General features: G+C 69.1%; 43 protein-coding genes (2 of these 43 running past the window's edge). 18 read left to right on the top strand and 25 right to left on the bottom strand.

Annotation, left to right across the window (positions count from 1 at the left end; translation table 11 throughout):
- Window positions 1-936, top strand: the 3' portion of a protein-coding gene (gene pncB / locus QPK32_RS02425; RefSeq protein ID WP_290411183.1) for a nicotinate phosphoribosyltransferase. Its footprint begins 252 nt before the window's first position; the window shows 936 of its 1,188 coding nt (coding positions 253-1,188); the start codon falls outside the window, past its left edge; it ends in the stop codon at window positions 934-936.
- Between the two features lie 330 nt (window positions 937-1,266).
- A complete protein-coding gene (gene cyoE, locus QPK32_RS02420) occupies window positions 1,267-2,139 on the top strand; it encodes a heme o synthase (RefSeq protein WP_290411391.1) in 873 nt (290 codons plus the stop codon).
- A 109-nt stretch (window positions 2,140-2,248) separates the two neighbouring features.
- Here cyoE and QPK32_RS02415 read toward each other — a convergent pair whose 3' ends face one another.
- The gene (locus tag QPK32_RS02415; RefSeq protein ID WP_290411182.1) at window positions 2,249-4,468 is read right to left on the bottom strand and encodes an ATP-binding protein; all 2,220 of its coding nucleotides are present in this window, start codon (window positions 4,466-4,468) and stop codon (window positions 2,249-2,251) included.
- A 167-nt stretch (window positions 4,469-4,635) separates the two neighbouring features.
- Here QPK32_RS02415 and QPK32_RS02410 point away from each other — a divergent pair, with 167 nt between their 5' ends.
- Window positions 4,636-5,172, top strand: a complete 537-nt coding sequence (locus QPK32_RS02410) for a pyridoxamine 5'-phosphate oxidase family protein (protein WP_290411181.1) — start codon at window positions 4,636-4,638, stop codon at window positions 5,170-5,172.
- A gap of 202 nt (window positions 5,173-5,374) precedes the next feature.
- On the opposite strand, the gene QPK32_RS02405 is transcribed toward QPK32_RS02410, so the two are convergent.
- The gene (locus QPK32_RS02405) at window positions 5,375-6,502 is read right to left on the bottom strand and encodes an L-dopachrome tautomerase-related protein (protein ID WP_290411180.1); all 1,128 of its coding nucleotides are present in this window, start codon (window positions 6,500-6,502) and stop codon (window positions 5,375-5,377) included.
- Between the two features lie 214 nt (window positions 6,503-6,716).
- Here QPK32_RS02405 and QPK32_RS02400 point away from each other — a divergent pair, with 214 nt between their 5' ends.
- From QPK32_RS02400 to QPK32_RS02385, 4 genes are read left to right on the top strand one after another with little or no spacing between them, the layout of a single operon-like run.
- Window positions 6,717-7,667 (top strand): formate dehydrogenase accessory sulfurtransferase FdhD, encoded by a 951-nt coding sequence (locus tag QPK32_RS02400; protein ID WP_290411179.1) that lies wholly within the window; start codon window positions 6,717-6,719, stop codon window positions 7,665-7,667.
- Window positions 7,667-8,374, top strand: coding sequence for an ABC transporter permease (locus tag QPK32_RS02395; protein ID WP_290411178.1), 708 nt, complete (start codon window positions 7,667-7,669; stop codon window positions 8,372-8,374). The genes QPK32_RS02400 and QPK32_RS02395 overlap by 1 nt, the downstream gene beginning before the upstream one ends.
- Window positions 8,371-9,057 (top strand): energy-coupling factor ABC transporter ATP-binding protein, encoded by a 687-nt coding sequence (locus QPK32_RS02390; RefSeq protein WP_290411177.1) that lies wholly within the window; start codon window positions 8,371-8,373, stop codon window positions 9,055-9,057. Before QPK32_RS02395 ends, QPK32_RS02390 begins: the two co-directional genes overlap by 4 nt.
- Window positions 9,058-9,076: 19 nt before the next feature.
- Window positions 9,077-9,895, top strand: a complete 819-nt coding sequence (locus QPK32_RS02385; protein ID WP_290411176.1) for an extracellular solute-binding protein — start codon at window positions 9,077-9,079, stop codon at window positions 9,893-9,895.
- A gap of 219 nt (window positions 9,896-10,114) precedes the next feature.
- Here QPK32_RS02385 and QPK32_RS02380 read toward each other — a convergent pair whose 3' ends face one another.
- The 4 genes from QPK32_RS02380 to QPK32_RS02365 all read right to left on the bottom strand — a co-directional run bounded on the left by QPK32_RS02380 (window position 10,115) and on the right by QPK32_RS02365 (window position 15,977).
- Window positions 10,115-11,158, bottom strand: a complete 1,044-nt coding sequence (locus QPK32_RS02380) for an L-dopachrome tautomerase-related protein (protein WP_290411175.1) — start codon at window positions 11,156-11,158, stop codon at window positions 10,115-10,117.
- Between the two features lie 22 nt (window positions 11,159-11,180).
- Window positions 11,181-12,308 (bottom strand): DNA topoisomerase IB, encoded by a 1,128-nt coding sequence (locus QPK32_RS02375; protein WP_290411174.1) that lies wholly within the window; start codon window positions 12,306-12,308, stop codon window positions 11,181-11,183.
- Between the two features lie 102 nt (window positions 12,309-12,410).
- Window positions 12,411-14,036 (bottom strand): Na+/H+ antiporter, encoded by a 1,626-nt coding sequence (locus QPK32_RS02370; protein ID WP_290411173.1) that lies wholly within the window; start codon window positions 14,034-14,036, stop codon window positions 12,411-12,413.
- A 168-nt stretch (window positions 14,037-14,204) separates the two neighbouring features.
- On the bottom strand, window positions 14,205-15,977 hold the full coding sequence (locus tag QPK32_RS02365) for an alkaline phosphatase (RefSeq protein ID WP_290411172.1): 1,773 nt from the start codon (window positions 15,975-15,977) through the stop codon (window positions 14,205-14,207).
- Between the two features lie 214 nt (window positions 15,978-16,191).
- Between QPK32_RS02365 and QPK32_RS02360 the strand changes: the two genes are divergently transcribed.
- Both QPK32_RS02360 and QPK32_RS02355 read left to right on the top strand, forming a co-directional pair.
- Window positions 16,192-17,445, top strand: coding sequence for a PEP-CTERM sorting domain-containing protein (locus QPK32_RS02360; RefSeq protein ID WP_290411171.1), 1,254 nt, complete (start codon window positions 16,192-16,194; stop codon window positions 17,443-17,445).
- A gap of 175 nt (window positions 17,446-17,620) precedes the next feature.
- Entirely contained in the window at window positions 17,621-18,094 is a 474-nt protein-coding gene (locus QPK32_RS02355) for a hypothetical protein (RefSeq protein WP_290411170.1), read from the top strand.
- A 3-nt stretch (window positions 18,095-18,097) separates the two neighbouring features.
- On the opposite strand, the gene QPK32_RS02350 is transcribed toward QPK32_RS02355, so the two are convergent.
- Together QPK32_RS02350 and QPK32_RS02345 are read right to left on the bottom strand one after the other, a co-directional pair.
- Window positions 18,098-20,287 carry an ATP-binding protein gene (locus QPK32_RS02350; protein ID WP_290411169.1) on the bottom strand — a complete coding sequence of 730 codons (2,190 nt, stop codon included), beginning with the start codon at window positions 20,285-20,287 and terminating at the stop codon, window positions 18,098-18,100.
- A gap of 57 nt (window positions 20,288-20,344) precedes the next feature.
- Window positions 20,345-21,526 carry a pyridoxal phosphate-dependent aminotransferase gene (locus tag QPK32_RS02345; RefSeq protein WP_290411168.1) on the bottom strand — a complete coding sequence of 394 codons (1,182 nt, stop codon included), beginning with the start codon at window positions 21,524-21,526 and terminating at the stop codon, window positions 20,345-20,347.
- A gap of 184 nt (window positions 21,527-21,710) precedes the next feature.
- Between QPK32_RS02345 and QPK32_RS02340 the strand changes: the two genes are divergently transcribed.
- On the top strand, window positions 21,711-22,073 hold the full coding sequence (locus QPK32_RS02340; protein ID WP_290411167.1) for a hypothetical protein: 363 nt from the start codon (window positions 21,711-21,713) through the stop codon (window positions 22,071-22,073).
- Between the two features lie 100 nt (window positions 22,074-22,173).
- Entirely contained in the window at window positions 22,174-22,779 is a 606-nt protein-coding gene (locus QPK32_RS02335) for an isochorismatase family protein (protein ID WP_290411166.1), read from the top strand.
- A 41-nt stretch (window positions 22,780-22,820) separates the two neighbouring features.
- Here the strand turns inward: QPK32_RS02335 and QPK32_RS02330 are convergent, their stop codons facing one another.
- From QPK32_RS02330 to QPK32_RS02320, 3 genes are read right to left on the bottom strand one after another with little or no spacing between them, the layout of a single operon-like run.
- Window positions 22,821-24,341, bottom strand: coding sequence for a tetratricopeptide repeat protein (locus tag QPK32_RS02330; protein ID WP_290411165.1), 1,521 nt, complete (start codon window positions 24,339-24,341; stop codon window positions 22,821-22,823).
- A 1-nt stretch (window position 24,342) separates the two neighbouring features.
- Window positions 24,343-26,574: a molybdopterin cofactor-binding domain-containing protein gene (locus QPK32_RS02325; RefSeq protein WP_290411164.1), complete on the bottom strand. Its 2,232-nt coding sequence runs from the start codon at window positions 26,572-26,574 to the stop codon at window positions 24,343-24,345.
- Window positions 26,571-27,062 carry a (2Fe-2S)-binding protein gene (locus QPK32_RS02320; RefSeq protein ID WP_290411163.1) on the bottom strand — a complete coding sequence of 164 codons (492 nt, stop codon included), beginning with the start codon at window positions 27,060-27,062 and terminating at the stop codon, window positions 26,571-26,573. Before QPK32_RS02320 ends, QPK32_RS02325 begins: the two co-directional genes overlap by 4 nt.
- Window positions 27,063-27,229: 167 nt before the next feature.
- Here QPK32_RS02320 and QPK32_RS02315 point away from each other — a divergent pair, with 167 nt between their 5' ends.
- Window positions 27,230-29,665 (top strand): diguanylate cyclase domain-containing protein, encoded by a 2,436-nt coding sequence (locus QPK32_RS02315; RefSeq protein WP_290411162.1) that lies wholly within the window; start codon window positions 27,230-27,232, stop codon window positions 29,663-29,665.
- Here the strand turns inward: QPK32_RS02315 and QPK32_RS02310 are convergent.
- The 6 genes from QPK32_RS02310 to QPK32_RS02285 form a co-directional block, all read right to left on the bottom strand.
- On the bottom strand, window positions 29,647-31,014 hold the full coding sequence (locus QPK32_RS02310; protein ID WP_290411161.1) for an erythromycin esterase family protein: 1,368 nt from the start codon (window positions 31,012-31,014) through the stop codon (window positions 29,647-29,649). The two genes, QPK32_RS02315 and QPK32_RS02310, sit on opposite strands and share 19 nt — an antisense overlap.
- A 22-nt stretch (window positions 31,015-31,036) precedes the next feature.
- Entirely contained in the window at window positions 31,037-32,206 is a 1,170-nt protein-coding gene (locus QPK32_RS02305) for an SRPBCC family protein (protein WP_290411160.1), read from the bottom strand.
- The gene (locus QPK32_RS02300; RefSeq protein ID WP_290411159.1) at window positions 32,203-32,907 is read right to left on the bottom strand and encodes a phosphoribosyltransferase; all 705 of its coding nucleotides are present in this window, start codon (window positions 32,905-32,907) and stop codon (window positions 32,203-32,205) included. The genes QPK32_RS02305 and QPK32_RS02300 overlap by 4 nt, the downstream gene beginning before the upstream one ends.
- A gap of 31 nt (window positions 32,908-32,938) precedes the next feature.
- Window positions 32,939-33,409 carry an Hsp20/alpha crystallin family protein gene (locus QPK32_RS02295; RefSeq protein ID WP_290411158.1) on the bottom strand — a complete coding sequence of 157 codons (471 nt, stop codon included), beginning with the start codon at window positions 33,407-33,409 and terminating at the stop codon, window positions 32,939-32,941.
- Between the two features lie 215 nt (window positions 33,410-33,624).
- Complete coding sequence (gene fghA / locus QPK32_RS02290) at window positions 33,625-34,467, bottom strand: S-formylglutathione hydrolase (protein ID WP_290411157.1); 843 nt, start codon at window positions 34,465-34,467, stop codon at window positions 33,625-33,627.
- Window positions 34,468-34,588: 121 nt separating this feature from the next.
- A complete protein-coding gene (locus QPK32_RS02285; RefSeq protein ID WP_290411156.1) occupies window positions 34,589-34,810 on the bottom strand; it encodes a hypothetical protein in 222 nt (73 codons plus the stop codon).
- A 191-nt stretch (window positions 34,811-35,001) separates the two neighbouring features.
- Here QPK32_RS02285 and QPK32_RS02280 point away from each other — a divergent pair, with 191 nt between their 5' ends.
- The gene (locus tag QPK32_RS02280; protein WP_290411155.1) at window positions 35,002-35,220 is read left to right on the top strand and encodes a hypothetical protein; all 219 of its coding nucleotides are present in this window, start codon (window positions 35,002-35,004) and stop codon (window positions 35,218-35,220) included.
- A gap of 385 nt (window positions 35,221-35,605) precedes the next feature.
- The gene (locus QPK32_RS02275) at window positions 35,606-37,723 is read left to right on the top strand and encodes an ATP-dependent helicase (RefSeq protein ID WP_290411154.1); all 2,118 of its coding nucleotides are present in this window, start codon (window positions 35,606-35,608) and stop codon (window positions 37,721-37,723) included.
- A 111-nt stretch (window positions 37,724-37,834) separates the two neighbouring features.
- Here the strand turns inward: QPK32_RS02275 and QPK32_RS02270 are convergent, their stop codons facing one another.
- The 3 genes from QPK32_RS02270 to QPK32_RS02260 form a co-directional block, all read right to left on the bottom strand.
- A complete protein-coding gene (locus tag QPK32_RS02270) occupies window positions 37,835-37,957 on the bottom strand; it encodes a hypothetical protein (RefSeq protein WP_290411153.1) in 123 nt (40 codons plus the stop codon).
- 166 nt (window positions 37,958-38,123) lie between these two features.
- Window positions 38,124-38,942 carry a Sir2 family NAD-dependent protein deacetylase gene (locus tag QPK32_RS02265; protein WP_290411152.1) on the bottom strand — a complete coding sequence of 273 codons (819 nt, stop codon included), beginning with the start codon at window positions 38,940-38,942 and terminating at the stop codon, window positions 38,124-38,126.
- A complete protein-coding gene (locus tag QPK32_RS02260; RefSeq protein ID WP_290411151.1) occupies window positions 38,939-39,565 on the bottom strand; it encodes a phosphohydrolase in 627 nt (208 codons plus the stop codon). Before QPK32_RS02260 ends, QPK32_RS02265 begins: the two co-directional genes overlap by 4 nt.
- A gap of 205 nt (window positions 39,566-39,770) precedes the next feature.
- Between QPK32_RS02260 and glpD the strand changes: the two genes are divergently transcribed.
- Window positions 39,771-41,336 (top strand): glycerol-3-phosphate dehydrogenase, encoded by a 1,566-nt coding sequence (gene glpD, locus QPK32_RS02255; protein ID WP_290411150.1) that lies wholly within the window; start codon window positions 39,771-39,773, stop codon window positions 41,334-41,336.
- A 97-nt stretch (window positions 41,337-41,433) separates the two neighbouring features.
- On the opposite strand, the gene QPK32_RS02250 is transcribed toward glpD, so the two are convergent.
- Window positions 41,434-44,088, bottom strand: coding sequence for a M1 family metallopeptidase (locus QPK32_RS02250; protein WP_290411149.1), 2,655 nt, complete (start codon window positions 44,086-44,088; stop codon window positions 41,434-41,436).
- Between the two features lie 183 nt (window positions 44,089-44,271).
- On the opposite strand from QPK32_RS02250, the gene QPK32_RS02245 reads away from it, so the two are divergent.
- Window positions 44,272-44,895, top strand: a complete 624-nt coding sequence (locus tag QPK32_RS02245) for a glutathione S-transferase family protein (RefSeq protein WP_290411148.1) — start codon at window positions 44,272-44,274, stop codon at window positions 44,893-44,895.
- A gap of 104 nt (window positions 44,896-44,999) precedes the next feature.
- On the opposite strand, the gene QPK32_RS02240 is transcribed toward QPK32_RS02245, so the two are convergent.
- On the bottom strand, window positions 45,000-45,863 hold the full coding sequence (locus QPK32_RS02240; protein ID WP_290411147.1) for a CheR family methyltransferase: 864 nt from the start codon (window positions 45,861-45,863) through the stop codon (window positions 45,000-45,002).
- Complete coding sequence (locus QPK32_RS02235; protein ID WP_290411146.1) at window positions 45,863-51,349, bottom strand: HAMP domain-containing protein; 5,487 nt, start codon at window positions 51,347-51,349, stop codon at window positions 45,863-45,865. Before QPK32_RS02235 ends, QPK32_RS02240 begins: the two co-directional genes overlap by 1 nt.
- A gap of 474 nt (window positions 51,350-51,823) precedes the next feature.
- On the opposite strand from QPK32_RS02235, the gene QPK32_RS02230 reads away from it, so the two are divergent.
- On the top strand, window positions 51,824-52,555 hold the full coding sequence (locus tag QPK32_RS02230) for a LuxR family transcriptional regulator (RefSeq protein ID WP_290411145.1): 732 nt from the start codon (window positions 51,824-51,826) through the stop codon (window positions 52,553-52,555).
- On the opposite strand, the gene QPK32_RS02225 is transcribed toward QPK32_RS02230, so the two are convergent.
- Both QPK32_RS02225 and QPK32_RS02220 read right to left on the bottom strand, forming a co-directional pair.
- Complete coding sequence (locus QPK32_RS02225; protein ID WP_290411144.1) at window positions 52,530-52,799, bottom strand: helix-turn-helix transcriptional regulator; 270 nt, start codon at window positions 52,797-52,799, stop codon at window positions 52,530-52,532. The two genes, QPK32_RS02230 and QPK32_RS02225, sit on opposite strands and share 26 nt — an antisense overlap.
- A 210-nt stretch (window positions 52,800-53,009) precedes the next feature.
- Entirely contained in the window at window positions 53,010-55,067 is a 2,058-nt protein-coding gene (locus QPK32_RS02220; protein WP_290411143.1) for a prolyl oligopeptidase family protein, read from the bottom strand.
- 188 nt (window positions 55,068-55,255) lie between these two features.
- Here QPK32_RS02220 and recC point away from each other — a divergent pair, with 188 nt between their 5' ends.
- Window positions 55,256-57,671, top strand: partial view of an exodeoxyribonuclease V subunit gamma gene (recC, locus tag QPK32_RS02215; RefSeq protein ID WP_290411142.1) — the 5' portion only. Its footprint extends 1,034 nt past the window's final position; 2,416 of the gene's 3,450 nt are visible here — the first part of the coding sequence; the start codon lies at window positions 55,256-55,258; its stop codon lies off the right edge, out of view.

Below are 57,671 nucleotides of genomic sequence, written 5' to 3'. Positions count from 1 at the left end.
TTCCTCACGCTGTTCCGTTTCCAGCGCAAGTTCATCCAGGTCGAGACCGACGGCCCGCACCTGCGCATCCGCGCCTGCGGTCCGCTCGTGCACGTGATGGGCTTCGAGATCTACGTGCTGTACATCGTCAACGAGCTGTATTTCCGCCGCTTCGACCAGGAAGCGGCGCTGGCGGAGGCGCGCAAGCGGCTGCAGCAGAAGATCGACGAGCTGCGCGCCTTCGAACAGGAGCCGAAGCGCCAGCACCCGTTCGAATTCTCGGACTTCGGCGTGCGCCGGCGCTTCTCGGGCCAGTGGCACGAGGAAGTCGTGGCCACGCTCGTGCGCGAGATCCCGCAATTCTTCAAGGGCACGTCGAACGTCTACCTGGCCAAGAAGTTCAACATCGTCCCGATCGGCACGATGGCGCACGAATACATGCAGGCGTTCCAGTCCTTCGACGTGCGCCTGCGCGACTTCCAGAAGAAGGCGCTGGAAGATTGGGTGCAGGAATACCGCGGGGACCTCGGCACCGCGCTGACCGACGTGGTGGGCATGGACGCCTTCCTGCGCGACTTCGACCTGTATTTCGCCAAGCTGTTCGACGGCCTGCGCCACGACTCGGGCGACCCGGTCGCGTGGGGCGAGAAGGCGCTGGCCCACTACGCCAAGCTGCGCATCGACGCGCGCACCAAGCGCCTCGTCTTCTCGGACGCGCTGACGATCCCGAAGGCGCTGATGCTGTACCGTCACTTCGCCGACCGCGTATTGACCGGCTTCGGCATCGGCACCAAGCTGACCAACGATACCCAGTTCGACCCGCTGAACATCGTCATGAAGCTCACCCGCTGCAACGGCCAGCCCGTCGCCAAGCTGTCCGACAGCCCGGGCAAGGGCTTTTCCACGGACGAGACCTTCATCGCCTACCTGCGCCAGGTGTTCGACCAGCGCATCTGATGCCCGCGGCGACTGTGGCCGCTACGCCACAGTCGCCCATCCCGTCCACAGTGTAGTGGCTTGCCTTGACGGCAACTGGGACAATTTGCCCGTACGGCCGGACCGCATTTTCCGCTAGCATGCGGGGATTATGCTGTCCCGAAGTCCGCCGCTTGCAGGCGGCTTCCATCCCGACCCGCCGGCCAGTGCGCCGCGCAGGCGCCGCACGCCGCCGCACGGTACCCATCGGCCGTGCCGCCACCGTCTTACGTTGGACTATCTGCCATGTCGAATGTCGAAGCAAAACTTGCCGCGCCGGCCGAACCGGTCGCCGGCGCGCTGGCCCCGGCCATGAACACGCTGTCCCAGTACTGGGTGCTGACCAAGCCGCGCGTGACCCAGCTGACCGTGTTCTGCGCCGTGATCGGCAGCCTGCTGGCCGCCCCCGGCTTTCCCGGCTGGGCCGTGCTGCTGTGGAGCGCGGCCGGCATCTGGCTGCTGGCCGGCGCCGCCTTCGCCGTCAACTGCCTGATCGAGGCCGAGGTCGACGCCCGCATGGCGCGCACGGCGCGCCGGGCCACCGCCCGCGGCGAGATCACGCGCAGCCGCACCGTGCTGCTCTCCCTGCTGATCGGCGCGACCGGCATGGCCATCCTGTACGTCGAGGTCAATCCGCTCACGATGTGGCTGACGCTGGCCACCTTCGTGGGCTATGCCTTCGTCTACACGATCCTGCTCAAGCCGAACACCTCGCAGAACATCGTCATCGGCGGCATCGCCGGCGCCATGCCGCCGGCGCTGGGCTGGGCCGCGGTGGAGAACGCCGTGCCGCTCGAAGCCTGGCTGATGGTGCTGGTGATCTTCCTGTGGACGCCGCCGCACTTCTGGGCGCTGGCCATGTACCGCCGCGACGACTATGCGCGCTCCGGCCTGCCGATGCTGCCCGTGACGCACGGCATGGCCTACACGGGCCGCGCCGTCTGGCGCTACAGCATCGTGCTGGCGGCAGCGTGCGCGCTGCCGTACCTGGTGGGCATGAGCGGCTGGCTCTACCTGGCCGCCGCCATCGTGTTGAACGCCGTGTTCCTGCGCCATGCCTGGCTGGTGCACCGCCGCTACAGCGACCAGGTGGCGCGCAAGGCGTTCGCCTGGTCGATCGCCTATCTGGCATTTCTGTTCGCGGCGCTGCTGGCGGATCACTACCTGATGCCGTTGCTGGCTTAACAGCAAGCCCGATCGGTCCACGTCGTCCCGGCGCAGGCCGGGACCCAATTTCCGCACGTGTCGCGGCTGTGCAAGCAACATGGGGTCCCCGCCTTCGCGGGGACGACGGTCAGATGGCCGCAGTCGTCTGTAGCGCCCGCTGCAGATCCTCCAGCCCCGCCGGCTTGGTGAGGTGCAGGTCGAACCCCGCCGCGCGCGCCCGTTCCACGTCCGTCTTCTGTCCATACCCCGTCAGCGCCACCAGGCGCAGGCCGGGCGCGCCCGTGCGGCGCAGGATCGCGGCCAGGCCGTAGCCGTCCATGTCGGGCAGGCCGATGTCGAGGATCGCCACCTCGGGGTGGAATTCGCGGGCCGCGGCCAGGGCCTGGCCGGCCGTGTACGCCGTGCGCACGTCGTGGCCCAGCTGGGCCAGGAGGGCGGCGGCGGTGGCGGCCGCATCCTCGTTGTCGTCGACCAGCAGCACGCGCAGGCGGCGGCAGTCCGGCGCGCGTGCGGGCGCCGCGGGCGCGGCCGGCGCGGCGGCCAGCGGCAGCACCACCTCGAAGCAGCTGCCGCGTCCCGGGCCGGCGCTGCGGGCGGCGACGCCGCCGCCGTGCAGCTCGACGATGCGGCGCACGATCGCCAGGCCCAGTCCCAGTCCGCCCGTGCGGCGCGCCAGCGGCTGCGGCGCCTGGTAGAACGGTTCGAACACGCGCGCCGGCAGCTCCGGCTCCATGCCCACGCCGTTGTCCTCCACGCGCAGGTGGGCGCTGCCGTCCAGCGCCTCCAGCGTGACGCGCGTGGCGGTGCTGCCGAAGCGCGCCGCGTTCGACAGCAGGTTGTTCAGCACCTGGGCCAGGCGGCTCTCGTCGCCGTCGACCCACAGCGTGGCCGGCGCCCGCAGCGCGATCGGCTGGTCGGGCAGGGCGGCCACGGTCTGGCGCGCCAGTTCGGCCAGGTCGAGCGGGCGCAGGTCCACCTGCAGCTTGCCCGAGGCGATGCGCGAGACGTCCAGCAAATCGTCGACCAGGCGCTTCAAATGGCTGACCTGGCGCCGCATGATCGTGCGTTCGCGCCGTCCGGCCGGCTCGTCGCGCATGTCCATCAGGTCGAGCGAGGCGACGATGGGGCTCAAGGGGTTGCGCAGCTCGTGGCCCAGCACGGCCAGGAACTCGTCCTTGGCGCGGCCGGCGTTCCTGGCCTCGCCCAGCGCCTCCTCCTGGCGTTCCAGCGCCTCCTTGAGCGATACCAGCAGGCGCGAGCGCTCGTCCTCGTGGGCGCTGCGCTGGCGCGCCGTCGCTTCCAGCGCCTGGCCGATGCGCTGCATCTCGCGGATGCGCGACGGGGCGATGGCGACCGGGGCACCGGCGCCGAGGGCGGCGGCGCCCCGTTCCAGGCGCTCGATGCCGCGCACGATGCGCGCCGCCAGCCACGAGGCCAGGCCGATGCACACGGCCAGCGACAGCACGATGGCGGCGCCGTACAGCGCGAAGCCGCTCACGGAGCCGCTCATGAAGCCGCTTACCAGGTCCGCGCGCAGGGGCGCCGGCGGGGCGCCGACGGCCACGGTCCAGCCATAGTGCGACAGGCGGGTGTAGGCGGTGACGACGTCGTCGCCTTCGAGGGTGGTGGTGACGCCGACGTTCTCGGGCCCGCCGGTGCGCATCAGCCGCACCAGCGTCGGGCTGGGCGGACCGCCGAGGACGGTGGGGCGCGAGCGCGCGACCAGCGACCCCGTCGCGTCCATCACGCCGAGCACGGAACCGGCCGGCGCGCGCTGGCGCGCGATGACGCGCTCGATGCGGTCGGGACGCACGACGGCGGTCAGCGCGTACAGGCGGCCGGCGCCGTCGCTGACGGGAATGCGCACCGGCACAGCGAATTTGCCGCTCTTGCCGCGCGCGATGTGGCCGACCACGGGCCGGCGCAGCGCCAGCACCTGCTGCAGGCTGGCCGGGTCGGCGATGGGCGCCGGCGCCGCGCCGAACGGGGCATTCGTGCGGAACAGCATATTGCCGTCCGCATCGGACAGGATCACGGACAACCATTCGTTCTGGGAGCGCGCCTGCTGGACGGCGATCGCGTAGAAATCGCGGATATTGCCCGCCGCGAGCGCGGGGCTGCGGGCCATGCTGCTGAGGGTGGCGACGGTGCCGTCGAGCTCCGCGTCGACGGCGCTGGACAGGGCGCGCGCCAGGTCGAGCATCGAGCGCTGCTGTTCGCGCTGGCGGTATTCCGAGGCGGCATGCAGGTTCCACACCCCGAGGGCCGCCAGCGGCAGCAGGCCGATCGCCGTGAGCAGGATCAGCAGGTGGCGCAGGGAGAGGGTGGGCCCGCTGGATGCGCGCATGTGTTTCCCGGAATAAAAGATGTAATTATAGGTCAAGCGGCCGCGCTTATCGGCCGTCCTGATGGCCGTCCCAATGGCCGTCCGATGGCGCCATCGGTTCAGGCGCGCACATACCGGGCAAGCCGGTTCGCGTACAGTCGGCTTACCTATTCATTTTGGAGCCCATCATGGATTCGATCAACCGCAACCAACCCGAACAGAATCGCCGCGACCTGGCCGGCATCGACGCCGCCAAGCGCGTCAAGGACATGGCCGACGAGGCCGAATCCTGCTTCTTCTGCACCACCGGCGCCACCGGATCGACCGACGGCGTGCGCCCGATGAGCGTGCGCAAGGCCGACGACGCCGGCAACCTGTGGTTCCTGTCCGCCAGCGACAGCCACAAGAACCACGAGCTGGCCGCGAATCCCGCCGCGAAACTCTATTTCCAGGTCGGCCACCACGCCGGTTTCCTGGAACTGGAAGGACGGGCCGAGGTCATGCAGGACCGCACCATGATCCACGAACTGTGGAATCCGCTGCTCAAGACCTGGTTCACCGAAGGCGAGGACGACCCGCGCATCACCGTGATCCGCTTCACGCCCCGGACCGGCTACTACTGGGACAACAAGCACGGCAGCGTGGTGGCCGGCGCCAAGGTCGCCGTCGGCGCGCTGATCGGCAAGACGCTCGACGATTCGATCGAGGGGCGCCTGACCTTCTGATCCGGAAGGAGAAGGGGGGAGGACCACCTGCCGGCGGCCAAGGCGGGCGCCGGCATCGCGCCGTGCGCCGGTGCAGCGGATATCGACTTGTCCGGCACGGGTGGCGTGCCGGCCGGCCCCTTTGGGCCGTGGCCGCCGGCTGCGGCAAGGATGGACGCAACGAGACGCGACGAGACGCAGCGCCCGCAGCGCGCCAGCCTGCTCAGCGCGGGGCCAGCCTCCACAACTGGGTGGGCAGCGCCAGCGGCGCGTCGCGCCGGAACCAGGCGGAATCCTGGATGCGCGAGGACGTGACGTACAGCGCCCCGTCCGGTCCCTGGGCGAAGCTGTCCGGCCAGCGCAGGCGCGGGTCGCGGGCGACGAGCCGCAGGCCGCCCGTCGCGCCCTGGCCCAGGTCGCGCGCCTTCACGGCATTGTCCTCGATCGATGTCACGTACAGCGTGTCGCTGCCGCGCCCGATCCAGAAACCGTCGGTCGGCCCGACCTGGCCGTAGGGCTGCACCGCGGCGGCGACGTCCTGCCCCGCCAGGCCGCGCGTGGCCAGCACGGCGGAGGGGATGCGGTACAGCGTCGTGCCCGTGAGCGGCTTCCAGTACAGCCAGGCGCCGTCGCCGGACAAGGCGATGCTGTCGGCGGCGATGCGCACGTCGCGGCCGTCCGGGTAGCGCAGCGTGCGGCCGTCCGTCTCGACGGTGACGCCCCGTTCGGGCTGTGTCGACGGATGGCCGTCCAGCACGCGCCGCGCGGCGCCCGAAGCGAGGTCGACCACGACCAGGGCGCCGCGCTGGCCGGAATCGGTGAGGAAGGCCAGGCGGCCGTCGGGCGAGAAGCGCACGTCGTTCAGGTAGGAACCGGGAATGGCGACGTCCTGGCCGAAGCGGATCGCCTGGACGACCCGGTTGCTGGCCAGGTCGATGCGCACCAGCTTGGGTCCGCCCGGCACCGGGCCCATCATCGCCGGGGCGGCCGGGTCGAGTACCCACAGGCTGCCGCGGCCGTCCGCCACCACGCTCTGCACGCAGACCCAGTGATCGGCCGGATCGAGCTCGTCGCGGCGCACGTTGCGCCAGGCATTCCAGGCGCCGTCGGGGTAGGGGCGCAAGACGCCTCCCGGCAGCACTTCGGCGACCGAGACGGGCGCATCCTCGGTCCAGCGCGGAAAGTTGACGAAGATGCGCCCTCGCTCGCCGACGGCGACGCCGGTGACCTGGTGCCCGAAGGCGGCCACCTGTTCGAGGCGTACCGTATTGCCGTTCCAGCCGCCGGCCGCGGCGGCGGCCGTGGCTGCAATCGCGACGATGCAGGCGGCCAGCTTGTGTGCGAACCTCATGTCTGCCTCCCGTTGAATGCGGCGCGGCCGCAGGGAAGACCGATTCTGGCATGGCGCCCGCGCGATCGGCCTAGGAGCACGCCGGTTCTGCGCTGGGACTTTGACGACACGCCGGGAACGATTCCGAGCGCGGATGGCGCGCCGCGTGGCGGGCCCGTCCACCCGAAAGGCAGGGGAGTGCGCCATTTGCCGTGGCCGTGGCACAATGACAAGCATGAACCGCATCGACTTGCCTTCTGTCATGACGTCCTCGGCGCATGCCGTATCGGGCTGGCGTCCGCAGCTCTCCCGCGCCAGCGCCGTGCTGACCCACGAGGTCGTATCGGTCGACGAGCGCGGCCGTCGTACGACGCTGGACATCCCGGCCGAGCGTCCGCTCACCGTGTACGTGGACAAGCGCGAACTGGTCACCCTGATGACCCTGGGCGGCGCGCCCGAAGCGCTGACGCTGGGCTGGCTGCGCAACCAGCGCCTGGTGCGTTCGCTCGACGAGGTGGTGTCGGTCCAGGTCGACTGGTCCGTCGACGCGGTGGCCGTCGTCACCCGGGACGGCATCCGCGACGTCGAGGAGCGGACCGCCAGGAAAGTGGTCACGACCGGCTGCGGCCAGGGTTCCGTGTTCGGCGGACTGATGGACGAGGTCGACCGCATCGTGCTGCCGCCGGACGCGCGCCTGCGCCAGTCGGTGGTGTACCGGATCGTCGAGGCGATCCGCAGCCAGCAGTCGGTGTACAAGCAGGCCGGCTCCGTGCACGGCTGCGCGCTGTTCGATGCCGACGGCGAGCTGCTGTGGTTCGTGGAAGACGTCGGCCGCCACAATGCCGTCGACGCGATCGCCGGCCTGATGTGGCTGGAAGGGATGAGCGGCGCCGACAAGGTGTTCTATACGACGGGACGGCTGACGTCCGAGATGGTGATCAAGGGCGCGCAGATGGGGATTCCCTTCCTGCTGTCGCGCTCCGGCACCACGCAGATGGGGCACCGGGTGGCCGGGCAGCTCGGCATGTCGCTGCTGGCGCGCTGCAGCGGCCGCCATTTCCTGCTGCTCTCCGGGGCCGAGCGGCTGGTGTTCGAACCGGAGCTGCTGGCCGCCGTCGATGCGGAATATGCGGCCCGCGCCGCCTCGGCGGCCCCGGCCGCCCCGGCCGCCCAGCGCGCGCCCTGATGTCCCTGGCCGACGCCATCGCGCGCGCCTTCGCGCTGCTGTTCACGGGCGACCCCGGCCTGTGGCGCATCATCCAGGTCTCGCTCGCCACCAGCCTTGCCGGCCTGCTGCTGGCCGCGCCGCCCGCGGTGCTGCTCGGCTACGCGGTGGCGATGTACCGCTTCCGCGGGCGCCGCATCGTGATCTGGCTGGCGCAGGCGGCGCTGTCGCTGCCCACCGTGCTGATCGGCCTGCTGCTGTACCTGCTGCTGTCGCGCCGCGGGCCGCTGGGCGACCTGCAATGGCTGTTTTCCCAGCCCGGCATCGTGCTGGGGCAGTGCGTGGTGGCGCTGCCCGTGCTGGTCGCGTTCACGCTGGCGGCCGTGCAGGCCGTCGACCCGCGCTATGCCGAGACGGCCGTCACGCTGGGCGCCTCGCGCGCGCAGGTGATGGTGCGCGTGCTGCATGAAGCGCGCTTCGGCGTGATGGCGGCCGTGCTGTCCGGCTTCGGCAGGGTGATCTCGGAGGTGGGCTGCGCGCTCATGGTGGGCGGGAACATCGAAGGCGAGACGCGCACCATGACCACGGCGATCGCGCTGGAAACCAGCAAGGGCGAGTTCGCCCAGGGCATCGCGCTGGGCATCGTGCTGGTGACGCTGGCCCTCGTGATGAACGGCATGCTGATGGTGCTGCAGGGCGACGCCCACGCGGCGCGGGGCCGCGAATGATGCCGGATGCCGCCGGGACGGCCGAGCGCCGCAAGGCCCTGCTGGGCGTGCGCGGCCTGCGCAAGCGCCATGGCGAGCGTGTGCTGTTCGACATCGACCATCTGGAGATCGCCACGCACGCCGCCTATGTGCTGACCGGCATGAACGGCGCCGGCAAGAGCACGCTGCTGCGCGTGCTGGGCGGACTGGAGCGCGCCGAGATCGACAGCCTGCGCTTCGAGGGCCGCGAGGTGCGCCACCATCCGTATCCGCGCGCCCTGCGCCAGGCCATCGTCTACGTGCACCAGCACCCGGTGCTGTTCTCGAGCAGCGTCGCCCACAACGTCGGCTACGGCCTGGCCCTGCGGGGCGGGACAGCGGCGCAGCAGGCGGCGCTGGTCGAGGAAGCCATGGCCTGGGCGGGTGTCGCGCACCTGCAGGGCACGGACCCGGCGCGCTTGTCCGGAGGAGAAAAGCAGCGGGTGGCGCTGGCGCGCGCCCGCATCCTGCAGCCGCGCCTGCTGCTGCTGGACGAGCCGACCGCCAACCTGGACGGCGCCGCGCGCGAACAGGTGATCGAACTCATACCGACGCTGGTCCAGCAAGGCAGCAGCGTCGTCGTCGCCTGCCACGACCGCGACCTCATCAACCTGCCTGGCGTGCAGCGTCTCAAGCTGCGCGACGGCCGTCTCGAAACCCGCTGACCACAACCAGGAGATGTCCATGCAACGCCGTTCCATCCTCGCCTTTGCCCTGAGTGCCGCACTCGCCGCGCCCTTCGCCCACGCCCAGCAGGACGGCGACGGCAAGGTATTGCGCCTGTCGACCACCACCAGCACGGAGAACTCGGGCCTGCTCGCCTATCTGCTGCCGTCCTTCGAGGCGAAGACGGGCATCAAGGTCAAGGTGATCTCGGTCGGCACCGGCAAGGCGCTGGAGCTGGGCAAGAACGGCGACGTCGACGTCACCCTCGTGCATGCGCGCCAGCTGGAAGACAAGTTCGTGGCCGAAGGCTGGGGCGTCGACCGCCGCGACGTGATGTACAACGACTTCGTCGTGGCCGGCCCGACGGCCGACCCGGCCAGGGTCAAGGGGGAGCGCGACGTGATCGCCGCCTTCCGCAAGATCGCGTCCGGCAACGTCAAGTTCATCTCGCGCGGCGACAATTCCGGCACCGACGTGATGGAAAAGGGTTACTGGCAGGCGGCGGGCACCAGGCCGGCCGGCGCCAACTACGTGTCGGCCGGGCTTGGCATGGGGGAGGTGCTGAACATGGCGTCCGAGCTGGGCGCCTACACGCTGACCGACCGCGCGACGTATGGCGCCTACAAGGCCAAGACGGGCCTGGCGATCCTGGTCGAGGGCGACAAGCGCATGTTCAATCCCTACGGCATCATCGCGGTCAATCCGGACAAGCACAAGGGCATCAACTACGGGGGCGCGAAGCAGCTGATCGCGTGGATGACCTCGCGCGAGGGGCAGGCGAAGATCGCGGCGTTCAAGCCGGACGGGGAGCAGTTGTTCTTTCCTTCGGCAAAGTGAGATATTGGGGAGCCATATCGACACACGTCGTTCCCGCGCAGGCGGGAACCCATGCTGAAGCTCCGAAGTCAGACCCATTTGAATGCCGGGGCGTGTTTAACAAACGGAATTCGGTTGCTCAGTATGGGTTCCCGCCGTCGCGGGAACGACGGTGTTTCTTGTTCGCGAATATATATTTCCTACACCGGCCTGCGAATCCGGAACGCAGGAGTTATCCGCTCAAACCAGCTTCCACAACTGCGTCGGCAGGGCCGGCGGCGCATCCGGCTTGAAGAAGGCCGAGTCCTGGATGTGCGAGGTGGTCACGTAGATGGTGCCGTCCGGGCCCTGGCTGAAGGTGTCGGGCCAGCGCAGCCGCGCGTCGTGCGCGACCAGCTCGGCCGGCGCGTCCGGACCCTGCGCCAGGTCGCGGCGCTTGATGGCATCGTCCTGCGGCGAGGTCAGGTACATGACGTCGGTGCCGCGGTCGAACAGCAGGCCGTCGCATACCCCGTTCTTGCCGTAGGGCTCGACCTGGCCCGACACGTCCTCGCCGCGCATGCCGGCACCCAGCAGCGCCTCGGTGGGGATGCGGTACAGGTCCTCGCCCTTGATCGCCTGCCAGTACAGGTACCGGCCGTCCTTCGACAGCTCGATGCCGTCGGCCGAGAATTCCACGCCGCGCCCGTCCGGGCGGCGCAGCACCTTGCCGTCGGCCGTCACGTTCAAGCCTTTCTTCATCTGCGTGGACGGGTCGCCGTCGAGCACCCGTACGGCCTTGGAGGCGCCGATGTCCACCACCAGCAGCGCGCCCTTGACGCCGGAATCCGTGATGTAGGCGTGCTTGCCGTCCGGGGAGAAGCGCACGTCGTTCAGGTAGGAGCCCTGCGGGGCCAGGCTTTCGTCGAACGGGATCACCTGGCTGACCTTGTTCGTGGCCAGCGCGATGCGAACCAGCTTCGGCCCGCCCGAGACCATGTGGGCCTGGGCCGGCGCGGCCGCGTCCAGCACCCACAGGCTGCCGCGGCCGTCGGCCACGATGCTCTGCACGCACACGAAATGGTCGTCCGGCGTGATCTCGTCCTTCTTCGCATTGCGCCAGGCATTCCATTCCAGGTCCGGGTAGGGCCGTGGCTGGCCGTCCACCAGTTCGGCCACCGAGACCTCGGTGTCCTCGGTCCAGCGTGGGAAGTTGACGAAGATGCGGTTGTCCTCCGAGACCGAGATGCCGGTCACCTGGTGGCCGAACTCGGCCACCAGTGCGATGCTGCGCGATGCTGTCATGGGCTTGCCTTTCATGGGTTGGTCAGGCGGCGCGGCGCGTCACGTGCACGCCGGCCGCGGCGGATTCCTGCGCCAGGCGGTGCTGGAGCATGCCCAGCACCGCCGCTTCCTCGGGTTGCAGGTCGGACAGGTCCTGGGCCAGGGATTCCTCGGCGCGGGCGCGCAGGCCCTCGAGCATGGTGCCGTCGAGGTAGGAATCGAGCACGGCCGGGTGCACGTAGCACTTGCGGCACACCGAGGGGGTATTGCCGAGCTTCTCGGCCACCGATTCGATGGCCCGCACGATGTTCTTCTTGGCCTGCGCCTCGGAATCGAAGCTCTCGAATTCGCGCAGCGCCATCGCGGCCAGCACCGTGCCGGACCAGGTACGGAAATCCTTGGCCGTGTATTCCTCGCCGGTGACGGTGCGCAGCCAGTCGTTGACGTCGGCGGACCCCACCGCATGGCGCTCGCCGTGCTCGTCAAGGTACTGGAACAGCTCCTGTCCGGGCAGCTCGCGGGTACGGGCGATGATCTTCGCCAGGCGCCGGTCGTGCACCTTGACGTCGTGGTACACGCCGCTCTTGCCGCGGAAGCGGAACTCCACTTCGCTGCCGTCGATGTGCACGTGGCGGTTGCGCAGCGTCGTCAAGCCATAGGACTTGTTCTCGCGCGCATATTCGTCATTGCCGATGCGCATCATCGTCGCCTCGAGCAGGTAGACGATGGTCGCCAGCACCTTCTCGCGCGGCAGGCCGGGCAGGGCCAGCGCGCGGTCGACTTCCTTGCGGATCAGGGGCAAGGCCTGGCCGAACTTGATCATGCGTTCGTATTTCACCTCGTCGCGCACGGTGCGCCACTTGGCGTGGTAGCGGTACTGCTTGCGGCCGCGCGCATCGCGCCCCGTCGCCTGCAGGTGGCCGTTGGCCTGGGGACAGATCCAGACCCCGGTCCACGCGGGCGGGATCGCCAGCGCCTTGATGCGCTTGAGTGTCGCCTCGTCCTCGACCGGCACGCCGTGGGCGTCCAGGTAGCTGAAGCCTTCCTTGGCGGGCTTGCGCGTGATGCCGGGACGGTCGTCGTGGACGTAGCGCAGGCCGGCCGCCTTGGCGGCGGCCGGGGGATCGGTATTCGGCACCGGGCCCGCCGGTGCGCGTTCTTCGCTCTTCATGGGTCATCCGTTTCTGACGCGTCTGGGACGAGTCTACGCGGATGGCGTGCGCGCACCGTTCGGGAGCTAACGTAGGCGGCCCCGTGGCATGACGCCGGAAGGTCAGCGGTAGCGCGCCTCGACCAGGTCGATCTCGCGCACCAGGTGGCGCGCCGTTTCGTCCGAGATCTCGTTGCGCCGCGCCAGGCGCAGGATGGTGTCGCGCTCGGCGCGCAGGCCCAGCAGGCGGTAGGCGCGCTCGGTCTGCTCGGCCGCGTGGATGTCCGGCCGGCCGTCGCCGGGCTGGGTCTCGCGCAGGCGGTGGCGGTACAGGCTCAGCACATGGGCGGATGCGTCCGCCTGCAGCATCCCTTCGGCGCCGCTGCCGTACTGCTTCGCCTCGTTCTCGATCGCCGCCACCGCGGCCAGCGTGGCGGCGTGGCGGGCGCGCTCCTCCTCGTCGTCGACGTGCGGCGCGTCGGGCAGCTCCAGGTCGCGCAGCAGGCGCGGCAGCATGATGCTGGCCAGCACCAGCGAGACGACGATCACGGCGCCGGCCAGGAAGATCGCCAGGTGGCGCGCCGGGAACGGCGCGCCGTTGGGCAGCGCCAGCGGCAGCGTCAGCACGCCGGCCATCGTCAGGGCGCCGCGCACGCCGGCGAACGAGGTCGCCAGGATCAGGCGCATGCGCGGCGCGTAGACCTGTTCGCCCAGGCGGCGCCGGTTCAGCAGCGTCAGCTGCAGCGAGATCCAGACCCAGACGAAGCGCAGCAGGACCAGGGCCAGGCTGAACGCCAGCGCCACCCCGGCCAGCCACCAGCCGCCATAGGGCGTGGGGCCGTTCGGATGCAGGGCGGCGCGGGCCGCGTCGGGCAATTGCTCGCCCAGCAGCACGAACATCACGCCGTTCAGGGAGAACTGCAGCGTGTCCCAGACGACGTTGCGACGGATGCGCGTCGTCGGCGTGGCGCTGCCGCCCAGCTCCACGTAGCTCATCGTGATGCCGGCCGCGACCGCCGCCAGGATGCCGGAGCCGCCCAGGTGCTCGGCCGCGAGATAGGCGCCGAACGGCGTCAGCAGATTGATCAGGATCGGCATGCCCTCGTCCTCGCCGAAGCGGCTGAGCAGGATCGCATGGACGCGGGCGATGGCCCAGGTGACGGCGACGCCGGCCGCGATGCCGGCGAACGCCACCCACAGGAAGGTCGTGCCGGCCTGGGCCAGCGAGAAATGGCCCGTCATGGCGGCCGCCACGGCGAAGCGGAAGCAGACGAGGCCGCTGGCATCGTTGAGCAGCGATTCGCCTTCGATGATGTGCATCAGCCGCGGCGGCACGGGAATGCGGCTCGTGATCGCCGACACGGCGACCGGATCGGTGGGGGCCACGATGGCGGCCAGCGCGAAGGCGACGGCCAGCGGCATTTCCGGGATCAGCCAGTCGAGCAGGAAGCCGGCGCCGAGCACGGTGAAGACGACGAGGCCCAGCGCGAGCTCGAGGATCGTGCCCTTGTCGCGGAACAGGCCCACCTTGGGAATGCGCCAGCCGTCCAGGAACAGCAGGGGAGGAAGGAACAGCAGGAAGAAAATGTCGGGGTCGAGCGTCACGCCGTGCTGGAACACCCCTTCGATGATGGCGCCCAGCAGGATCTGGATCAGCGGCAGCGGTATGGCAAACGGCAACATCCTCCCCAGCCACCCGCTCGCCACGACGGCGAGCAGCATGGCCAGGACAACCTCGATCGACTCCATTCATTTCCTTTCATTTAACGTATAAACGAATAATAAATGAATGGAACGATGCGTGTGGCCTGCCGAAAAGCAGAACGCCGTCGCCCCTGCGAAGGCAGGGGCCCAAGCTTGCCCGCGTAATCGTAGTGCACGCAGCAATTGGGCCCCTGCCTGCGCAGGGGCGACGGGTCAGCTGACGTTGTCGGTGACGGTCGGCACCGTCGACCCGGCCTGCAGCACGATCCGCGTCTTCTTGGCCAGCGGCGCGGACGGCTTGCTGCCGTCCGCATTGAGCGGCTTGACCTTGTTGAACACGACGCTGAACGAGGCCGGCGTCACGGTGGCCACCGAATACCCCTGGGCGTCGTGGTCGACGTAGGCGAATGCCGGGTTGTTGGCGCGCAGCACGCCGTCGAAGGTCTGCGGCGTTGCCACCAGCGGGGCCAGCGGCGTGCCGGCCGAACCGGCGCTCAGGTATTTGTAGAACGAGGAGCTGCTGATGCCGGCGCTGACGAAGTCGACGGCCACGGCCTTGCCGCTGGCCGGGTCGTTGTTGTCGTAGATGACGCCGCACTGGAAGGCATGCAGGTCGCCCGTGATGGCGACGACGTTCTTGATGCCCTGGTTGCCGAGCCAGCCCAGCAGTTCCGCGCGGTGCGCCGGGTAGCCGTCCCAGCCGTCGGCGTTGACGACGTACAGCTGGTTGTAGGGCGCCGGGGCCTGGGTGCGCAGGTCCACCCACATGCGGTTCAGCGTGACTTCGTTGCCCCACACCTTCCAGGTCGCCGTCGCGTTCTTCATGGTGTCCTTCCACCACTGCTCCTGGGTCGCGCCCAGGATGCTCGGGGCGCGGCCCAGCGCGGCGGTGTCGGCCTGTTCGTATTGCAGCAGCAGGGGCTGCGGCACGAAGTAGCGCGAACCGACGGAATCGCTGCCGTTCACCGCATCGTGCTGCAGCATCTGCGCGTAGGCGGCTTCGCTGACGACGTGGTCGTCGCGGTACAGGCGCTCGTCCGTCATCACCAGGTGCAGCAGGTTGCCGAATTTGAAATCGCGGTAGATGCGGATGTTGTCGTAGGCCGCGTTGTTCAGGTCGAACGAGACGTCGCCCCAGTCGACCGGCATGTATTCGGCCCAGGCCTGGTTGGCGGCGCGCCGGCGCGCCGTCTGCTGCAGGTTGGCGTTCGTGTAGGTCTGGTGGTCGCGCCAGCAGTCGTCCGAGAACTCGTGGTCGTCCCAGATCACCACCATCGGGAACTTGCGGTGCAGTTCCTGCAGGCGCGCGTCGCCGCGGTAGGTGCGGTACAGCGTGCGGTAGTCGTCCACCGTGTTGGCGTACACGGCGCCGCCGGCGGCCACGCCGTTCGGCAGCGTGATCTTGCCGTGCGCCGGTTCGGCCGCGCCGGTCTGGAAGGCGGCGCCGACGGTCTCGTAGATGTAGTCGCCCAGGTGCACGATGAAGTCGAGGTCTTCCTGCGCCATCAATTCCATCGCGGCCCAGTGGTTGATGCTCCAGTCCTGGCAGGTCATCCAGGCGAAGCGCAGCTGGGTGGGCGCGCTGGCGGCGGCGGGCGCGGTCTTCGTCTGGCCGATGGCGCTGACGTCGGTGCCGGCCACGAAGCGGTACCAGTAGCGCGTGTTGGGGGACAGGCCCGTCACTTTCGCGCGCACGGTATGGTCGTAGGTAGCGGTTGCCTTCAGCTCGGCCAGCGCGACGATGTTCGCGAACGCCGCGTCGCTGGCCACGTCCAGGCGCAGGTTGGCGTCGCCGCTGCCGCTCTTGGGCAGGCAGCGCGTCCAGAACACGGCGCTCGTCTCCTTCGGGTCGCCGCTGGCCACGCCCAGCGGGAAGGTGAAGCTGCCGGACGGGGTACCGTCCGAGCCGCCGCAGGCGGCCAGCGGGACGCCGGCGCCGACGACGGTGAAATAGGCTGCGCTGCGCAGAAAACCACGTCGATCCATATTGCCCTCGTGTCAAGTGAACGGGGCCGAGTCTAGCGATTGTTTATTGCCGAGCAATGACAAGACTAGAAGTTTCCATGTGGAAATGAAAAGGTTTCCGGAAGTCATCAATTTCGGCATTTCTACAACGCAAGATAACCAATATTTCCAAAAGGACAGTTTTACGTTCGGAAATAGCATTAAACTGTAGGACACGTCCTACTCAGGTTTATTTATGCTTTTGCGCACCGCCTACATCCGACGCAGCAGAAAGTCCCAGCGCTTCCAGCGGCGCCTGGCCATCGTGGCCATGCTGGGTGTCGCCGGCTGCGCGGCGCTGCTGTTCGTCACCCGGACCCCGGCTCCGCCGCGGATGCCGAGCGACGTCTCCGGCATCGTCGAGGTGCCGGCGAACGGAACGTTGGCGCAGGTCGCCCAGGCCGCCGCGCCGGCGGCGCCGAAGACGGTACGGCGCGTGTATCCGTATTCCATCGTGCCGGGCGGCGTCGCCGGCCGCGACGACGTCGTGCGCGTGATGAAGATGGACAGGGTGGTCGCCGACCACTATGCCTCGTTCCAGGTCGACAAGGCCAGCGTGGCGACGGTGTCCAAGCCGCGCGCCGTGTACGTGTCCTACCGCAAGGGCGACAAGGTGTACTGGACGGCCGGCAAGCACACGCTGGCCGCAGGCGAGACCGTGCTGACCGACGGCAGCAGCGAGATCCGCGGCCGCTGCGGCAACCGCATCTCCGACGTCGCCATGTTCCCGGTCGAGGCGAAGGGGCCCAGCGAGGCCGAGCTCGATGCCGCCAGCGCGGAAGCCGTCGATGCCGACGAGGGCGGCGCCGAGAACGTGTCGTTCACGGCCGACGGCCTGGTCGGCGGCGGCGGCCGCGCCTTCGCGCTGAACGATTTCTACGGCGCCGGCCTGGCGCACGGCAGCCCGGAGCGGGCGCGCGGCGGCAGCGGCGGCATCGGCCTGCCCAATATGCCGGACCTGGCCGACATGATGCGCATCGCGAACAGCGGCCTGCTGCTGGCCGCCGCCTCGCAAGCTTCGGGCAACGGCGACACGGATGCCGGCGGCAGCGCCGCCGCGCCGGCGGCGCCGGGGCAGGGTGGCACCGCGGGTGGCACCACGGGCGAATCGTCCGGCGGGACGGGCGATCCGGGCAACGCCGGCAGCGGCGGTGGCGGCAGCGGCGATGGCAACAATGGCGGCAGCGGCAGCGGCAGCGGCGGCGGCGGCACGGGAGAAGGCGGCGGCAACCCGTCCACCGGCCCCGTCATCCCCGCGCCGCAGACGCCGCCCCAGGCGCCGGACGGCGGCCTGCCCGAGGTGCTGCAGCCGACCCAGCCGATCCCGGTGCCGTCCAGCGCCGGCGGCGGCAAGGACGACGGCAACGAGGTGCCGGAGCCGGGCTCGCTGTGGCTGGCCGGTCTGGGCTTCGTGGGCCTGCTGGCGGCGCGCCGCAGGCGCCGCGGCTGAACCCGGCGCCACGCTCCTTTGCCCCCGACATCCCGGCCGCAGGTTTCCCTGCCGCCGGGATGTGTCGTTTCCGGGCATGACGATGCGTGCGGTGCGATATCCCCGACTCGCGTAAGCTGGATGCCAACTCAGCCGCTGCGGCGGTACGCATCCAACCACTGACAAGGAGATGACCATGGGATGGCGCGACCTGCTTCCTTCGATCCTGATCGGCGCCGTCGCCAGCGCGCGCTCGATGACACCGATGGCCACGCTGGCCACGGCGCGCCTGGCCGGGCGCGACACGACGGGCCACCTGGCTCTGCTGAACCGCCCCGTCTTCAAGTACGGCGCGCTGGCGATGGGCGTCGGCGAACTGGCCGGCGACAAGATGAAGACGGCGCCCGACCGCACCGTGTTCCTGGGCCTGCTGGCGCGTGTGATGAGCGCGGGCATCGCGGGGGCGGCGCTGGCGCCGCGCGGAAGCGAGAAGGAGGGAGCCGCCGTCGCCGTGGCGACCGCCGTGCCGCTGGCCTATGCCACGCTGGCCGTGCGCAAGCAGGCCATGGCGCGCATCGGCCAGACCCGCAGCGGCTTGATCGAGGATGCGTTGATCGTGGCCGCCGGCGCCGCCATCGTGGCGCTGGCCACGCAGCCGAACCGCGAGTAATCCCTAGCGCCCGGCGCCCGTTTCCGCCACCGCGCCCAGGATGTCGGCCAGCTGGCCCGTGTTGACGGGCTTGACGAGGTAGTGGTCGAAGCCGGCGGCCATGGCCGCGTCGCGGTCCTGCTGGCGCCCGTAGCCCGTCATCGCGACGAGCGTCGCGCCCGCCGCCTGGGGCAGCTGGCGCAGGCGGCGCGCCAGCTCGTTGCCGTCGAAGTCGGGCAGGCCGATGTCGAGCAGGCACACGTCCGGCACCAGCACCTTGGCCAGTTCGAGGGCGTCCGCGGCGCAATACGCGACTTCCACCTGGTGCCCGGCCGAGCGCAGGAACAGCTGCAGCGTGTGCACGGCGTCGACGTTGTCGTCCACCAGCAGCAGGCGCAACGGGGCCACGCCGCCGGCCGGCGGCGCGGCGCCGTCGATGGCGGGCGCCGGCGCCACTTCCTGGACGAAGCGGGGCAGGCGCACGGTGAAGGTGGACCCCTTGCCCAGCCCCGCGCTCGCGGCCTGCACGGTGCCGCCGTGCAGCTCGACCAGGCTCTTGACGAGCGCGAGGCCCAGGCCCAGGCCGCCCTGCGAGCGGTCCGGCGTGCGTTCGGCCTGGGTGAACAGCTCGAACACGCGGTCCACCAGTTCCGGTTCCATGCCGATGCCGTCGTCCTCCACCGTCAAGACCCAGTCGCCGCCGTCCGGCTCGAGGCGCAGCCGGATCGTGCCGCCTTCCGGCGTGTACTTGGTCGCGTTGTTCAGCAGGTTGGCGCAGACCTGCACCAGGCGCTTGTGGTCGCCCTTGACGTGGGCCGGATCCGGCGGCAGGTCGATCGCCACCCGGTGCCGTCGCGCCGCGATCAGCGGGCGGATCTGCTCGGCGGCGTCGTCGACCACGCGCCGCACTTCCAGCACCTGCGTCGACAGCGCGACCAGGCCGCGGGTGACGCGCGAGACGTCGAGCAGGTCGTCGACGAGGCTCGTCATGTGGTCGACCTGGCGCACGATGATCGCGCAGGTCTGGCTGATCTGCGCATTGTCGGAATGCAGCAGCTTGAGCAGGTGCGCGCCCGTGCTGATCGGCGCCAGCGGGTTGCGCAGCTCGTGCGCCAGCATGGCCAGGAATTCGTCCTTGCGCTGGTCGGCCGCGCGCAGCTCGCGCTCGGCCAGCGTGCGCGCCGTCTCCTTCTTCTGCAGCGCGGCCGCCATGCGGTCCAGCGCCTGCGCCAGGTTGCCGATCTCCTCGCGGCCGTAGGCGATGCCGGACCGGGCCTCCAGGTCGCCGGCGGCGATGCGTTCGGCGGTGCCCATCAGCTTGCGCACGCGCTGCACGATCAGCACGTCGCCCACCAGCCAGGCCGCGAGCAGCGCGAGCATGGTCGTGGCGGCCAGGCCGAGCAGCGACATGATCTGGTCGCGGCGCGCGGCCGACAGGATCGTCTCGGTCGGGATGCCGATCGTCACCGTGTAGTCGGACAGCGCCGGGGCGCCCACGCGCGCGAAGGTGTGCAGGCGCTCGACGCCGTCCTCGCCGCGGATGGTCACGGCGCGCTGGCCGGCCGTGCGCATCGCTTCCAGCGTGGCGGGCGGCAGGCGCGTGCCGAAGTGGCGTTCCGGATCGGGGCGGCGCGAGATGATGGTGCCGCGCGCGTCGGCCGTGGCCAGCACGGAGCCGGGCGGCAGGTTGATGTCGTTGATGAAGGTGTCCAGGCCTTCCAGGTCCATGGCCGCGAACACGACGGCCAGTACCTTGCCGCTGCGGTCGATCACCGGGTAGGTCAGGTTGATCGTGTGCTTCTTGATGACCCTTCCGAACACGTAGTCGCCGGCGATGAAGCGGCGTTCGGAGATGGCGCGGCGGAAGTGGCTGCGGTCGCCCAGGTTCACCGGATGCAGCAGCGGCACGGCGCTGCAGGTGACGTCGCCGTTCAGCTGGATCAGGCCGAAGTTGACGAAGCCTTCGTTGCGGTCCAGGACGTCGGACAGCAGCGAGGTGCACTTGGCCGTGTCGCCCAGCAGGTCGGGCACGCTGGACAGGTCGACCAGGATCTGGCGCGCGCCCTCCACCGACTGGGCCTCGTTGGCGGCCGCCATGCCCGTCAGGCGGCGCAGGTTTTCCTCGGACGCCTTGATGGCGTGTTCGCGCTCGCGGATCCCGGACAGGATCGTCATGACTGCCAGCGGCGTGATGGCCAGCGCCACCAGCAGCATCAGCCGGCTCCGGAGACTGTTCGGCCGGAACCGGCTCAACCCAAATATCATGTCTTCCTACTCATATGCTTGCTTCCCGCCCGCAGGCAGCCGCGCGAACGCGGCGTCGCCGAATTCGATGATCCTGCGGATGCCGTCGCGCAGCGTCGCCACGTCGTCCGCGATATAGCCCAGGCGGATGAAGGCGGGCACGCCGAGCGCATCGCCCGGCATCGCGGCGACCCGTCGTTCTTCCAGCAGCGCCTCGCACAGCCCGACGCTGTCCCGCGTCAGCGCGCGCACGTCGCCCCACAGGTACGGTCCGGACGCCGGGGCATGCATCGCCATCCAGGGCACCCCGGAAAACGCCTGCACCGCCAGGTCGCGCCGCATGCGGTAGTCCGCCATCATCGCGACCGGGGCGCCGCTGTCGAAGGCCGCCGCGGCGGCCACCTGCGACAGGTGCGGGGCGGCCGCCGTGATCGGTCCCTGCAGCGTCTGCATCGCCTCGACGATGGCGGCCGGCGCCACGGCGAAACCGACGCGCCAGCCCATCATCGCATGGCTCTGCGACGCCGAGAAGATCGTCACCACGCCGATGGCGCGCCAGTCGCACAAGGCGGCCAGGCTCGCGTGTTCGCCGTCGAAGATCAGGTGTTCGTAGCTTTCGTCGACGATCACCCGGGCCCCGATGCGCTGCACCCAGTCGCGTACGTATTCCAGTTCCCGGCGAGTGTACACCTTGCCGGTCGGATTGTGCGGGTTATTGATGATGACGACCTTCGGCGTGCCCAGGCTGTCCAGCAACCCGGGCGTGATGGTGTCCGGCAGGTCGGCCAGCGCCACGCGCAGCCCGAGCAGCTGCGCCGTCGCGACGTAGGCGGGCCAGTGCGGCTTGAATACGAGCACGGTGTCGCCCGGATCGGTCATGGCGTACAGCGCCTCGTACAGCGCCTGCTTGGCGCCGTTGGTGACGATGATCTCGCCGGCGCGGGCGTCGATGCCGTTTTCCCGGCGCAGCTTGGCGGCCAGGCGCTCGCGCACGTCGAGGGCGCCGACCACGCTCGTGTAGGGCATGGTGCGTTCGCGCTCCAGCGCATGCGCGACGGCGTCGAGCACGGCCGCGGGCGCCGGGAAATGCGAGATGGCGATGGAAAAATCGATGACGTCCTGGCCTTCGCTGCGCAGCGTTTCGACGCGGCCGTGCATGGCGGTGGTGGCGAGGGGGCGGGAAGAGGCGATCCGGGCTGACGTGTGCATGGGTTGAGGCTCGCGGAATAGGGTGGGCAGGATTGTACTAAAGCAAAAACTTCGTGCCGCACGTTACGTGTGTTTGTCACAAAAGTAAATTTATAATTTGTATAAGCATGACGGCGCACGGCGGGCGCCATCCGCGATGCATTTCTGGTACGGTGGGTCCAAGTGCATTCATGCAGGAGCCATCATGCAAAACCCGATCGTTCGTACCTTCATGCACGTGACCGCCGCCGAGCAGGCGCGTGCCGAGCTGCTGGAGGCCGGCATTGCGGCCGATGACGTCGCCATCGACGTGCGCATCGACGAAACCGGCCCCGTGCAGGGCAACTTCGTCACCGGCGATGCCCCCGAGGTGAAGGGCAAGACCGCCTACACCCATACTTATGCACCGGTCGCCCAGGACGCCGTGCGCGACTGCCAGCTGACGGTCAATGTGCCCGACCCGGCGCTGGCCGAGCGCGCGGCGGCCATCCTCGACCGGCTGGGCGCGCTGGATCCGGACCCGGCGGCGCGCGCGGCGGCGGCGAATGCGGCACAGACGCGTCATTGAGTGCGGCTGAGCACGCCCGGCGTGCCGATCCCGGCACGGCGCGGCGGTTTGCGCGACAATGGCGCATCCGCGGCGCCGTGCCGTGTCAATGGGAGACAAAATGAGTGCGATCCACCTCGACAAGGACGATGCCTTGCTCGTGATCGACATGCAGGTCGATTTCCTGCCGGGCGGGGCGCTCGGCGTGGCCGCGGGCCATGAAGTCATCGCTCCGATCAACCACCTGATCGAGCTGTATCGCGAGCAGGGCCTGCCGATCTTCGCGTCGCGCGACTGGCACCCGACCAACCACTGCTCGTTCGCCGAGCAGGGCGGCCCCTGGCCGCCGCACTGCGTGGCCAACACGCCGGGCGCGGAATTCTCCGCCGAACTGGCGCTGCCCGACGACGCGGTGATCATCTCGAAGGCCGACACGGCCGGCGTCGACGCCTATTCCGCCTTCAACGGCACCACGCTGGCGGCGCGCCTGCGGGCGCGCAGCGTGAACCGCGTGACGGTGTGCGGCCTGGCGACCGACTACTGCGTGCTGAACACCGTCACCGACGCGCTGGAAGAAGGGTTCACGACGATCATCGTGCCCGAGGCGATGCGTGCCGTGGACGTCCAGGAAGGCGATGGCCGGCGCGCGCTCGACCGCATGGTGGCGCGCGGGGCCGTGCCGGTGCGCCTGGGCGAAGTGGGCATGACGGCGTTGTCGGTGGCATAGGCGCAATGGTGGGCACCACATGCCCACCATTGCCCCCGGAGTCACCGTGCGAGCAATACCACCCACCCCTGCACATCCTCCCCGTGCTCGCGCCTGAGCACCGCCTGCCGCGCTTCGACGACGGCGAACCCCGCCCGCGCCGCGCAGCGCTCCACATAGGCCGGCGCGTGCGCGAACCGGTTCGACACCTGGATCGCATACCCCTGCGCCGCATCCGCCGCATCCGCCGCCTCGAGCGCCTCGCACGAGAACGCGAACCGCCCGCCCGCCTTGAGCGCGGCATGCGCGCGCGCGAACAGGGTGTCCAGCGCGCCGATATAGACCAGCACGTCGGCCGCGACCAGCAGGTCGCAGCCGTCTTCCTGTCCGGCGAGCCAGGCGCCGATCTCGGCGCAGGCCAGCGCGTCGTACGACGCCAGCCGCGCGGCCCGGTCCAGCATCTTCTGCGACAGGTCCACGCCCGTCAGCCGCGCCGCCAGCGGCCGCAGGAAGGGCGCGCACAGGCCGGTGCCGCAGCCCAGGTCGGCCACGTGCCAGGCGTCGCCGGCCCCGGGCGCCACGCCATGCCTGGCCAGCAGCGCCTCGAGCAGGGCCGGGGTGCGGTAGCCGAGCTGCTCCACCAGGTGGCGCTCGAAATGGCCGGCATAGCCGTCGAACAGTGCGCGCACGTAGTCCGGCGGCGCCGCCTCCGGCAGCGCCCCTTCGCCCAGCGCGGCCAGGGCGAAGGCGATGTCGTTCGCGTCCGCGCCCAGCGCCAGCGCCTGCCGGTAGGCGGCCCTGGCGTCCTCGATGCGGCCGAGGGCGCGCAGCGCATTGGCGCGGTAGTGGGCGGCCAGCGCGTAATCCGGCCGCAACGCGAGCGCCCGGTCGTAGCTGTCCAGCGCCGCCGCCAGGTCGCCGGACTTCTTGAGGGCGGCGCCGCGCGCGCACCAGGCGTCGGCCTGGCGCGGCGCGGCGGCGAGGGCCGCGTCGTAGGCGGCGACGGCGTCGGCGGGCAGGTCCATGCCCTGCAGCGCGTTGCCGAGGGCGAGCAGGGCGTCGGCGTAGCCGCGCCGCAGCGCCAGGGCCCGTTCGGCGCTGGCGGCCGCCTCCTCGTGGCGGCCCAGGTCGTTGAGGAGCATGGCGCGCTGGCACCAGGCTTCCGGATAGGCGTCCTGGATGCCGAGCGCGCGCTCGTAGCTGTCCAGCGCCTCGCCGTGGCGACCCAGGCGGCGCAGCGCGTTGCCGCGGTTGTTCCAGGCGAGCGCATAGCGCGGATCGAGGCGCAGCGCCGCGTCGTAGCTGGCCAGCGCCTCGACGGGACGGTCCAGGTCCTGCAGCGCGGCGCCCAGGTTGCAGTGGGCCCTGGCCTGGTCCGGATCGACCTGTAGCGCCGCGCCGATCAGCTCCGCGCCACGCGCCGGGTTGCCGCGCTGGCGCTCGATCACGCCCAGCAGGTGCAGCGCGTCGAACTGGCGCGGCGCCGCCTCCAGCACGCGGCGGTAGAGCGTGGCCGCCGTGTCCAGGCGGCCCTGCTGGTGCAGCTGCACGGCCTGTCGCAGCAGGGCGCCCGGATCGTCCACGTCAGCTCCAGCTCAGGTCCGCCTTCGACAGCGGCAGCTCGCGCACGCGCTTGCCGGTGGCGGCGAAGATGGCGTTGCAGACGGCCGGCGCCAGTGGCGGGAAGGCCGGCTCGCCCAGTCCCGTGACCGGATAATCGGTCTTGAGGAAGTGCGATTCGATCTTCGTCGGGATGTCCGGCATGCGCATCAGCTGGTAGTCGTGGAAGTTCGACTGCACGATGCGGCCCTTCTCGATGTCCAGTTCCGGCAGCATCAGCGTCGACAGGCCGTCGATCACGGAACCCTCGATCTGGTGCTCGGCGCCGGACAGGTTGACGATCTGGGCGCCGACGTCGGCGACGACGACGACCCGGTCCACGGTCAGCTTGCCGTCCCTGGTGACGGTGACTTCGGCCACTTGCGCGACGTAGCCGCGGTGGCTGAAGTGGAAGGCGACGCCGGCGCCTTTCCCGCGCGGGAAGCGGCGCCCGCCCCAGCCCGACTTCTCGGCCACGGCCTTCAATACGCCGCGCATGCGCGCCACGTTGTAGGGCGTGCCGCGCTCGCCGGTGCCCGGCATCATGTCCTTGTCGCCCAGCAAATCGAGGCGGAAGGCGACCGGGTCGCGGCCGGCCGCATGCGCCAGCTCGTCGATGAAGCTGTGGAACACCCAGGCGAACACGTTGCTGCCCGGCGCGCGCCACGGTCCCATCGGGATCCGGCATTCGAGCGGCGTCTGCTCGATCAGGCAGTTCGGCACCCAGCGGCCCGGGAACTCGTCGCCGGACAGGTTGCCGCCGCTGCCCGGCTGCAGCACGCTGCCGCTTTCCTTCTCGACGCGGTTGGCGAAGGTGACGAAATGGTCGTGCCAGGCCACCACCTTGCCCTGCTCGTCGACGCCGCCGCGCAGGAAGTGGAAGCCGCCGGCGCGGAAGTGGTCCTGCTGCAGGTCGTCCTCGCGCGTCCAGGTCAGCTTGACGGGCGCGTTCACCTTTTGCGCGATGGCGGCCGCCTCGACGATGAAGTCGGACGACAGCCGGCGCCCGAAGCCGCCGCCGCTGCGCGTGATGTGCAGGACGATCCTTTCCTTCGGCAGGTTGAAGGTGGACGCGACCAGCGCCTGTCCGGCACCGGGATTCTGCGTCGGCGCCCACAGTTCCAGCACCCCGGACTCCGGCTTGAACCACGCGGTGCAGTTCTGCGGCTCCATGCTGGCGTGCGAGATGAAGGGATAGCTGTAGGCCGCTTCCACGGTGCGCGCGGCGCCGGCCAGCGCGGCATCGACGTCGCCGTCGCGGCGCTGCACGGCCTGGCCCGGGTCGCCGGACGCCGCCTGCGCCTGGGCCTCGAACCCCGCCCAGCTGTGCTTCGCACCGTCGCCCTCGTCCCACGTCACCTCGAGCTTCTTGCGCGCGCGCAGCGCGTTCCAGGTCGAGTTGGCGACGATGGCCACGCCCGGGCGCAGGCCGTTCAGGTTGTCCGTGCCTTCGACAACGAACGCATCCTTCACGCCGGGCATCGCCTTGATCGCCGCCAGGTTGGCGCCGACGGGACGGCCGCCCAGCACCGGGCATTTCACATAGGTGGCGTAGAGCATGCCGGGCAGGCGCGTGTCGATGCCGAACAGGGGCTTGCCCGCGACGACCAGGCCGTTGTCGACGCCGCCGACGCGCGTGCCGAGCAGGCGATAGGTCGACGGGTCCTTCAGCGCCACGTCCTTCGCGTCCGGTACCGGCAGCGCGGCCGCCGTTTTCGCCAGGGCGCCGTAGCCGAGCTTGCGCCGGCTCGCCGCGTGCAGCACGCTGCCCTGGCCGGGGCGGCATTCGGACGCCGGCACGCCCCAGGTGCGGGCCGCCGCCTGCACCAGCATCGTGCGCGCGGTGGCGCCCAGCCTGCGGAAGTTCTCGTAATTGGTCGGGGTGGACGTCGAACCGCCCGCGCCCTGCGGGCCGTAGACGGGGTCGAGGTCGCCCTGGACCACGCGCACGTCCTTCCAATCGACGTCGAGTTCCTCGGCCAGCACCATCGGCAGCGAGGTCTTGATGCCCTGGCCGATCTCCGGCTGCTTGGACACGAGCGTCACGCGGCCGTCCGTGCCGATGCGGATGAAGGCGTTCGGCGCGAATTCGCCCGCCTGTTCCAGGTCCGCCGCACGGGCCAGGGAGATGGCGCCGCCTTGCATGGCGAGCAGCAGGGCGCCGGCCGACTGGCCCAGGAAGCGGCGGCGGGCAGGGGAAGTGGCGGCGCGCGTCATGCCTTGTTCCCTCCGGCGGCCGCCTCGGTCGCACCGATCTCCGCGGCGCGGTGGATGCCGGCGCGGATGCGCACGTAGGTCGCGCAGCGGCACAGGTTGCCGGCCATGGCCTCGTCGACCTGGGCGTCCGTGGGGCGCGGATGCTGCTTGAGGAGCGCGCACGCCGTCATGATCTGGCCCGCCTGGCAATAGCCGCACTGCGGCACGTCGAGTTCCTGCCAGGCCTGCTGCAGCGGATGGCGCGCCTGCGCATCGAGGCCCTCGATCGTCGTCACCTTGCGCTTGCCCACGCTGGCGACGGGCAGCTGGCAGGAGCGCGCCGGCTGGCCGTCCACATGCACCGTGCAGGCGCCGCACACGCCCATGCCGCAGCCGTACTTGGTGCCGACCAGGCCCAGGGTGTCGCGCAAGGCCCACAGCAGCGGCGTGTCCGCTTCGACGTCGACGGTCTGGGCTCGTCCGTTGACGTTCAAGGTGTATTTACTCATGTCCCCGTTTTTGGATAATGGTGGTGCCGGATCATCAAGATGCACATCGTAAACCAACAACGCTGCCGAGCATACGGTTTCGTCGCGGCGCTTGGGGCCCGGCTTTACAACTGTGACATATACTGGCGGGGCTGCGACACACGCAGCGCCGCCGAGATACGACGACCTTGCGATCCCTCCTGCCCATCACCGTCCGTTCGCGCCTGGCCGTCACGGTCGGGGCGCTGGTGCTGGGCGCCACGCTGCTGGTCGGGCCGCTCGCGCTGACGGTGGCGGAGCACGACATGCGCGCCGTGCTGGGCGACCAGCAGTTCGCGCTGCTGTCCAGCGCCGCCGCCTTCATCGACGACCGCCTGGAGGCGCGCGTGCGCGAGATGGACGTGCTGGCGCGCTCCGTGCCGCCGGCCGCCCTGCACGATCCGCGCCGCCTGCAGGCCTGGCTGAGCGAGCGCGAACCGGGCGCGCTGGACGGCTTCGTCAACGTCGTCGCGTTCGCGCGCAACGGGGACCTGGTGGCGTCCGGATCCTCGATGCCGAGCGCCCAGCCGCTCACCGGCGCCGGGCGCCAGTACTTCGAAGAGACGGTGCGGCGGCGCCACGGCCTGGTGTCGGAACCGTTCCAGAGCCGCCTGTCCGGCGCCCAGATCGTGCTGGTGACGGTGCCCGTGTTCGACGCGGCCGGCGACCTGGCCTACGTGCTGGCCGGGCGCATCGACCTGCAGCACTCGAACTTCCTGCGCCAGATCGACGCCTTGAAGCCGGGCCGCAGCGGCTACCTGTTCCTGATGTCGGCCGACGGCGTCGTGATCGACCATCCGAACCGCGAACGCCTGATGGAACGGCTCGATGCCGCGGCGGGCGACAAGATGGACGGGTATCCGGGCGCGCAGCGCGCCCTGCATGGCTTCGAGGGCTGGCTGCACGGCGTCGACCGCCAGGGCGCGGCCATCTTCACCTACAAGCGCCTGCGCAGCACGGGCTGGGTGCTGGGCGCGCGCTACCCGAGCGACGAGGCGTTCGCGCCGATGGCGCGCATGCGGCGCCGCGTGCTGGCGGTGGCCGCCGCCCTGGCGCTGCTGGCCGGCGGCTTTGCCTGGTGGCTGGTGCGGCGCCGCCTGCGTCCCCTCGACGCGCTGCGCCGCAAGGTGGCGGCGATGCGCCGCGGCGGCGTCGGCAGCGCCGCGCTGCAGGCCGACCCGCAACTGTGCCGGCGCGACGAGATCGGCGAACTGGCGCGCGCCTTCCACGGCCTGGTGCACGAACGCGAGCAGGCGTCGAACCGGGTGCGCGCCATCGCCGACAACGTGCCGGCCGCCATCGCCTACGTCGACCGCGACGAGCGCATCGTCTTCACCAACGCCGGCTTCGAGCGCATGCTCGGCCTGGCGGGCGGAGCCTGCGGCCGCACGGTGCGCGAGGCGCTGGGCGAGGCCGGCTACGCGCGCCTGGAGCCGCTGGTGCGCGCCGTGCTGCGCGGCGAGCGTGGACGGGTCGAGGACGTGCGCAGCGACGACAAGCGGCGCCACCAGCTGATCGACTACCTGCCCGACGTGATCGAGGACGACGACGGCAACCTCGGCGTCGCCGGCTTCTACGTGCTGGCGATGGACATCAGCGAACGCAAGGAAGCCGAACTGGTGCAGGCGGCCAGCGAGCAGCGCCTGCGCCTGATCGCCGACAACCTGCCGGTCCTGATCTGCTACATCGACCGCAACCACCGGCTGGGCTTCGCCAACGCTACCTTCCGTGCCTGGCTGGGCCTGGGCGAGGGACGCGTGGAGGGCATGCACCTGCTGGAAGCGCTCGGCAAGCCCGGCTACGACGGCGCCAGGGCGCGCCTGCTGGGCGCCTTCGCCGGCAACGGCGTGCGCTTCGAGATGGCGCTGCAGGCGGCCGGGCAGCACCGCATCCTCGAATGGACGTTCGTGCCGGACCGCGGCGGCGCTGCGGTGGGTGCGGACGCGGGCGCTGCGCCGGGTGCCGAGGCGGGCGCGGTGACGGGCGTCTATGCGCTCGCGCACGACATGACCCGCATGAAGGAAGCGGAGCGCCGCCTGGTGCAGATGGCGCGCGTGGACGACCTGACCGGCATCGCCAACCGCCGCCTGTTCAACGAGACGCTGGCGCGCGCGCTCGAACGGGCGCGCCGCAAGGGCAGCGTGCTGGGACTGGCCTACCTCGACATCGACCATTTCAAGCGCATCAACGACACCTGGGGCCATGGCGTGGGCGACGAGGTGCTGCAGGAGTTCGCGCGCCGCCTGTCCGCGAGCGTGCGCGCCGTCGATACCGTGGCGCGCCTGGCCGGCGACGAGTTCGTGATCGTGCTGGAAGACGTGGGCGGCGTGGCGCAGGCCGCGCAAACCGGCGCCCAGGTGGTCGAGGCGATGCGCGCGCCGTTCGCCACGAGCGCGGGCGAGCTGGCCGTGAGCGCCAGCGTGGGCATCACGCTCGCCGACGCCGGCGCCGGACCCTTGCCCGACCAGGAACGCTTGCTGGGACAGGCCGATGCGGCGCTGTACGAAGCCAAGCGCGCGGGACGTGACCGCTTCGTCGTGCTCGGCGACGCTGCCGCCCCGGCCGGCTACAGGCCCGAAGGATAGGTTTCGGGCGGCTCCTGCGCGTGCCAGCCGCCGCCCCGGTCGAGCGGTTGCACGGCCGTGGTGCGGTCGATGTGGATGACGGCGTCGAACTGGCGCGCCATCTGGGCCGAGAAATAATGGCTCTGGCGTTCCGTGCGCGGCAGGTAGAGCACGCCGATGGCGCGCTCCAGGCGGCGCTCCATCAGGATGTCGCGCGCCGGACCCGGCGCGCGCAGGGGAAGCAGGAAGCGGGGCAGGCCGACCTCGTGCAGCAGCGCTTCGTAGCTGCCGGCCAGGCCGGGCTGCACGCGCTTGTGCTCGGCCGGGCCGTCCCATTCGGACGCCGCCGTCACGTAGCCGTCGTAGGTCGAGAAGCCGACCAGGCGGGTCTGGCCGTCGTAGGCCTTGCGCGCCAGTTCGCCCACGTTCCATTCGCCCAGCTCGCCGACCTCGGTGGCACGCGCGTCGCCGATGTGCGAGTTGTGTTCCCACACGACGATCTTGGCCGGTTCGCCGTCCCCCGTCAGGTAGGCGGCGAGTGCGTCGAGCGTCTCGGCCATGTGGCTGTCGCGCAGGTTCCAGGACGAGATGCGGCCACGGAACATGGTGCGGTAGTATTCCTCGGCATTCTTGACGAGGCAGGCGTTCTGCTGGGCGTAGAAGAAGCCGTCCTCGGCGCCGTCCTTCCGCATGTACTCGAGCGCGCGCTGCTGCATCTGGGCCAGCTGTTCGATCACGCCCTGTTCGCAGGACGCCGAGATGTCGATATTGGCCGTGTAGCCGTAATGCTGGCTGTCCTCGTCATAGTGGTCGAAGCAGGCGTAGCGCGCCCGCGCCTGGGTGGCGGCCTGCGGGTCCACCCGTTCCAGGTAGTCGAGCACTTCGCCGATCGAGGTGAACATGCTGTACAGGTCCAGGCCGTAGAAGCCGACCTGGCGCGCGACGCTGCCGTGCTGGCCATGCTGCTGGCCACCCCGTTGGCCACGCCGTTGTCCATTATGCCGGCGCAGCCATTCGACGAAGCGCGCCACGTCGGTATTGCGCCACATCCAGTTCGGGAAACGCTTGAAGCCGCCGAGCGCCGCGTCGGCGTCCTTGTCCTCGCCCTGGCCACGCACGTAGCGGTTGACGCGGTAGGCGTCCGGCCAGTCCGCCTCGACGGCCACGGCGTGGAAGCCTTTTTCCTCGATCAGGCGGCGGGTGATGCGGGCGCGCTCCTCGTAGAACTCGTGGGTGCCGTGGGTGGCTTCGCCCAGCAGCACGAAGCGGGCGTCGCCGACCAGGTCGAGCAGGGCGTCGTAGTCGTGCTCGCCGCCGCTGAGGGGGCGGGCGGCGCTGCGCAGGAAGGAGGCGGCTTGCTGGGTTGGCATGGTGGGCTCGATGAAGGGTAGGTCAGTGCAGCGTGCGGCCGCCGGCGTGTCGCTCGGTGTCGCGGTAGGGCGCGGCGCCCCGTTCGATGAAGGACTTCATGCGCCGCAGGTCGTCCTGCATGCGCGATTGCGGGTCGGCGCCCAGCAACGCCGCCAGGCCGCGGCCCAGCGCCCCGGCCGGCGGCACGTAGGACATGCGCACGGTGACGAGAGTGCCGCCGCGTTGCGGCTCGAACTGGATCGAACCGTTCTGCGGGATCTCCGCGCCCGGTTCGCTGCGCCAGGCCAGCCGGTGCGGGCGGCTCTGTTCAGTGACGACGGAGTTCCAGGCGAACTCGGTGCCGCCCGGGCCCCTGACCACCCAGTGCGAGCGGCGCCGGCCCAGGTCGCGCACCTCGACCACGTGCGACATGAAGCGCGGGAAGTTCTCGTAGTCGGTCCACAGGTCGTACACGTCTTCCGGCGCCGCGTCGATATGGATCGATTGCTCGACGTCGGCCGTCTGGTCCATCGACAGGCGCAGGCGCTGGCCCAGCTGGCCGCGTACCATGCCGCTCAGCGCGCCGCCCAGCGGCCGGTTGGCGGCGCCGCGTGCGAGCAGGGCTGCGCCGGCCAGGCCCAGCACGAGGGCCAGCGGCGAGCGGCGGAGCACGCCCACCGTGGCCAGCAGGGCGCCGCCCGCAACGGCCGAGTTGCGCATGGCCGGCGACCAGGCGCCGTCGGCGCCGCTGTCCAGCGCGCCGTGCAGCGAATTGTGCAGCGCATCGCGCAACTGGGCGCCGAGCCGGCGCGCGCCGCTGCGCGCGCCGTCGTAGGAAGCGGCCGCGGTATCGCCGGCGCGGCCCAGCAGCTCGCGTGCCGCGCCGCCGGCCTGTCGCGCGCCCTGTTGCGCATCGTGGACCAGGCGCTCGCCGGCGCCGTCCGGGCGCGCAGCCTCTTGCGCGTCCGCTGCCGCCTGGCGCACGCCCCCGCGCAAGCGCTGGCCGGCGGCGCCCAGCCGTTCGCCGGCGCCGTGCCAGGCCTGGCCGAGCGCATGCGAGGTGCGCGTGCCCGCGCCGCGCACGGCGGCGGCCGATTGCGCGCGGCGCGCGCCGCCGCGATCCGGGTCGAGCATGTACATCAGCAGCGCCCCGGCGGCCGCGCCGCCCAGCCATTTGGCAATGTCCAGATTGATGTCGGTCGTCTGTTTCATGGTCTCGGTCCTCGTCGCATGTCGTCGGATGTCTTGCCCGGGCCAGAAGCGCCGTTCCAAGTCGCTTCCAGCAAATCCTGTACTTCCGCGTCGCTCGTCTGGTCGAAGCGCTCGTACCACTTCCCGACCGCGCGAAAGCATGGCGGGGCCAGCAGGCACACCAGCGCGTCGACGCGCGGCGCCAACGCCTGCAGCGTGTCCGGCGGCGCCACCGGGATCGCCAGCACCAGCTCGCGCGGCCGCAGGCGGCGCGCGACGTCGATGGCGGCCAGCATGCTCGCGCCGGTGGCCACGCCGTCGTCGACCAGGATGGCGCTGCGTCCCGCCAATCGCAGCGGCGGCCGCTCGCCGCGGTAGGCCCGCTCGCGCCGTTCCAGTTCGGCCAGCTCGCGCGCGGCCACGATGTCCACGTCGTCCTGCGTGACGCCCATCAGGCCGGGCACGCCCGGCTGCAGCATGCGCACGCCGCCGCTGCCGATCGCGCCCATCGCCAGCTCCGGATGGTGCGGCATGCCCAGCTTGCGCACGACCAGGATATCCAGCGCGATGCCGAGGCGGCGCGCGAGGGCGAAGGCGACCGGCACGCCGCCGCGCGGCAGGGCAAGGGCCAGCGCATCGGCCCGCCCGGCATAGGGGGCGAGCCGTTCGGCCAGCAATTCGCCCGCTTCGCAGCGGTCCTTGAAACCGTGAATCTCCGCCATGTTTCCATCCTGCGCCGCTCCAGCCCCGGCTCTACTGGACGGTCAGCCGGCGCGCCGCGCCGCCCGCCTTCTTCGGCAGCGTCAGCATCGGCACGCCGTTCTCGAGCTTCGCCTCGGCGCCCGCGTCGTCCACCTCGGACGGCAGCGTGAAGCTGCGCTGGTACCTGCGCGTCGAGCGTTCAGCGTACACCACCTGTTCACCCTGGCGCTGTTCGTTTGCCTGCTGGCACTCTCCTTCGATCGTCACGCGCTGGCCGTCGATGGCGACCTTCACGTCTTCCTTGCGCACGCCCGGCAGGTCGGCACGCACTTCGAACGCGCCATCGTGCTCGATCACGTCGAGGCGCGGCATGCCCAGGCCTTCCCCGGCCCAGGCGGCGCCTTGCGCCAGCGGCGCGAAAAAGTCCTGGAACATGCTTTCGACCATGCGGCCGAACTGGTCTTCCATCGAGCCCGGACGGAACGGCGTCAGCGGGGCATTGCTCCTCCTGATCAGGTTCATGATGACCTCCTCGTAAAGGGTGACAAGGCGGGATGAAACGGCGGCAGGGTGGAACGCCGGCGCCGCCATCGCATTTATAGGACCGGGGCGGGCCGAATGCAAGCGCCGCCGCGATTCGTGCGCGCGGCCGGGCACGGATGTTTGACGCGCGCCAGCAGGCGGACGAGAGCGGGGAATCCGGCGCCGCGGCGCCGGTCTATCGCAGGGATAGGCTCCTAGCCGAGGTTGCGGCGGTGGAAGCGCAGGTGGTCGTCGACGAAGGTCGAGATGAAGTAATAGCCGTGGTCGTAGCCGGGGTGGCGGCGCAGCGTGAGCGGCTGGCCGACGGACCGGCAGGCCTCTTCGAACGCTTCCGGATACAGCTGCTCGGCGAGGAATTTATCCGCCAGGCCCTGGTCGACGAGGATGCCCTTGGGGAAGGGCGCCGTGCCGCTGCCGGCCATCAGCTCGGTGGCATCGTAGGCGCGCCACGCCGCCTGGTCGCTGCCGAGGTAGCCGCCGAAGGCCTTCTGGCCCCACGGGCAGCGCATCGGCGCGGCGATCGGGGCGAACGCGGAGACGGAGCGGAACAGGTCCGGATTGCGCAGCGCCAGCATCAGCGCGCCGTGGCCGCCCATCGAGTGGCCGAAGATGCCGACGCGCTCCGGGTCGGCCGGCAGCCCGGCCAGCACCAGTTCGCGCAGTTCCAGGATGTGGCTGTACATGCGGTAGTGCGCGGACCACGGTTCCTGCACGGCGTCGACGTAGAAGCCGGCGCCGGCGCCGAAGTCCCAGGCGTCGGTTTCGCCGGGCACGCCGGCGCCGCGCGGGCTGGTGTCGGGCGTCACCAGGATCAGGCCTTCCTCGGCGGCCACGCGCTGGGCGCCGGCCTTGATCATGAAGGTCTCTTCGGTGCAGGTGAGGCCGGCGAGGTAGAACAGCACGGGCAGGCGCTTGCCTTCCGCGCCGGGCGGCAGGTACACGGAGAAGCGCATCGGCAGGCCAATGGCGGCGGAATCGAATTTGTAGAAACGCTGGACGCCGCCGAAGCAGGCGTGTTCGCTAAGGAGTTCGAGCATGGTGGAATCCGCAAATGCGATGGATTAACGAAAGCGCAAGTATGCCCGTTCCGCGTCAAGCCTGCCAGCACGGCGGTCCGGGCATGCCGCCTGCATCGCGCCGCCGTCCAGGCCGGATGCGTCAGCCGCCGCCGATGCCGCGCATCACGCGGCCCGTGCCTTCGCACTCGGGGCAGGTCTTGCCGTTGGCCAGCTTGCCGCTGCCGCCGCAGGTTTCGCACAGGTCCTCGGCGGCGCCCGGCGTGCCCGGTTCCGCCTCGTCGCCCGGTTTCAGGTCGGGCGCGGCCGGGGTGACGGGATGGTGGCCGTCGGTGGGGTTTGTGCCGTTGTTATCGGTGTTCACGGAAGCCTCGCAGGGAAGAATGGATGACGAAGCCATTCTAGGATGGCCGGCGGCGCGGCGGCGCACGCGGCCTTCCGCTTGTCACACGCACGTCATGGTGCAATGCGAAATTGGCCCTTGACTTTCGCTCATCCTGGGAAATACTCGTTAGGCAGCAAAACCATTATCCTCCATCAAAGTCAGGAGCTGAGATGAATCAAGACATCCTCGATCAAGACGACGACCAAGCCACCGTTCCCTACCAGCGCCGGGACGACCAGCGCAGCGAGATCGTCGATCTCGGCATTGCACTCCAGCAACGCAGCAATACGATGACGGCCGTCGAATACCTGCGTTCCCAGGACGTCGGCAACGACGTCATCGAACGTGTCCTGACGGAGCCCGGACGCCGGCGTGCCTGGTATGCTTGAGCTGGCAGGCGATTTTTTGGCGAAGGTTATACACAAAAATTTCCTTTCCTCATCTTGCATAATTATTTAATTCGTGCTTCGCTTGACATCGTAAACCCTTGATTTTGCGTGGCTTGCGAACTGCCCGCGCAACGGGCAAGTTGTTGAAAGCCGCATCCCAGCTCGCTTTTGCGATGTCAAGAGGGTGTTTTTCCACAAGCTTATTCACAGTTTTTGTGGATATCTGGTCAATTCGTTTAAAACCATCGACTTAGTGAAAACCGGCTCAGGCACGGCTCACCCGGACTGATGCCATCACGCGACACCGGAGGAATTTGGAGAGAGGATTGCACTTGCGCAAGCACACTGGATAAATGTACAGTTGAGCCATCTTTCCAGCTTGTCCATGTCCGCTACCGCCTTCGCCACTGCCAGTCCCTCGTCCGCTTCGTCCACCGAACGGGACGACGACCCCTATGCCGGCCTGAACGATGCCCAGCGCGCCGCCGTCGACCACGACATCGGCGCCGCTGCGCCGCGGCCGCTGCTGGTCGTCGCCGGCGCCGGTTCGGGCAAGACCAATACGCTGGCGCACCGGGTGGCGCGCCTGATCCAGTCCGGCGCCGATCCGCAGCGCATCCTGCTGCTGACGTTCTCGCGGCGCGCGGCGAACGAGATGGGGCAACGGGCGGCCGGCGTGCTGCAGCGCATCTTCAAGACGTCGAGCCAGTCGTTCGCCAGCCTGCCCTGGGCCGGCACCTTCCACGGCATCGGCGCGCGCCTGCTGCGCGAACACGCCGGCCGCATCGGCCTGGAAGCCTCGTTCACGATCCACGACCGCGCCGATTCCGAGGACATGATGGGCCTGGTGCGCCAGGAGATCGGCCTGGGCGCCGCGGCCGGCCAGAAGCGGTTTCCGCTGAAGGGGACGTGCCTGGCGATCTATTCGCGCGTCGTCAACAGCCGCGAGCCGCTGGGCGAGGTGCTGCAATCGACCTTTCCGTGGTGCGGCGAGTGGGAGGAACAGCTCAAGCGCCTGTTCGGGGCCTACGTCGACGCCAAGCAGGAACAGAATGTGCTCGACTACGACGACCTGCTGCTGTTCTGGGCCGAGATGGCCTCCGATCCCGAGCTGGGGCCGGAGCTGGGCGCGCTGTTCGACCACGTGCTGGTCGACGAATACCAGGACACCAACCGCCTGCAGGCGGCCATCCTGCAGGGCATGAAGCCGGACGGACGGGGCGTGGTCGTGGTCGGCGACGATGCCCAGGCCATCTATTCCTTCCGCGGCGCCACGGTGCGCAACATCCTCGATTTCCCGAAGCAGTTCAGCCAGCCGGCGCGGACGGTCACGCTGGACCGCAACTACCGTTCCACGCAGCCGATCCTGGACGCCTCGAATGCCGTGATCGCGGCGGCGCTGGAGCGCCATGCGAAGACCTTGTGGACGGACAGGGTGGCCAGCGGCAAGCCGCAACTGGTGCTGATCCCGGACGAGGCCGAGCAGGCGCGCTGGGTCTGCAACCGCGTGCTGGAACAGCGCGAGCAGGGCACCAGGCTGACCCAGCAGGCGGTGCTGTTCCGCGCCGCCAGCCACAGCGCGGCGCTGGAGCTGGAACTCGTGCGCCGCAACGTACCGTTCGTGAAGTTCGGCGGCCTGAAATTCCTGGAAGCGGCCCACATCAAGGACATGCTGGCGATGCTGCGCTTTGCCCAGAACCCGAGCGGACGCCTGGCCGGTTTCCGCGTCGTCCAGCTGATCCCGGGGATCGGCCCGGCCACGGCGGCGCGCCTGCTCGACGCCGTGGCCGAGGCGGGGGAGCCGGCCGATGCCGTGGCCGCCTTCGCGGCGCCGTCCCGGGCCCAGGCCGAATGGGACCAGTTCGCCGCGCTGTTCCGGACCCTGCGTACCTCCGGCCTGCGCTGGCCGCTGGACGCCGAGCTGGTCAAGGACTGGTACCTGCCGCACCTGGAGCGCCTGTACGACGACGCGCCCGTGCGCGCCGCCGACCTCGAGCAGCTGGTGGCGCTGGCCGGCGGCTACGGCTCGCGCGAAGCCTTCCTGACCGAACTGACGCTCGATCCGCCCGACGCGACCAGCGACCGCGCCGGCCCCCCGCTGCTGGACGACGACTACCTGATCCTGTCGACGATCCATTCGGCCAAGGGCCAGGAGTGGAAGGCCGTGCACGTGCTGAACGTCGTCGACGGCTGCATCCCGTCCGACATGGCGACGGGCAGCGCGGAAGACATCGAGGAAGAGCGGCGCCTGCTGTACGTCGCCATGACGCGCGCCAAGGAACACCTGCACCTGGTGGTGCCGAACCGCTTCTTCATCAAGCAGCAGGCCCAGATGGGCGACCGCCACGTCTACGCCCAGCGCAGCCGCTTCATCGCGCCGGCCATGCTGAAGCATTTCGAGGAATGCGTGTGGATGAATGCCGATACGCCGCAAAGCCGCAAGCCGATGCCGGACAGCGTCAGGATGATGGTGCGCGAACGGGCACGCAACGCGTGGAAATAGGCGCAGGATAGGCGCGGGAAGCGAGCGAAATGCCGGGAATTCCAGCCACGTTCGCGGAGTTATCCCCGCACTGTGGTTTTTGTAGGAATTTGCCCTATAGTCACGCACTGTTCAAAAGCGGTGCGCGTGCAAATCCTTGATTTTCAAGGGCTTAATTTTTGCCTGTTCCTTGGGCATTTTGTTGAAACCCGCATCGCTGCTGCCCTCGGCGCTTGTCAAGTGGTGCTTGTCCACACAGTTATCCACATTTCTTGTGGATATTGGAATAAATCGAATCGAATCAATGCTTTAGGACATTTTTATAAGGATTGATCGAGGATTTGCACACAGGCAACGACCATCTCGACCATCCCTGTTTCCTGACAGTTCGTCGCTCCGGCGCTGGCCCCGGCGTCGGCGCTCACGCGAGCGCGTGGCGCAAGCGGCGCAAGGCGTCCAGCGCGCCGGCCGCGATGCCCACGCCTGCGCCCGGCGCCACGTCCGGCTCGCGCGGATTGATGCGGATGAGCGGCGCGTCCTGCGCTTCGCACAGGCGCCGCACCGAAGGCACGTCGCTGCCCGCGCCCAGTTCCACTACCGCCAGCCGGCGCGCCGCGCCACCCCAGCGCGCCAGCCGTGCATACTGGGCCTCGGTGCGCCCGTCGAGCCAGGCGCCGTCGCCGAACATCAGGATGTTGGGACGTGCCAGCGCGCCGCAGCGGGGACATGCCGGCAGGGGCGGCGCCATCAGGCAGGTGGCGGGATCGATGACGGGTTGGACGGCGTGCGCCGGCCAGATCGCGTCGCTGCACGGGCGCGTGCATTGCAGGTGGTGGATCGAGCCGTGGCATTCGACCAGGCGCAGCGGATCGAAGCCTGCCCGCTGGAACTGGCCGTCCACGTTGCTTGTGAAGACGAAGGCGCCGTGCTCCAGGCGCTCGCCCAGCGCGCGCAGGATGGCGAACCCTTCGTGCGGCACGGTGTCGCGGTACAGCGCGAGACGGTGGCCATAGAAGCCCCAGGCCAGTTCGGGGTTGGCCGCGAAATGGCGCGGGTTGGCCATCTCGACGAAACGAATGCCCAGCCTGGCCAACGGCGGATAGGCGCGCCAGAACCCGTGGTCGCCGCGAAAGTCGGGCAGGCCGGAATCGACGCCGATGCCGGCGCCCGCGCCGACCAGGAGCCCGTCGGCATCGCGCAGCAGCGCGGCGGCCCGGGCGATGGCGGCATCCAGGTTCACGGGCCTTCCTCCTCGTCGATCCTGCGCTGCAGGCGTTCCAGCTCGGCCAGGAAGCGTTCGGCCGCGAGCAGCGGCGGCCACGGCTCCCACGGTCGGCAGTCGTAGACCTCGGCCAGCGGATCGCGCTCCAGCACCTCGGAGCGGATCTTGAGCGTGGAGCGCACTTCCTGCACCGACCAGCCGGCCACGTGCACGGCTTCGCTGGCCGCGGCCAGGCGGTCGGCGCGCTTGTGCAGCGCGTGCTCGGCCGCCGTCCAGGCGGGCAGGCGGTAGCGCAGGAACACGGCCTGTTCCAGGCGCCGCGTCAGCGCGCGGAAACCGTCGCCCAGGAAGGGCTTGATGGGCGAGACGGCGTCGAAGCCGAGCAAGCCTTCCTCGGCGTCGTGCAGCAGTTCGCGCAGTTCGCACACGGCGGGCAGGGGCGCGCTGCTGGCCGCGCGGCGCAGCAGCATCACGGCGATCGAATGCTGGGCGACGGACAGCGGCAGCGGCCAGGCCGAGTGGCCGCCCCAGCGGTAGGTACGGGCCAGGCCGAGCGCCAGGTCGGCATCGTCCCAGTCGAAGGGCGTGGGGTTCAGGAGGTCGAGCCGCTTGCCGGAGGGCATGCGAACCCAGGCGCGCATCTCGGGCGCCATGTCAACGGGAGGGGGCAGCGATCGTCATGGGAGGATTCTACACGGGGCCGCCGCGCCTACCCGCAACGGTTGACGATTGACGTGGACGAACATCGGGGGCTGCGCTGGCATTATGCTCTGGCATTATAGTGGGCAGGTTCGTGGGCAGATTCGTGGGCAGGTTCGTGAACAGACACCGGGACGGGGAACAGACATGGGCGAACTTCCGAAACGCATCGATTGCGACGTGCTGGTGGTGGGCGGCGGCATCAACGGCGCCGGCATCGCGCGCGACGCCGCCGGACGCGGCTTGCGCGTCGTGCTGTGCGAAAAGGACGACCTGGGCCAGCACACCTCGTCCGCGTCCAGCAAGCTGATCCATGGCGGGCTGCGCTACCTGGAACAGTTCCAGTTCGGCCTCGTGCGCAAGGCGCTGCGCGAGCGCGAGATCCTGCTCAAGGGGGCGCCGCACATCATGCGGCCGCTGCGCTTCGTGATGCCCCATGCGCCGGGGCAGCGGCCGGCCTGGATGATCCGCGCCGGGCTGTTCCTGTACGACCACCTGGCGCCGCGCGACTTCCTGCCCGCCTCGCAGGGCCTGCGGCTGCGCCTCGACCCGGCCGGGGCCGCGCTGCAGCGCCATTTCACCCGCGGGTTTTCCTACTACGACGCCTGGGTCGACGATGCGCGCCTCGTGGTGCTGGCCGCGCTCGATGCGCGCGAGCGCGGCGCCGCCGTCTACACGCGCACCCGCTGCACGGGCGTGCGGCGCGAAGGCGGGCGCTGGGATGCGATGCTGGAAGGCGAGGGCGGCACCCGCCACGTGCACGCGCGCTGCCTGGTGAACGCGGCGGGACCGTGGGCCGCCAGCTTCCTGCGCGGCGTCGACGGCGCGCAGCCCAGGCCCCTGCGTCTCGTCAAGGGCAGCCATATCGTCGTGCGGCGCCTGTTCGACCATGGCGACGCCTACCTGCTGCAGCAGCCCGACGGCCGTATCGTGTTCGCGCTGCCGTACGAGCAGGACTTCACGCTGGTCGGCACCACGGACGTCGAGTTCGCGGGCGATCCCGACGGCGGCGCGCTCGACCGCATGGCCATCAGCGCGCCGGAGACCGCCTACCTGTGCGAGGCCGTGAACCGCTGCTTCGAGCGCCGCATCGGCCAGGACGACGTGGTGTGGAGCTATGCCGGCGTGCGCCCGCTGATCGGCGAGGTCGGGCCGGGCGCCGCGCGCGCGTCGAAGGCGAGCCGCGACTACCGGCTGGCGTTCGAGGACACGGGCGCGCCCCTGCTGTCCGTGTTCGGCGGCAAGGTGACGACCTTCCGCAAGCTGGCCGAGCAGGCCGTCGACCTCATCGGTCCCGCGCTCGGACGCCAGGTGCGCGGCTGGACCGAGCACGCCTGCCTGCCCGGCGGCGATTTGTACGGCCGCTTGCCGATCGCGCGCGGCGTGCTGGAATTCGACGGCTGGCTGCGCACGCGGCGCCAGCAGTACGCCTGGCTGCCGCAGCCGCTGCTGCAGCGCTGGGCGCGCGCCTACGGCACCCGCCTGGGGGCCATGCTCGCCCATTGCCGGGCGCTTGCGGACCTGGGCACGGAGATCGTGCCGGGATTGTTCGAGGTGGAAGCGGACTACCTGGTGCGCCAGGAATGGGCGCGCAGCGCGGAAGACATCCTGTGGCGCAGAACCAAATTGGGGCTGCATATGCCGCCGGGGGCGGCGGCAAGGCTGGATGAGTGGCTCGAAACGCGGCGCCACAAAATGGTGCCGACGTCGTGACCTCGTCGCCCCTGCGCAGGCAGGGGGCCAAGTTCGTACGCATGCACGCAAAATTGGGCCCCTGCCTGCGCCGGGCGACGGGCAGGCGATGGCTGACTTATTTGGCGTTCTTCGCCAGCCAGGCATCGATCTCCGGCAAACGCTGCTCCTTGACCTTGATGCGGTCCTGGATCGCCGCGACGGATGCGTCGACGTCGCCGCGGGCGCTGGCCGCGAGGTTGGTGCCGGCATAGGCTTTCAGCTTGTCCACCATCGCCGGATCGGACGAGCCGTAGGCCAGGCGCGCGAAGTAGCGGCTGCGCGAGGTGGCGTCGATGCGCTCGTTGATCTTCTCGCGGTTGGCCAGCGCGAAGTCGAACGCCAGGTCCGGATAGCGGCCGGCCACGGCCGAGATCATCGAGGCGCTGGTGGTCGCGCCCGGCTCGTCGGTCAGCGCCAGTTCCAGCGCGCGCCGGGCCAGCGCCTTGTCCTTGGCGATGCAGAGCAGCAGGTAGAGGTTGGACTTCAGCAGCGGCGTCTTCTCCGCCTGGGCGCGCTTGCGCAGGTCGTCCCAGGTCGCGGCGTCCGCGTTCTGGGCGACGACGGCCAGGATCGTCTTGCGCAGCGGGCCCGGCACGGCGGCCGGATCCTTGTCCATGGCGGCGTAGCGGCGGCGCGCCTCGGCGATGGTGGCGGCGTCGCCCAGGTCGCTCAGCACGCCGATCAGCTGGTTGCGCAGGTTGGCAACCGTGGCGGCCTCGCCGTCGCGCGCGGTCCAGCCGATCTGCGCCATCAGCGGCGCCAGGCGGGCGAGGGCGAAGGCATCGAAGGCGCGCTGGCGCGCTTCGTCGCCGGCGTAGCGGCTGTGGAAGCCGGACAGCACGCCGGCGATGCGCTGCCACACGAGCGGATCGGCCTGCAGGGGCGCGCCCTTGGCCAGGGCCAGCACGTCGGAGGCCGGCTGCAGGCCGGCCATGCCCAGCGAGGAGCTGTCCGACAGCAGGCCGATCTGGTCGATCGGCGCCAGCTGCGCGAACTGGCCGGCCAGCGCGGCGAATTCCTTCGGCGCGTACAGCGTGCGGTAGTAGCCGCTCTGGCCCGCATTGACGATCACGGCGCCGCAGCCCGGCACGGTGATGGTGCCCTTGCCGCCGGAAACGAGCGCGTTGGCGAGTTTGCCATTGCCGGCGACCTGTGCGATGACGGGCACGCGCCAGGCCAGCGGCTTCTTGTCCGGCTGGTCGCGCGAGAACTCGGCCTGGGTCAGCGCCACCGTGGTGGCACCGTTCCTGCATACCGGCTCGCCGACGCGGATCAGCGGCACGCCCGGCTGCAGCGTGAAGTCGTGGGCGATGGCCGTGACTGGCTTCCTGGCCGCCTTCTCGATCTGCTTCCACAGGTCGTCAGACACCGTGTTGCCGTAGGCGTGGGCCTTCATGTAGGCGCGTACGCCCTCGCGCCAGGCGTTCTCGCCGACGTAGGCTTCCAGCATGCGGATGACGGCCTCGCCCTTCTGGTAGGTGATCTCGTCGAAGGCCTGGCTGGCCTGCTCGACGGTCTCGATGTGCTGCACGACGGGGTGGGTGGCGGCCGTGGAGTCGCGCTGCATGGCGCCGTCGCGGCTGCCGACGGCCGACAGCTTGCTGTTCCACTCCGGATGCAGGCGCTCCGTCATGCGGCTTTCCATCCACGAGGCGAAGCCTTCGTTGAGCCACAGGTCGTCCCACCAGCGCATCGTGACGAGGTCGCCGAACCACTGGTGCGCCATCTCGTGGGCGGCCGTCGAGAAGATGTTCTGGCGGTCGCGCTGGGTGGCGATGGCCGGGTCGAGCAGCAGCGCGTATTCGAAGGTGAAGATCGCGCCCCAGTTTTCCATCGCGCCGAAGAACTGGCTCTGGCCCGGCCCGGCGATGTTGTCGAGCTTGGGCAGCGGGTAGCGCACGCCGAAGTACTGGTTGTACTCCTTCAGGATGTCCTTCGACGCGTCGAGGGCGAACTGGGCCTGCTTGACGGCGCCGCGGCGCGTGATGACGCCCAGCTCCGTGCCGTCGACGGTGGCGGTGGCGCGTTCGAAGTCGCCCAGCGCGAAGAACAGCAGGTAGGTGGACATCTTCGGCGTGCGCGCGAAGCGCACCTGCTGGCGGCCGTCCGCCAACGTCTTGACCTCGCCCGGCATATTGCTGACTGCCATCTGGCCGGCCGGCACCGTCACGTCCAGCGAGAACGTGGCCTTGTAGGCCGGCTCGTCCCACGACGGAATCATGCGGCGCGCGTCCGAGTTCTCGAACTGGGTGAACAGGGCCCGCTGCTGCTTGCCGTCGGCGCCCGCGTAATCCAGCCCGAACAGGCCCACGGCCTGGGTGCCGATCTTGCCCGTGTAGTCCAGGGCCAGGCGGTACATGCCCGGCGCCAGCGGACGGTCGAACTTGAAGGTCGCCGTCTGCGCCTCCGCATTCACGCTCGTGGCGGCCTTGGCCGCCGCGCCGCCCGCGGCCGGCGCGATGCTGGCGCTGGAGAACGCGAGGTCGGCGGCATTGAGCACGATGGTGTCGACGGCCTTGGCGACGGTGAGCGTGATGACGGCCTTGCCGGCGAAGGTCGCGGCGGCGGCGTCCGGCGTCAGCGAGATGTCGTAGTGCGTCGGCACGACGCCGCGCGGCAGCTGCGTCGTGGCTTCCTGGGTGGCGGCCCTGGCCGGCGCGGCCTGGACGTGGAGGGCGGGCATGCCGGCGAAAGCCAGGGCAATGGCGGCGGAAAGCAGGCGGCGGTGCATGGAGGTCCTATTTGTATGTATGTCGAACTTGCGCGCGGGGAGTGCTTGGACGGGCAAGGCCAAGCGGCAAATCTACGGGCAAACGGTGCTGGGTGTCAACGAGGCAATTCGTCCATGCAGTCGTGGCGCCTGCACGCCGTCCGGTTATCATGGTCCGCACAATAACGACGACAGGAGACGTTGATGAAACTGTACAGTGCCACGCGCGCGCCGAATCCGCGCCGCGTATTGATGTTCATGGCCGAAAAGGGCATCCGCGACATCGAGGTCGTGCCGGTCGACCTCGCGGCCGGCGAGCACCGCGGCGCCGCCTTCATGGCGAAGAACCCGCTGGCCCAGGTGCCGGCGCTGGAGCTGGACGACGGCCGCGTGCTGGCCGAGACGCGCGCGATCTGCACTTACCTGGAGGGCCGCCATCCGGCGCCGAACCTGATGGGAGAGGGCTTCGAGGAACGCGCCTTCGTCGAGATGATGGACCGGCGCTGCGAGCTGCAGCTGTTCCTGCGCATCGCCAACTGCATCCGCCACACGCACCCTGGCCTGGCGGCGCTGGAGCAGCCGCAGTTCGGCGATTTCGGGGTGTCGCAGGGCGACAAGGTGCGCGCGACGGCGCGCTGGCTCGACGGGGTGCTCGCGCGGCAGCCTTACGTGGCGGGGGAACGGTTCACGATCGCCGACATCACGGCGTTCTGCGCGCTGGAATTCGCGCGCGGCCTGATGCGGTTCAGGCCGGGGCAGGAGGGGATGGACAACTTGCAGGCGTGGCGGGACCGGGTGGCGGAGCGGCCGAGCGCGGCGGTGGTGTAGAAAACCCGTCGCCCCTGCGCAGGCAGGGGCCCAATTCTGCATGCGTACCGATAACGCGTGCAAATTGGGTCCCTGCCTTCGCAGGGACGACGTTCAGGCGGTTCTCACCCCACTCGCTTGTACCACGGCCGCTCGCCGGCCACCGCCTGGTACGACCCCGCATGCGCATCCGCCACCGACAGCGGCTGGTCCAGGCACAGCACGCCGAAGCGCGCCAGGCTGTCGTGGAACAGGCGCAGCACGCGCTGGCGCAGCACGGGGCCGAAGTCGGCCAGCGCGTGGCAGCTGACGATCGCCTGGAACTCGTTGAACGAGGCGTCCGTCACGAGGCTGTACTGCGACCAGGTGATGCGCCGGCGCAGCTGCGCTTGCAGGCGCGCCTTGCCGTCCTCGATCTCGAACCAGGCCGCCAGGTCGCCCGTGCCGCCGCTCCCGGCGTGGCGCTCCCGTGCGGCCTCCAGCTCGGCCAGCGGCAGCCAGGCGTCCTGGTGCTCGGCCACCAGTTCCTCGTTGGCCAGCGTGGCGTGGATGTCGAGCCGTCCGAGCACGCCTTCCTCGGCCAGCACGATGGCCAGCGTCCACGCTTCGCCGACGCCCGCGCACTCGGCGATCCACACGCGCGGCAGCGGCCAGCCGCGCAGCGACGGCGCCAGCACCGTGCGCAGGCGCGACGCGTGGCCGGGATTGTCGAACAGGCCGGCGGGCGCAGGCGAGAACGCGCGCAGCAGGCGCGACGCTTCCGCGCCGTCGTGCAGCACCCGTTCCTGCAGCCCGGACAGCGTGCGCGCGCCGAGCGTGCGCAGCACGCGCGCCAGGCGGTCGCGCAGCGCCTGGCGGTCGTAGGCGCGGAAGTCGTGGCCGAAGCGCTGGAACACGGCTTCCAGCAGCAGCTCCGTCTCCAGCTCCTCGACCGCGAGACCGGCGGCCATGCCGGTCCATGCATTCGGCGGCACCATCGGTGCGGCCATCAGTGCAGCCAGACCCGCATCATCGACAGCAGCTGGGCCACGTCGACGGGCTTGGTGATGTAATCGGACGCACCGGCCGCGATGCACTTGTCGCGGTCGCCCTTCATCGCCTTGGCCGTCAGCGTGATGATGGGCAGCGACTTGAACTTCGGGATGCGGCGGATCGCCCGCATCGTGTCGTAGCCGTCCATCTCCGGCATCATGATGTCCATCAGGACGATCTCGATGGTCGGGTCCTTTTCCAGCACCTCGATGCCGTCGCGGCCGTTCTCGGCGAACAGCACCTGCATCTGCTGGCGCTCCAGCAGCGAGGACAGGGCGAAGATGTTGCGCAGGTCGTCATCGACGATCAGCACCTTGCGTCCGGCCAGGCCGCCGTCGAGCGCATGGATCTCTTCCAGCATGCGCCGCTGCACCTCGGGCAGGCTGGCCTGGGAGCGGTGCAGGAACAGCGCCGTCTCGTCGAGCAGGCGCTCGGGCGAGCGCGCGTCCTTGACGACGATGGTCTTGGCATAGCGTTTCAGCTTGGTGACTTCCTTGCGCGACAGCTCCTGCGCCGTGTAGATCACGATCGGCAGGTCGCGCAGCTGCGGCTGCTTGCCGATCTGGTCGAGCAGGTCGAAGCCGGAGACGTCGGGCAGCGTCAGGTCCAGCACCATGCAGTCGAACTGGTCGGACGCCAGCGCCTGCAGTGCCGACTTGCCGTCCTCGGCCAGCACGATGTGCACGTCCGCCGCGCCGATCAGCGCCACGATCGCCTCGCGCTGGGCCGGGTCGTCCTCGACCACCAGCAGGCTGCGCTTGCCGCCCATCAGGAACTTCTGGATGCGCTTGAATTCCTCCTGCAGCATGTCGCGGTCGACCGGCTTGTTGAGGTAGGAGATCGCGCCCTGGCGCAGCGCGCGTTCGCGTTCGCGCAGCGCCGAGATCACGTGCACGGGGATATGGCGCGTGCTCGGGTCGCGCTTCAGGCGGTCGAGCACCGTCAGGCCGTCGATGTCGGGCAGGTCGATGTCGAGCAGGATCGCCGAGGGCAGGTAGTCGCGTGCCAGCGACAGGGCGGAATCGCCGCGCTGCGTGACGACGCCCTTGAAGTTCTTCTCGCGCGCGAAGTCGAGCAGGGTCTTGGCGAAGCGCTCGTCGTCCTCGACGATCAGCACCGAGGCGTCGCCCGGCACCACCAGGCCGCGGTCGTCGCGGATCGTGGCGTACTGGCCCGCATCGTCGCCCAGGTCGTCGGACGGATCGAGCGCGTCGAGCGTGACCAGGCCGCCATCGAGCTCGTTGCCGGACTCGGCATGGACGACGGGCGAGCTCACCACGCTCGGCGCGGCCGGCGGAGCGGCCAGGCGCGCCGGTTGCGGCTGGCGCGTCTGTTCGTAGTTGATGAAGCCGGCGCGGTTGTACGGCAGGTACAGCGTGAACGTGGAGCCGATGTTGACTGTGGATTCCACGCGGATTTCGCCGCCCAGCAGGCGTGCCAGTTCGCGCGAGATCGACAGGCCCAGGCCCGTGCCGCCGTACTTGCGGGCGGTGGAGCCGTCGGCCTGCTGGAACGCCTCGAAGATCAGCTGCAGCTTGTCGGACGGGATGCCCACGCCCGTGTCGCGCACGGAGAAGGCCAGCACGGCGTCCGCATGCAGCAGGTGCGGGTGGTCGGCCGTCCAGCCGCTCGTGACGAGGCTGATCGTCAGCGACACGTGGCCGTGGCTGGTGAACTTGAACGCGTTCGACAGCAGGTTCTTGAGCACCTGCTGCAAGCGCGTGGTGTCCGTCATCACGGCCGTCGGCAGATTGTCCGCCAGGTCGACCTGGAAGCCCAGGTGCTTGGCCTCGGCCATGTGGCGGAAGGTACGGTCGACGTAGTTGCGCAGGTTCGAGAAGCGGTACTCGGACACGTCCAGCGTGACGGTACCGGACTCGATCTTCGACAGGTCGAGAATGTCGTTAATGAGCGTCAGCAGGTCGGAGCCGGAGCCGTGGATGGTCTTGGCGAATTCGACCTGCTTGCCCGTCAGGTTGCCTTCCGGGTTGTCCGACAGCTGCTGCGCCAGGATCAGGAGGGAGTTCAGCGGCGTCCTCAGTTCGTGCGACATATTCGCCAGGAACTCGGACTTGTACTTCGAGGACAGCGCCAGCTGCGTGGCCTTTTCTTCCAGCGCCAGCTTGGCCTGTTCCACCTCGCGGTTCTTGCGTTCCACCTCGATGTTCTGCTCGGACAAGAGGCGCGCCTTTTCCGCCAGTTCCTGGTTGGTCTGCTGCAGTTCCTGCGCCAGCGACTGCGACTGGGTCAGCAGCGACTCGGTCCGGCTGTTCGCCTCGATGGTATTCAGCACGACGCCGATCGATTCCATCAGCTGGTCGAGGAAGGACAGGTGGGTTTCCGTGAAGCGGTCCAGCGAGGCGATCTCGATCACGGCCTTGACCTGCTGCTCGAACAGGATCGGCAGCACGACGATATTCGTCGGCGGCGCCGAACCGAGGCCCGAGGAGACGACGATGTAGTCGCGCGGCACGTCGGTCAGCCAGATGCGGCTCTTCTCGATCGCGCACTGGCCGACCAGGCCTTCGCCCGGGGCGAACGAGGTCGGCAGCTTGCGGCTGGAACGGTAGCCGTAGGAGGCGATCATGCGCAGGCGCGCTTCCATCTCCTGCGAGTCCATCATGTAGAACACGCCATGGTGGGCCGAGACCAGCGGGGCCAGCTCGGACAGGATCAGCTTCGTCACGGCCTGCAAGTCGCGCTGGCCCTGCAGCAGGCGGGTAAAGCGCGCCAGGTTGGTCTTGAGCCAGTCCTGCTGGGCATTCTTCTGCGTGGTCTCCTTCAGGTTGCGGATCATCTCGTTGATGTTGTCCTTCAGGTAGGACACCTCGCCGCGCGCTTCCACCTGGATGGAGCGCGACAGGTCGCCGCGCGTCACCGCCGTCGCGACCTCGCCGATCGCGCGCATCTGGTTGGTCAGGTTCGCCGCCAGCTGGTTGACGTTCTCCGTCAAGTCCTTCCAGGTGCCGGCCACGCCGGACACGTTCGCCTGGCCGCCCAGCTTGCCCTCGGTACCCACCTCGCGCGCCACGCGCGTCACTTCCGATGCGAAGGAGGAGAGCTGGTCCACCATCACGTTGATGGTGTCCTTCAGTTCCAGGATCTCGCCCTTCACGTCCACGGTAATCTTCTTGGACAGGTCGCCGCGTGCCACTGCGGTGGTCACCGCCGCGATGTTGCGCACCTGGCCCGTCAGGTTGGACGCCATGAAGTTCACGTTGTCGGTCAGGTCCTTCCAGGTGCCGCCGACGCCCGGCACGTAGGCCTGGCCGCCGAGTTTACCTTCCGTACCCACCTCGCGGGCCACGCGGGTCACTTCCGATGCGAACGAGGAGAGCTGGTCCACCATCACGTTGATGGTGTTCTTCAGTTCCAGAATCTCGCCCTTCACGTCCACGGTAATCTTCTTGCCCAGGTCGCCGTTCGCCACGGCCGTCGTCACTTCCGCGATGTTACGGACCTGGCCCGTCAGGTTACCCGCCATCGAGTTCACGCCGTCGGTCAAGTCCTTCCAGGTGCCGGCGACGCCCGGCACGTTCGCCTGGCCGCCCAGCTTGCCCTCGGTACCCACTTCGCGGGCCACGCGGGTCACCTCGGACGCGAAGGAGTTCAGCTGGTCCACCATCACGTTGATGGTGTTCTTCAGTTCCAGGATCTCGCCCTTCACGTCCACCGTGATCTTCTTCGAGAGGTCGCCGTTCGCCACGGCCGTCGTCACGTCCGCGATGTTACGCACCTGGCCCGTCAGGTTGCCCGCCATCGAGTTCACCGAGTCGGTCAAGTCCTTCCACGTGCCGGCCACGCCCTTCACCATCGCCTGGCCGCCCAGCTTGCCCTCGGTACCCACTTCGCGGGCCACGCGGGTCCCCTCCGAGGCGAAGGAGGAGAGCTGGTCCACCATCACGTTGATGGTGTTCTTCAGTTCCAGGATCTCGCCCTTCACGTCCACCGTGATCTTCTTCGAGAGGTCGCCGTTCGCCTCGGCCGTCGTCACGTCCGCGATGTTACGCACCTGGCCCGTCAGATTGCCCGCCATCGAGTTCACCGAGTCGGTCAAGTCCTTCCACGTGCCGGCCACGCCCTTCACCATCGCCTGGCCGCCCAGCTTGCCCTCGGTACCCACTTCGCGGGCCACGCGGGTCACCTCCGAGGCGAAGGAGGAGAGCTGGTCCACCATCACGTTGATGGTGTTCTTCAGTTCCAGGATCTCGCCCTTGACGTCCACGGTGATCTTCTTGCCCAGGTCGCCGTTCGCCACCGCCGTCGTCACCGCCGCGATGTTACGCACCTGGCCCGTCAGGTTCGAGGCCATGAAGTTCACGTTGTCGGTCAAGTCCTTCCACGTGCCGGCCACGCCCTTCACCATCGCCTGGCCGCCCAGCTTGCCCTCGGTACCCACGTCGCGGGCCACGCGGGTCACCTCCGAGGCGAAGGAGGAGAGCTGGTCCACCATCACGTTGATGGTGTTCTTCAGTTCCAGGATCTCGCCCTTGACGTCCACGGTGATCTTCTTGCCCAGGTCGCCGTTCGCCACCGCCGTCGTCACCGCCGCGATGTTACGCACCTGGCCCGTCAGGTTCGAGGCCATGAAGTTCACGTTGTCGGTCAAGTCCTTCCACGTGCCCGCGACGCCCGGCACGTAGGCCTGGCCGCCCAGCTTGCCCTCGGTACCCACCTCGCGGGCCACGCGCGTCACCTCGGAAGCGAAGGAGCGCAGCTGGTCCACCATCACGTTGATCGTGTCCTTCAATTGCAGGATCTCGCCGCGCACGTCCACCGTGATCTTCTTCGAGAGGTCGCCGTTCGCCACCGCCGTCGTCACCTCGGCGATGTTACGCACCTGCGAGGTCAGGTTGCCCGCCATCGAGTTCACCGAGTCGGTCAAGTCCTTCCAGGTACCCGCGACGCCCGGCACATAGGCCTGGCCGCCCAGCTTGCCCTCGGTACCCACCTCGCGCGCCACGCGCGTCACTTCGGAGGAGAACGAGGACAGCTGTTCCACCATCGTGTTGGCGGTGGTCGCCGCGCGCAGGTACTGGCCCTTGAGCGGGTGGCCATCCACTTCGAGGGCCATCGTCTGCGACAGGTCGCCTTTCGCTACGGCGCCGATGACGCGCGCCATCTCGGTGGTCGGACGCACCAGGTCGTCGATGAGGGTGTTGACGGAGCTGATGATGGTGGACCAGCCGCCGACCACGCCCGGCACGTCGGCGCGCTGGGTCAGGTGGCCTTCGCGGCCCACGACGCGCGACACCTCGGTCACCGTCTCGACCATCTTCTGCTTGGTCTCGATGATGTCGTTCAGGGTGTCGGCGATCTTGCCCGAGACGCCCGTCCAGTCGGATGGCATGCGGACGGAGAAATCGCCTTTTTTCAGGGCCATCAGGGTGGACAGCAACAGCTTGACATCGAGCTGTTCGGCCATGTCAGTCATGTCGTTCATTGACTAGGTTTCCTCGAAGGAGAAAGGGGTAAAAGGGGCGGTGCGCCAACCGCCGCGGCAGGCACAGGCAACCATGCGGAAGCAGGAAGGATGTACATGCTCGAGCGAAAAGTTTGGACGACGCTATTGTTAAATGTCAAAAAATTGCAACGATACGCATTGATGCGGGCCAGTCAAGACATACCGTGGTGTAAATGCCAAGTTTAACCGATCTTCTTTATAAACTTGCATTTATGCAATTTTCCATAGACAATTCGCGCGATATTAGAACATCTGGAACGGAAGAGGCGCACGATTGAGAGAAAACGATTTCACATCCAATCTCTTCTTACTTTCGTATAAGTAGACAAGCCGGCTGGAACTAGCCATTATGAATAAAAACAACATTTTTCGTGCTTTTTAGTTACGACTTATTTAGCATGGCAGTTGTTAATACACATACCCCGACCCCGACCCCGACAGCGCGAGGAAGACATGAATAGCGTCGAGCTTGACGAGCTGATGCAAACGGACAGCGCCGCCAACTGGGGCAAGGCGCTGTTCGCGCTCGGCCGCGACCACGGCTTCGACAAGGTCTTGTTCGGGCTGTCCGGCTCGCGCCATGCGCGGCTTGAAAACGCTTTCATCCAGTCGAACTACCCGCCGAAATGGCGCGAGCGCTACGATGCCGAGCGCCTTGCCTACGTCGATCCGGTCGTCGGGCACTGCCTGCAGAGCACGCTGCCCCTGATCTGGCAACCGGAACTGTTCCGCAGCCCGGCCCAGCGGGCGCTGTACGACGATGCCTGCGGATACGGCTTGCGCGCGGGCGTGACGTTCCCGATCCATGGCCCGAACGGCGAGTTCGGCCTGTTGTCCTTCGCCAGCGATGCGGCGCCGGATGCGGGGTACGTACGGGAAGTCACGGGGATGCTGGCCGACCTGGCCCTGGTGCGCGATTACGCGTTCGCGTCCGCGGTGCGGTTCTGCCCGCCAGTGGCGCAGGAGGCGGCGCCGAAGCTGACCCCGCGCGAGCTCGAAGTGCTCAACTGGGTCATGGTGGGCAAGTCGTCGTGGGAAATTTCAAAGATCACCGGCTGTTCCGAGGCGACGGTGAACTTCCACATGGGTAATATCCGGCAGAAGTTCAACGTCAACACCCGGCAACAGGCGGTCGTGCGGGCCATTTCTCTTGGCCTCATTACCCCAGAAGATCACCATCGTTGAGCTTGCCGTTGACGTAAAGCTTCAACAACAGGGCAACGGGGGCCGGAATCGCGAGGCCCGTCTCGAAGCGGCTCCCGCTCGACTGGGTCACGCCGAAGCGGCCCCAGAATTTTTCCTGGCTTTCGCGCTTGCTGATCCGGTATTTCTTCAGGTCGCCGACGGACAAGGCCAGCGACGCCGGTTTGAGCACAGTGCCTGCAGCCGGTTCACGCAGGCTTGCTTCGGTAACGAAATCATTAGCCATCGCCGATCCTCCAGGGAAAGATGTGTGGGAAACAAGTATTCCATGCATCATTCATCTAGCGACCTAGCAACCCTGCTAGTTCCGACCGGAACTCCCTAGGAGCGGTCCCCTAAAACAGGGGTTTTAGGGTTTGATCCCTATCAAAAGAAAGGATCGCCGGTTCCGACTTTGCTTGCCGAACCGGCTTGCCTACAACGTATTAGGTTGTCATCACTTCAATTGCTGCAGCAAGAATGTGTACGTCAACGCATACATCGTTGCCGTTTGTTCATTGTTTGCTGCGCCGGCGTGGCCGCCTTCCGTGTTTTCCCAGTAGAGCACGTCGTGACCCTGCGCGCCCATCAGCGCCGCCATCTTGCGTGCGTGGCCGGGGTGGACGCGGTCGTCGCGCGTCGATGTCGTGAACAGCACGCGCGGATACTGCTTGCCCGGCGACACGTTGTGGTAGGGCGAGTACTTCCCGATCGCCGCCCACTGGGCCGGATCGTCCGGGTCGCCGTACTCGCCCATCCAGGACGCGCCGGCCAGCAGCTGGTGGTAGCGGCGCATGTCGAGCAGGGGTACCTGGCACACGACGGCATTGAACAGTTCCGGGCGCTGGGTCAGCGCGGCGCCGACGAGCAGGCCGCCGTTGCTGCCGCCCATGATGCCCAGGTGGCGCGGGCTGGTCAGGCGGCGCCGGATCAGGTCCTGGGCCACGGCCAGGAAGTCGTCGAAGGCCTTCTGGCGCTGCTCCTTCAGCGCGGCCTGGTGCCAGCGCGGGCCGAATTCGCCGCCGCCGCGGATGTTCGCCAGCACGTAGGCGCCGCCCTGGGCCAGCCAGGCTTCGCCCGTGATGCCGCTGTAGAAGGGTTTCAGCGACACCTCGAAGCCGCCATAGCCGTACAGCAGCGTCGGATTCCCGCCGTTCCACTCGACGTCCTTGCGCATCACGACAAAATACGGGACGTAGGTGCCGTCCGCCGACTTGGCGGCGAACTGGTTCACCGTATACGGCGACGCGTCGAAGAACGCCGGCATCGATTTCAGCAGTTCGCGCCGGTCGTTGCCGACGTGGGCCAGGTAGGTGCTGGTCGGGGTCAGGAAGTCGGTGACGGTGAGGAAGTAGTCGTCCGATTCGATCTCGTCGACGCTGTCGACTTCCAGCGCGCCCATCTTCGGCGCGTCGACGTCGCGGCGGATCCAGCGGCCATTCTCGTTGCGCAGCTCGACGACGCGGTTCTTGACGTTGTCCAGGATGGTCAGCAGCACGGCGTTCCTGGTCGCGGCGACGCCGTCCAGCGAGGTCGTGGGCGTGGGCAGGAACAGCGCCTCGAACGCCGTCTCGCCCGCCATGTAGCGCGCGAAATCCATCGCCAGCAGGGCGCCCTGCGGCCAGGTGCGGTCGCCCGCGTCCCAGTCCGAACGCAGCTCGATGACGATCTCGCCGCGCACGGTGAAGGCGTTGGCGTCCAGCGGCTTCGGGATGGGCACGAGCCGGCCTTCTTCGCGCAGGAACAGTTCGCTGCTGTAGAAGTCGATCTGGCGGTTGACGAACTGGCGCTCGAAGCCGGGCGCGAAATCCTTCCAGGCCGACGCGGACAGGTCGTCCGGCAGCGCTTCGTACACGGTGGCGGCTTCCTCCAGCGGCGTGCCGCGCTTCCATTCCTTGACGATGCGCGGATAGCCCGAGCTGGTCATCGATTCCGGACCGAAGTCGGTGGCGACGAACAGCGTGTCGGCATCGATCCAGCCGACGCTGGACTTCGCTTCCGGCAGGACGAAGCCGTCCGCGACGAAGGACTTGCCGGCCAGGTCGAATTCCCGCACCACGTGGGCATCGCCGCCGCCGCGCGACAGCGACACGAGGCAGCGGTCGCCGCGGGGCTTGAGCTTGACGCTGCCGGCCCAGACCCAGTTCTCGTTCTCCGCGCGCGCCAGCGCGTCCAGGTCGAGCACCGTCTCCCAGGCCGGTTCCGGCTTGCGGTATTCGTCCAGCGTCGTGCGGCGCCACAGGCCGCGCTCGTGCTCGGCGTCGCGCCAGAAGTTGTAGTAGAAGCCGGCGTGGTAGCCGACCCAGGGAATGCGCTCCTTCGCGTCCAGGATGGTCTTCAGGCGCGCGCGCAGCGGGGCGTAACCGGCGCGCGCCGTCAGCTCCGCTTCGCTGGCGCCGTTGCGTTCGCGGACCCAGTCGAGCGCTTGTTCCCCGGCGATGTCTTCCAGCCAGCCGTGCGGGTCCTGGCCCGGATCCGCCAGGGCGGCGTGGTCCTTGTGTTCCTGATCGTGCATGTCGTTTCCTCATTGCCGTGCTTGGCGATGCTGCCATGGTAGCAAATGTGAAGAAATGACCACGCCTCATGCCCCGGCCGACGTGTTGGCGGAATGGCTTTCAGCTCTACCAATGGCGGGCCATGCGGTGTATGCTGCCGGCATCCCTTGGAAGTACAACTCTTCAGCCGAATCCTTCAGCAGACCCCATGCCATCCCCGATCACCCCCGGTCTCCTCATCCTGCACGGCAACCAGATGGAATTGCTGCGCGCCGCCGTCTTCGACTGGCTGCGCAACCATCCGCTCGGCCCGCTGGAGGAAGAGCTGATCCTGGTGCAGTCGAACGGCGTGGCGGAATGGCTCAAGATCGCGCTGGCCGAGGAGCTGGGCGTGTGCGCGGCCACCCGAGTCGCGCTGCCGGCACGGTTCCTGTGGCAGGCCTACCGCGGCATGCTGGGGCCGGAGCGGGTGCCGCGCCGCTCGCCGTTCGACAAGGATGCGCTGACCTGGCGCCTGATGCGCCTGCTGCCCGAGCTGCTGCAGAAGGAAAAATTCGAACCGCTGCGCCATTTCCTGTCGGACGGCGACCCGGAGCGCCGCCTGCAGCTGGCCGAACGCCTGGCCGACCTGTACGACCAGTACCAGGTCTACCGCGCCGACTGGCTGACCGACTGGGCCGAGGGGCGCGACCAGCTGCAGCGCCCGGGCGGCGAACCGGTCCAGCTGACCCCGGACCAGTGCTGGCAGGCGCAACTCTGGCGCGAGATCCACGAGAGCCTGCCGCCGGAGCGGCGCTGGTCCGGCCGCGCCACGATCCACCAGCAATTCATGGCCGCCGTGGAGGACGACCGTCCGCCCGTGCTGCGCCTGCCGCGCCGCGTGGTCCTGTTCGGCATGTCGACGCTGCCCTACCAGACCATCCAGGCGATGGCGGGCCTGTCGCGCCACACGCAGGTGCTGCTGGCCGTGCCGAACCCTTGCCGCTTCTACTGGGGCGACATCATCGAAGGGCGCGACCTGCTCAAGGCGGCCTATAAACGCCAGGCGCCGCGCGACGGCCGCGACCTGTCCTCCGTGCCGATCGAGGAACTGCATGCGCACAGCCATCCGCTGCTGGCGAGCTGGGGCCGCCAGGGGCGCGACTTCGTGCGCATGCTGGACGAATTCGACAGCGACCACGGCGCGCGCTTCGGCAACCTGCGCGTCGACCTGTTCGGCGACGAGGAGGGCGAGACGCTGCTGGCCCAGGCCCAGGCGGCGATCCGCGACCTGCTGCCGCTGGCCGAGCATCCGCACGTGCCGCCCGACCCGGCGGACCGTACGATCGAATTCCACATCGCCCACAGCGCCCAGCGCGAGGTGGAGGTATTGCACGACCAGCTGCTGTCCTGGTTCGCCGACGAGACGGGGCAATTCGGACCGGAACCGCTGCGACCCCGCGACGTGGTCGTGATGGTGCCCGACATCGCCACCTTCTCGGCCGCGATCCACGCCGTGTTCGACCAGCACAAGCGCAGCGACCCGCGGTATATCCCGTTCGAGATCGGCGACACCAAGGACCGCAGCGTCAATCCGCTGCTGGTGGCCCTGGAGTGGCTGCTGCGCCTGCCGCAGCAGCGCTGCCGCCAGAGCGAGGTGCGCGACCTGCTCGACGTGCCGGCGCTGGCGGCACGCTTCGGCCTGTCCGAGGACGACCTGCCCATCCTGGGCCACTGGATCGAGGGCGCCAGCGTGCGCTGGGGCCTGGACCAGCGCCACCGCGCCGGCCTGGGACTGGGGTCGGCGGGCGAGCAGAATTCCTGGCTGTTCGGCATCCGCCGCATGCTGCTGGGCTATGCCACGGGCGCCGGCCCGAGCTTCCGCGACATCGAGCCGTATGCGGAAGTGGGCGGCCTGGATGCGGCGCTGGCCGGTTCGCTGGCCGAGCTGGTCGAGTCGCTGCTGGCCTGGCGCGAGCTGCTGGACGCGAACCTGCGTCCGCTGGAATGGGGCGAACGGGCGCGGGCGCTGATGGCGCGCTTCTTCCGCGCGGCCGACGAGGCCGACCGCATCACGCTGAACCAGCTCGAGGAAGCGCTGCAGTGCTGGCTGGAGATCTGCGAGAACGCGCTGTTCGACGAGCCCGTGCCGCTGGCCGTGATGCGCGAGGCGTGGATGAACGAACTGGACCAGCCCGCGCTGACGCACCAGTTCGTGTCCGGCGGCGTCACCTTCTGCACGCTGATGCCGATGCGCGCCGTGCCGTTCCGCGTCGTGTGCCTGCTCGGCATGAACGACGGCGACTTCCCGCGCCGCGCCCAGCAGGCGGACTTCGACCTGCTCGCGCTGCCGGGCCTGCAGCGCCCGGGCGACCGCTCGCGCCGCGACGACGACCGCTACCTGATGCTGGAAGCGCTGCTGGCCGCGCGCGACAAGCTGTACGTGAGCTGGGTCGGCAGGAACGTGCGCGACAACACGGAGCAGCCGGCGTCCGTGCTGGTGGCGCAGCTGCGCGACTACCTGAATGCCGGCTGGGACCTCGATCCGGACGCGCTGACGACCGTGCACGCCCTGCAGCCGTTCTCGCGCCGCTATTTCGAGCGCGGCGGCCTGCTGACCTACGCGGGCGAATGGCGCTCGGCGC

Source organism: Massilia sp. YIM B02763 (assembly GCF_030412015.1).
Taxonomy (GTDB): domain Bacteria; phylum Pseudomonadota; class Gammaproteobacteria; order Burkholderiales; family Burkholderiaceae_D; genus Telluria.
The sequence above is the reverse complement of the archived record's forward strand: the minus strand, read 5'-3'. Positions and strand labels throughout refer to the sequence as shown.

Bases quoted from the DNA above. Each gene is read 5' to 3' on its own strand.
- cyoE (WP_290411391.1), top strand. From the start codon at position 1,267: ATGAACACGCTGTCCCAGTACTGGGTGCTGACCAAGCCGCGCGTGACC.
- QPK32_RS02320 (WP_290411163.1), bottom strand. From the start codon at position 27,062: ATGAGTAAATACACCTTGAACGTCAACGGACGAGCCCAGACCGTCGAC.
- QPK32_RS02260 (WP_290411151.1), bottom strand. From the start codon at position 39,565: ATGCGCGCCTGGGTTCGCATGCCCTCCGGCAAGCGGCTCGACCTCCTG.
- QPK32_RS02410 (WP_290411181.1), top strand. From the start codon at position 4,636: ATGGATTCGATCAACCGCAACCAACCCGAACAGAATCGCCGCGACCTG.
- QPK32_RS02325 (WP_290411164.1), bottom strand. From the start codon at position 26,574: ATGACGCGCGCCGCCACTTCCCCTGCCCGCCGCCGCTTCCTGGGCCAG.
- QPK32_RS02350 (WP_290411169.1), bottom strand. From the start codon at position 20,287: ATGCTGCTGGTGGCGCTGGCCATCACGCCGCTGGCAGTCATGACGATC.
- QPK32_RS02395 (WP_290411178.1), top strand. From the start codon at position 7,667: ATGTCCCTGGCCGACGCCATCGCGCGCGCCTTCGCGCTGCTGTTCACG.
- QPK32_RS02275 (WP_290411154.1), top strand. From the start codon at position 35,606: ATGTCCGCTACCGCCTTCGCCACTGCCAGTCCCTCGTCCGCTTCGTCC.
- glpD (WP_290411150.1), top strand. From the start codon at position 39,771: ATGGGCGAACTTCCGAAACGCATCGATTGCGACGTGCTGGTGGTGGGC.
- QPK32_RS02340 (WP_290411167.1), top strand. From the start codon at position 21,711: ATGCAAAACCCGATCGTTCGTACCTTCATGCACGTGACCGCCGCCGAG.
- QPK32_RS02250 (WP_290411149.1), bottom strand. From the start codon at position 44,088: ATGCACCGCCGCCTGCTTTCCGCCGCCATTGCCCTGGCTTTCGCCGGC.
- QPK32_RS02385 (WP_290411176.1), top strand. From the start codon at position 9,077: ATGCAACGCCGTTCCATCCTCGCCTTTGCCCTGAGTGCCGCACTCGCC.
- QPK32_RS02300 (WP_290411159.1), bottom strand. From the start codon at position 32,907: ATGGCGGAGATTCACGGTTTCAAGGACCGCTGCGAAGCGGGCGAATTG.
- QPK32_RS02295 (WP_290411158.1), bottom strand. From the start codon at position 33,409: ATGAACCTGATCAGGAGGAGCAATGCCCCGCTGACGCCGTTCCGTCCG.
- QPK32_RS02375 (WP_290411174.1), bottom strand. From the start codon at position 12,308: ATGAAGAGCGAAGAACGCGCACCGGCGGGCCCGGTGCCGAATACCGAT.
- QPK32_RS02355 (WP_290411170.1), top strand. From the start codon at position 17,621: ATGGGATGGCGCGACCTGCTTCCTTCGATCCTGATCGGCGCCGTCGCC.
- QPK32_RS02310 (WP_290411161.1), bottom strand. From the start codon at position 31,014: ATGCCAACCCAGCAAGCCGCCTCCTTCCTGCGCAGCGCCGCCCGCCCC.
- fghA (WP_290411157.1), bottom strand. From the start codon at position 34,467: ATGCTCGAACTCCTTAGCGAACACGCCTGCTTCGGCGGCGTCCAGCGT.
- QPK32_RS02280 (WP_290411155.1), top strand. From the start codon at position 35,002: ATGAATCAAGACATCCTCGATCAAGACGACGACCAAGCCACCGTTCCC.
- QPK32_RS02220 (WP_290411143.1), bottom strand. From the start codon at position 55,067: ATGCACGATCAGGAACACAAGGACCACGCCGCCCTGGCGGATCCGGGC.
- QPK32_RS02230 (WP_290411145.1), top strand. From the start codon at position 51,824: ATGAATAGCGTCGAGCTTGACGAGCTGATGCAAACGGACAGCGCCGCC.
- QPK32_RS02405 (WP_290411180.1), bottom strand. From the start codon at position 6,502: ATGAGGTTCGCACACAAGCTGGCCGCCTGCATCGTCGCGATTGCAGCC.
- QPK32_RS02245 (WP_290411148.1), top strand. From the start codon at position 44,272: ATGAAACTGTACAGTGCCACGCGCGCGCCGAATCCGCGCCGCGTATTG.
- QPK32_RS02365 (WP_290411172.1), bottom strand. From the start codon at position 15,977: ATGGATCGACGTGGTTTTCTGCGCAGCGCAGCCTATTTCACCGTCGTC.
- QPK32_RS02345 (WP_290411168.1), bottom strand. From the start codon at position 21,526: ATGCACACGTCAGCCCGGATCGCCTCTTCCCGCCCCCTCGCCACCACC.
- QPK32_RS02235 (WP_290411146.1), bottom strand. From the start codon at position 51,349: ATGAACGACATGACTGACATGGCCGAACAGCTCGATGTCAAGCTGTTG.
- QPK32_RS02380 (WP_290411175.1), bottom strand. From the start codon at position 11,158: ATGACAGCATCGCGCAGCATCGCACTGGTGGCCGAGTTCGGCCACCAG.
- QPK32_RS02335 (WP_290411166.1), top strand. From the start codon at position 22,174: ATGAGTGCGATCCACCTCGACAAGGACGATGCCTTGCTCGTGATCGAC.
- QPK32_RS02225 (WP_290411144.1), bottom strand. From the start codon at position 52,799: ATGGCTAATGATTTCGTTACCGAAGCAAGCCTGCGTGAACCGGCTGCA.
- QPK32_RS02240 (WP_290411147.1), bottom strand. From the start codon at position 45,863: ATGGCCGCACCGATGGTGCCGCCGAATGCATGGACCGGCATGGCCGCC.
- QPK32_RS02370 (WP_290411173.1), bottom strand. From the start codon at position 14,036: ATGGAGTCGATCGAGGTTGTCCTGGCCATGCTGCTCGCCGTCGTGGCG.
- QPK32_RS02400 (WP_290411179.1), top strand. From the start codon at position 6,717: ATGAACCGCATCGACTTGCCTTCTGTCATGACGTCCTCGGCGCATGCC.
- QPK32_RS02305 (WP_290411160.1), bottom strand. From the start codon at position 32,206: ATGAAACAGACGACCGACATCAATCTGGACATTGCCAAATGGCTGGGC.
- QPK32_RS02415 (WP_290411182.1), bottom strand. From the start codon at position 4,468: ATGCGCGCATCCAGCGGGCCCACCCTCTCCCTGCGCCACCTGCTGATC.
- QPK32_RS02390 (WP_290411177.1), top strand. From the start codon at position 8,371: ATGATGCCGGATGCCGCCGGGACGGCCGAGCGCCGCAAGGCCCTGCTG.
- QPK32_RS02360 (WP_290411171.1), top strand. From the start codon at position 16,192: ATGCTTTTGCGCACCGCCTACATCCGACGCAGCAGAAAGTCCCAGCGC.